This is a genomic window from Microbacterium sp. 5K110 (assembly GCF_005774735.1).
Taxonomy (GTDB): domain Bacteria; phylum Actinomycetota; class Actinomycetes; order Actinomycetales; family Microbacteriaceae; genus Microbacterium.
In genome coordinates this window covers 1-56257 of the sequence record NZ_VBUM01000011.1, presented here as the reverse complement: position 1 = coordinate 56257, position 56257 = coordinate 1, and the positions used below count along the sequence as shown (strand labels likewise).

Genomic DNA, 56257 nt, shown 5'->3' with positions numbered 1-56257 from the left:
GAACGGGCATGGGGGGCTTCCGTCTCAGGGCTACCGGTGGGATCAGTGGCCCCGACCGTAGGGGAGCCCGTGGGTGTCGGCGAGCGTCACCGACCCCGCCGACCGGCGTGATCCACGGGTGAAAGAGGACCGCTGATCAGTCGGGATGGCGCACGTCGCCGTGGCCCCACAGCTCGGGGAAGCTCGCGGTCTGCGACTGCAGCCAGAGCGCCGTTCTGCGGGCGTTCTCGGCTTGATCGTCGAGGTAGCCCTCCACGCTGTCGAGCTCGACGCGGCAGGTCTCGGGGTCGCCGATCCACACCCCGCGGATCCGGCCCTCCGTCACGAGCGACAGCACCGTCGCGACGTCGATCCCCAGCACCCGGGCCACGGACTCGGGGGTCGCGAACCGGTCGGGAGGTGAGGGGGCCTCGGACACGCGATCATTATGTCCCCCGAGTGCCCGATCCGACTCCTTCACCCGCAGATGTTCACCCGACGCCGCGCCCGTCGCCACGCCACTCCCGCGCCCGGAGACACCGTCGTGAAGCGCCGCGTTCGTGAACCGCTAACCTCGCGATCCCCCGCCGGTGATCATCGATCCCTACGGTCGCACGTGGTTCCCCACGCCTATCTAGGAGATCGCCATGTCTGCGCGCCCGTTGTCCATGTCGGCGCTGTCCAGCGCCCTCGCCGCCGCGATCGTCGGGGCGCTCATCCCCCTCGCGGCGATCGCACCCGCTCAGGCCGACACCGGCGGCTCGGGCGTCGTCATCAACGAGGCCTACCTCAAGGGCGGCAGCGCGAACGCGCCGTACGCGAAGAAGTTCGTCGAGCTGTACAACCCGGGTGGGGTCGACGTCGACCTGTCCAGCTGGTCATTGCAGTACCGTTCGGCCACCGGCACCGGCGCATCCAACGGGGTGGGCGCGCTCAGCGGCACCATCAAGGCGCACGCGTACTTCCTCGTCCAGCTCAACGGCAACGGGTCCACCGGAGCGGCGCTGCCCACCCCCGACCTCGACCTCGCGGGCAAGATCACGCCGTCGGGTACGACCGGCACGCTCATCCTCGCCAAGACCACGAGCGCGGTCACCGCTCCCACCGGCAGCGTCACGAACCAGACCGCGATCGCCGACCTCCTCGGTTACGGCGCCTCGAACACGTTCGAGGGCAGCGTGGCCACCGTGACCGGCGCGAACAGCGTGCCGAACTCGCTCGCTCGCACCGGGTTCGCCGACACCGACGACAACGGCGCCGACTTCACCCAGCCCAGCGCGATCACGCCGCAGAACTCCGCATCGACGACGCCCTCGCCGTCGCCGTCCGCTTCTCCGTCCGCATCCCCCTCTGCGTCGCCCAGCGCATCGCCGAGCCCGTCACCGTCGACGCCCGCGGCATCCGTCACCCCGATCGCGACCATCCAGGGCACGGGTGATTCCTCGCCCCTGACCGGGCAGAGCGTCACCACGCGCGGTGTCGTCACGGCGGCGTACCCCACCGGCGGTTTCGCCGGGTACTACGTCCAGACCGAGGGGACGGGCGGTGCGGTCGACCTCGCCACCCACACCGCCTCCGACGGCCTGTTCATCTATTCGCCGTCGACCGTGTCCCAGGTAGCCGTCGGCGACCTCGTGCAGGTCACCGGAACCGTCGCGGAGTACTTCGGCCTCACCCAGCTGTCGGTCGCCGCGGGCGGTCTGAGCAAGGTCGGCACCGGCAGCGTCACCCCCGCCACCGTCGCCGTCCCCCGTGAAGCGTCGCAGCGCGAGGCGCTCGAGGGCATGCTCGTCGCTCCGCAGGGCGACTACACCGTCAGCAACACCTACTCGACCAATCAGTACGGCGAGATCGGCCTGGCCACCGGCACGAAGCCGCTCATCACGCCCACCGAGATCGCTCGCCCCGGAACGGCGGACTACACCGCCGCGGTGGCCGACAACGCCGCGCGCGCGGTCACGCTCGATGACGGCGCGACGATCAACTTCCTGGGCAGCACCGCCAACAAGGCGATCCCGCTGCCGTACCTGAGCAAGACCACCGTCTCGGTCGGCGCTGCGGCGACGTTCACGCGACCGGTGGTGCTCGACTACCGCAACAACGCCTGGAAGTTCCAGCCGACCACGCAGCTGACCGCCGACAACGACGCCTCGGTGTCTCCGGCGGCTTTCTCCCGCGTGCGTGCCGAGGCTCCCGCCGCGGTGGGCGGAGATATCAAGGTCGCGACCTTCAACGTCCTGAACTACTTCACCACCACGGGTGACACCCTCTCCGGCTGCTCCTTCTACAACGACCGCGCCGGCAACCCGATCACCGTCAACACGGGCTGCGACGCCCGCGGCGCCGCGAACGCCACGAACCTGCAGCGCCAGCAGGACAAGATCGTCACGGCGATCACCGCCCTCGGCGCCGACGTCGTGAGCCTCGAGGAGATCGAGAACTCCGCCGCCTTCGGCAAGAACCGCGACACCGCGCTCAGCACCCTCACCGCGGCGCTGAACACCGCGGCCGGCAGCGACGTGTGGGCCTTCGTGGCATCCCCGTCTGCCCTGCCGGCGACGGAGGACGTCATCCGGACCGCCTTCATCTACAAGAAGGCGGCGGTGCGGACCGAGGGCGACTCGCGCATCCTCACCACGGGTTCGGCCTTCGACAACGCTCGCCGCCCGCTCGCGCAGAAGTTCGGCCTCGTCGGAAAGGGCGACGACTCGGAGTTCATCGCGATCGTCAACCACTTCAAGTCGAAGGGGTCGGGGAGTGGCGAGAACGCCGACAAGGGCGACGGTCAGGGCGCCTCGAACGCCTCGCGCGTCGCGCAGGCCGGTGACCTGGTGTCCTTCGCGGACGGTCTGAAGAGCGAGTGGGGCACCGACAAGGTGTTCCTGATGGGCGACTTCAACGCCTACTCGAAGGAAGACCCGATCGCTGTCCTCACCACCGCCGGCTACATCGACCAGGGGTCGAAGTCGGGCAAGTACTCCTACTCGTTCAGCGGACAGAGCGGATCGCTCGACCACGTCTTCGCGTCGGCGTCGGCCGACTCGCGCGTCCGCGGCGCCGACATCTGGAACATCAACTCGGGTGAGTCGATCGCTCTGGAGTACAGCCGCTACAACTACAACGCGACGAACTTCTACGACACCTCCGCGTTCCGCTCCAGCGACCACGACCCCGTCATCGTCGGCGTCGACCTCACCCCCACCGCGACGGTGAACCTGGTCGACATCAACGACTTCCACGGGCGCATCGACGCCAACACCCCGCAGTTCGCCGGCACCGTCGAGCAGCTGCGCGCCCAGTACGGAGAGGACAACACCCTCTTCCTCTCCAGCGGCGACAACATCGGCGCCTCGCCGTTCGCGTCGGCCTCTCAGGACGACCAGCCGACGATCGACGTGCTCAACGCGCTCGACCTGAAGGCCTCCGCCATCGGCAACCACGAGTTGGACCGCGGCTTCGCCGACCTCGTCGACCGCGTGGTCGGCACGGGCCCCAACGCGAAGTTCGCCTACCTCGGTGCCAACGTGTACCGCAAGGGGACGACCACCCCGGCGCTGCCCGAGTACGCGATCAGCACGGTGTCGGGTCTGCGGGTCGGCGTCATCGGCACGGTCACGCAGGAGACCCCGGCGCTCGTCTCGCCCGGCGGCATCAGTGAACTCGACTTCGGCGACCCCGTCGAGGCCACCAACCGCGTCGCGGCCCAGCTGACCGACGGCGACCCCGCCAACGGGGAAGCGGACGTCATCGTCGCCGCCTACCACGAGGGCGCCGGCGCCGGCACCCCCGACGGGGCGACCCTGCAGCAGGAGATCGCCGCGGGCGGTCCGTTCGCCGAGATCGTCACCGAGACCTCGGCGAAGGTCGACGCGATCTTCACCGGGCACACGCACAAGACGTACGCGTGGGACGCTCCGGTCCCCGGAGTCGAAGGTCGCATGCGCCCGGTCATCCAGACCGGGAACTACGGCGAGAACATCGGCAACGTTGTCCTGACGGTGTCCGACACGACCGGCGACGTGCTCTCCTACACGGGTGCCAACGTCGCCCGCACCAAGGTGGCCACGAACACGCTCGTGTCGACCTACCCGCGGGTCGCCCAGGTCAAGAGCATCACGGATGCCGCCCTGGCCGCGGCCGCGCAGATCGGCAACCAGCCCGTCGGGTCGGTGTCGAAGGACATCACGACCGCGTTCGCCGGTGGCGCCTACACCAACGGTGTGTACGGTGGCGGCTCCCGCGACGACCGTTCGAAGGAGTCGACGCTCGGCAACCTCGTGGCCGACTCGCTCGTGGCCAGCCTCGGTACGGCCGAGCGGGGCGGCGCGCAGATCGGTGTGGTGAACCCGGGCGGCCTGCGCGCCGACCTGGCGTACGCTCCCGACGGCGTGGTCACCTACGCCGAAGCCAACGCGGTGCTCCCGTTCGTGAACAACCTGTGGACGACCTCGCTGACCGGCGCGCAGTTCAAGACCCTGCTCGAGCAGCAGTGGCAGACCAACCCGGATGGGACGGTGCCCTCTCGGCCCTTCCTGAAGCTCGGTCTGTCGAAGAACGTCGCATACACCTTCGACGCCTCCCGCGCGGCCGGCGACCGGGTCACTTCGATCTCGGTCGACGGCGCGCCGATCGACCCCACCGCCTCGTACCGCATCGGGTCGTTCAGCTTCCTCGTGCAGGGCGGCGACAACTTCCGGATCTTCACGCAGGGAACCGGAACGAAGGACTCCGGCCTCATCGACCGCGACGCGTGGATCGACTACGTGAAGGCGAACCCCGGGCTCGCTCCCGACTTCGCTCGGCGCTCGGCCCAGGTGACCGGCATCCCGTCGGCCCCCGTCACGGCCACGTCCTCGCTCTCGCTCGCGGTGTCGGGTCTGGACCTCACCTCCACCGGTAGCCCCGTCAACACCACGGCGACGGTCGAGTGGGTCGGGAGCTCCGCCACGTTCGCACCCGTCACGGTGTCGGGCGGCGCGGCGAACCTCGCCCTGACGGTGCCCGCCGACGCGGTCGCCGCCAGCCAGATCATCGTGCGGGCACAGCCCAGCGGCAGCGTCGTGCGCATCCCCGTCTCCGTGGCGGTCGACCGGGACGCGCCTCAGGTCGCACTTTCCGTGAGCGGTCGCACCGTGACGGTCTCGGCGACGGATGCCGGTTCGGGTGTCGCCTCGACCGAGTACCGGGTGGACGGCGGCGTCTGGACGGCGTACTCCGCCGCCCTGACCCTCGATTCCCGGGGACACACCGTTCAGGCGCGTGCCACCGACAAGGCCGGCAACGTCTCCGCCGTCGCCTCGGCGTCGCTGGCGTCGGTGGGCTCGACCGATGCGCCGGTGCTGACCGCGCGCGGGACGGCGCGGACCGTCGTCGTGGGCGACACCGCAGCGCCGGGTGGCGTCTCGGTCGCCGATGAGTCCGGGCACGCGATGTCGGGCGTCTCGGTGACCTTCACCGTCTCGGGGCCGGCCACGTTCGCCGGTGGCAAGACGAGCGTGCGGGTCACCTCGGACGCTCTCGGTCTGGCCGCCGCTCCGTCGGTGACGGCCTCGGGCATCGGCACCGTGACGATCACCGCCGCGGCTTCCCGGGCGACGACGGTCACCCTCCCCGCGCTCACGGTCGTGGCGAAGGCGACCGCCCTCACCATCGACGGCACCGCGACGGCCGCCGTCGTCGGGGGCAAGGCGCGCCTCACGGTCACCGTGAAGAACACCTCGCCCGAGACGGTCACCGTGCGGGTGAAGAGCGCGTACGGCACGAAGACGCTCTCGTCCCTCGCCCCGGGGGCCTCGGCCGAGGCGATCTTCAAGACGGCGCTGACCTCGCTCCCGGCGGGCGCGGCGACCGTCGAGATCGCCGGCGCGTCGGGTGCCAACACCGTCGCGCTCTCCTACACGGCGACGCGGTGAGCGTCGTCACCGGTATCGCCTTCACCCAGGAACGGAACACCTGATCATGAACAAGTCCACTCCCGCCGACGGCGTCTCACGGCGGTCATTCACCACCGCCCTCGCCTGGAGCGTCCCGGTCGTGGCGGTCGCGGTCGCCGCTCCCGCGGCCTCCGCTTCCGGTCAGATCACGGCGAGCGCGTACGACATCTCCGACGTCGAGGTGGGTGACTCGTTCCCGCTGTCGATCGACGTGGCACGGGACGGTATGCCGCTGGCCGACGGCTCCGTCGTGACGGTGAGCCTCACCGACACCGACGTGCTCGAGTTCGACCCCGACGCGGACGGATACGTCTCTCCGACGTTCGCCACCGTGCCGACCGTCGGAGGGACGGCCAACGCCATCGTTCTGGTGCGCTCCTTCGGGGTCACCACCGGCGCGGTCGCGTACGGCTCGTCGCAGGCCACCTACACGGTGGGCGTGACGCAGGCCTGACCCCCTCCGCCGCTGCCCCGGGTGCGTGCACCCGGGGCAGCGGCATTCCCGTGGGATGCGGGCCTCTAGTGTGGAGGGGTGTCGACACTCAGCGAACTCGTCTACGCCCAGGGCCGCTCCAGCGAGGCCGATGTCGAGTGGCTGCACCGGCTCGCCGGTGACGGGCAGCTGCTGGCCGACCTCGCTTTCGCCGACATCGTGATCTGGGTTCCCACCCCCGACGACTCGTTCGTCGCCGTCGCGCACACCCGGCCCGGGGGAGCGGCGACGCTGTTCTACCGCGACATCGTCGGCGACCGCGTGCGCCCCCAGTGGCGGACGCAGGTGCGCGAGGCGTTCCAGAGCGGACGCATCGTCGACTCGGCATCCCCCGACTGGTTCGAAGAGACCCCGACGCGCGTGCGCGCGGTGCCCATCGTGCGCGAGCTCTCCCGCGAAGGGCACGCCGTGGCGACCGTGGGCGTGCTGACCCGCCACACCAACCTCGGCGAGACCCGCACCCCCTCACGCCAGCAGATCACCTTCAACGACTGCGCCGACGACCTGTTCGGCATGATCTCGTCGGCGGAGTTCCCCGATCTGAAGGCCCCCACCTCGCCGCGGCGCGGGGCGCCCCGTGCCTCCGACGGCCTGATCCGCCTCGACGTCGACGGGATCACCACGTTCGCGAGCCCCAACGCGCTCTCGGCGTTCAATCGCATGGGCTTCGACGACGAGCTCGAGGGGGAGTCCCTCGCCGAGGTCACCGAGCGCATCCTCCCCGCCAAGCGCCAGGACGTCGACGAGTCGCTCCCCATCGTGGTCACCGGTCGGGCGCCGTGGCGCGCCGACATCGAGGCGCGGGGCGTCCAGGTGTCGCTGCGGACGATCCCGCTCCGCGACCGGGGGACGCGGATCGGCGCGATCGTGCTCAGCCGCGACGTCACCGAGATCCGCCACCAGGAGCAGGAGCTCATCACCAAGGACGCGACGATCCGCGAGATCCATCACCGCGTCAAGAACAACCTCCAGACCGTGGCATCCCTCTTGCGCATCCAGGCGCGGCGCACGCACTCCGACGAAGCCCGGGATGCCTTGACCCAGGCCATGCGGCGCGTCTCGGCGATCGCGGTGGTCCACGACACCCTGTCCGAGGGGCTGGCGCAGAACGTCGACTTCGACGACGTGTTCGCGCGCGTGCTGAAGCTCGTCGCCGAGGTGGCGGCGGCCCCGAACACCCGTGCCCGCACGCGCAGCACCGGCCGGTTCGGAACGCTGCCCAGCGAGTACGCCACCCCCCTCGCTCTGGCGCTGACCGAACTCGTCACGAACGCCGTCGAGCACGGACTGGCCGGCCAGGAGGGCGACGTCGAGATCTCGGCCGAGCGCGGCGACGAGATGCTCGAGGTGCGCGTACGCGACACCGGTGTCGGTCTCCCCGAGGGGCAGGTCGGCCGGGGCCTCGGCACGCAGATCGTGCGGACGCTGATCCAGGGCGAACTCGGCGGCACGATCGACTGGCACACCCTGATGGGCAACGGCACCGAGGTCACGATCGAGATCCCGCTGCGCTACATCGACCGCTCGGCGGGCTGACCGTCGCGGGGTCGCACGCTCAGCGATGCGCGCAACCTCCGAGCGCGGGGAGGAACCCGCTGAGGTTGTGCGCATCACTGATTCTGTGACCCGCCGAAAACGACGAAACCCACCCCGAGGGGTGGGTTTCGTCTCTGCCGAGACCGTCGTCAGGACGCGCGGCGGGCGCGCGCGGCGCGACGCTTGAGGGCTCGGCGCTCGTCCTCGGAGAGGCCGCCCCACACGCCCGAGTCCTGGCCGGACTCGAGGGCGTACTGCAGGCAGACCTCGGTGACGGTGCAGCGCGCGCAGACCGACTTGGCCTTCTCGATCTGGTCGACCGCGGGCCCGGTGTTGCCCACGGGGAAGAACAGCTCGGGGTCGACGGTCAGGCAGGCTGCTTTGTCGCGCCAATCCATAGGGGTGCTCCTTGTTGCGGAAGATTTTTCATCGGCGGGCACCGGGGTTCGGGTCCGGTACCCTGGTGGGAACGCGAGCGATCGCTCGCCCCACGTCGCTGTGGGAGCACACGGCTTTTCCCATGCTCCCACAGCGCTTCCGGCCGATCAAGAGGTAACCGGCAGGTTTCCAGGTTGCAACGCCGGGGAAACACTCGTCGGGAAGGATGCGGTGATGCCGGTTCGTCTTCTGGCAGCTCTCGTGCTCGGACTCGAGGCGGTCGGCATCCTGGCCCTCGCCGGGTGGCAGGTGGTCGCGCTCGTGGGCGGAGACACCGATTCGGTCGTCAGCTCGCTCGCGCTCATCGTGCTCACCGTCATCGGCGCGGCTGCGATCGGGGCGTTCGCCGTCGCGACAGCGCGCGACGTCTCGGCCGGGCGCTCCGGCGGCATCGTGACGCAGCTGCTGATCCTGTCGGTCGCGATCGGCGCCGTGACGGGGGAGTGGGCGTCCGCCACGGCCGCGCTGCTCATCGCCGCGCCGGCCGTCGTGGGCCTCGTCCTGCTCGTGCTCGCCGTACGAGCCGCGGCCCCGCGACGACGCGACGACACCTGACGCACGGCGTCGCCGCCCCCCCGGTCGACCCCGGATCCATTCGCCGTGCCGCGGTCCATCCACCGTCCCGCGCGTGCGCGTGGGCGCGGTGGCGCGGGCACAACGAAGGAGAACCGTGTCCCGCGTCGTTCGGCCGCCGCGTCATCACGGGCCGCAGCCGTCTTCCGGGTTCGGATCTCCTTCGTCGTGTCTGCGGGCGTGCTCCGGCGCGCGGCGTCGAGTCGTGTCCGCGGGCGGGCTCTGACGCGGAGCGTCGAAGGGAGAGGGGGAGACCGGTGGGTCAGGCGGTGGCCAGGCCCAGGGCCTTGCGCAGGCGCGCGACGTGGCCGGTGGCCTTGACGTTGTACTGCGCCTCGACGATGCGGCCCTCTTCGTCGACGACGAAGGTGGAACGGAGCACGCCGGTGATGGTCTTGCCGTAGTTCTGCTTCTCGCCCCACGCACCGTACGCCTCGTGCACCGCGTGGTCGGGGTCGCTCAGCAGCGGGAAGGTGAGTCCGTCGCTGTCGCGGAAGGAGCGCAGCTTCTCGGGGGTGTCGCGAGAGACGCCGAGCACGGTGTACCCCGCGCCCTGCAGCGACGCGAGGCTGTCGCGGAAGTCGCACGCCTGCGTCGTGCACCCGGGCGTCTGCGCCGCGGGGTAGAAGTACACGATCACGCGGCGACCGCGGAAGTCGCTCAGCGAGACGGGGTGCTCGTCCTGGTCGAGCAGGGTGAAATCGGGAGCGGCCTGGCCGGCTTCGAGAATCGTCACCCCTCCAGCCTAGAACGCTCGATGGACTGGAACGTCGTGAGCAGCCGTTGCAGCGAATCCAGTCGTGCCGCCGCTCCCGGACCCAGGCGACCGGATGCCACGGCCTCGATGATCGCGCAGTCGGGGGCGTCGGGCAGGTGCGTGCAGCCGCGCGGGCACTCCTCGGCCACTTCGGCGAGGTCGGTGAAGGCGGCGAGGACGTTCGCGGGGTTGACGTGCCCCAGGCCGAACGAGCGCACGCCCGGGGTGTCGATGACCCACCCCGACCCGGCCGGGCCGCGGTAGCGCAGCGAGACCGTCGACGACGAGGTGTGGCGCCCTCGCCCCGTCACCTCGTTGACGTGACCCGTCGCGCGCACCGAGCCCGTCAGCGCGTTCACGAGCGTGGACTTGCCGACGCCGGAGTGCCCGACGAACACCGTCGAGTGCCCGACGAGGGCCTCGCCGATGCGCTCGAGCGGCATGGCGTCCTGCCCGCTGGTGAACACGCGGAGGTCGACGCCGTCGAAGTGCGCGAGGAACTCGCTCGGGTCGGCCAGGTCGGTCTTGGTCACCACGAGCAACGGACGGATGCCGGCATCCAGGGCAGCGACGAGGTACCGGTCGACGAGGCGTTCGCGCGGCTCGGGGTCGGCGGCGGCGACGACGACGAGCATCTGGTCGGCGTTGGCCACGATGACGCGCTCGACCTGATCGGTGTCGTCGGCGCTGCGGCGGAGCAGCGACGTGCGCTCCTCGATCCCGATGATGCGGCCGAGCGTCCCCTCGGTGCCCGAGAGATCGCCGACCACGCGGGCGCGGTCGCCGTTGACGATGGCCTGCTTGCGGAGCTCGCGGGCCCGCGTGACGAGCACACGGCGCTCGTCGGGGCCGTCCTCGTCGATCAGCACCGTGTAGCGGCCGCGATCGACGGCCAGGACCCGGGCGATGCGGGCGTCGGCGTGCGCCGGTCGGCGCTTCGTGCGCGGCCGGTTCCCCTTGGGATTCGGGCGGACCCGGACCGACGACTCGTCGAATTCCGGTTCGTCGTCGTCGGCGTCGTCGTCGAGCCAGCTCACGCGTCAGCCCGAGACATCGGTGCCCAGCATCGCGTGCCAGAGGGCGGCGAACTGCGGCAGGGTCTTCGCCGTGGTGCCGATGTCATCGATCACGACGCCCGGGGTGCGCAAGCCGATGAGGGCGCCCGTCGTGGCCATCCGGTGGTCGTGGTGCGCCTTCCACCCGCCGCCGTGGAGAGGAGCGGGGACGATGCGGATGCCGTCCTCGAGCTCGTGCGCCTCGCCCCCGAGGCTGCGCAGGTTGCCCACGAGGGCGGCGATGCGGTCGGTCTCGTGGCCGCGGATGTGCCCGATCCCGTGCAGGGTCGTGGGGCCGTCGGCGAACGCGGCGAGCCCGAAGATCGTGGGCGCCAGCTCGCCCGCGGCGGCCAGGTCGAGCTCGGCGCCGACGATGCGGTCGCCGGCCGTGACGGTGAGGGTGCCGCCGCGCCGGCTGACGTGGGCGCCCATCTCGCCGAGGATCTCGGGGAGGAGCGCACCGGGCTGCGTGCTGTGCGCCGGCCATCCGGTGATCGCGACGGAGCCGCCGGCGACCATCGCCGCCGCGAGGAACGGGGCGGCGTTGGAGAGGTCGGGCTCGATCGCGATGTCCTTCGCGCGCACGGGGCCCGCGGGGACGATCCACTCGCCCGTGGACGGACGCTCGACGTGGACGCCGCGGTGGGCGAGCGCTTCGATGGTCATGTCGATGTGCGGCAGGCTCGGCAGGCGCGAGCCCACGTGCCGGAGGTGCAGGCCGACGTCGAAGCGCGGCGCGGCCAGAAGCAGCCCCGACACGAACTGGCTCGACTGGCTCGCGTCGATCTCGACCTCGCCGCCGCGCACCTGTCCGTGCCCGCGGACGGTGAAGGGCAGGGTCCAGTTGCCCCCGTCGTCGATGTCGACGCCGACCTCGCGCAGGGCCGAGATCATCGCGCCCATCGGGCGGTGCAGGGCGCTCTCGTGGGCCGTGAGATGCACGTCGCCGCGGGAGAGTCCGGCGACGGGCGTCACGAAGCGCATGACGGTGCCGGCCTGACCGCAATCCACGGTCGTGCCGCCGGTGAAGGCGGCGGGAGGCGTCACGCGCAGGTCGGGCCCGAAGGGCGAACCCTCGTCGACCTCTTCGATCCCCACGCCCAGGACACGCAGCGCGTCGATCATGCGGGCGGAGTCGTCGGAGTGCAGGGGCGCGTGCAGGACACCCGGGCCGTCGGCGAGCGCCGCCAACACGAGCTCGCGGTTGGTCAGCGACTTCGAGCCGGGGACGGTCACCGTGGCATCCACCGCCGTGTCGGCGACGGGCGCGGCCCATTCTCCGCGCGGCGCGGCGGTCGGGGAAAGGGGGGAATACCCGTGGTCGCTCATCGGTTCCTACCCTACTGAAAGGGGGACGACACATGACCGCACTTCTCCAGCGTCCGGCGCTGCAGTGGGCGTCGGGAACGCCCGACGTAGACTTGCGCCTGATGGACGACACGGCAGATGCGACGGAGCCTCGCGCGCAGTTCGAAGAGCAGGCGCTGCCCTTCATGGATCAGCTCTATGCGGCGGCGATGCGCATGACGCGCAACCCGGCCGACGCGGCCGACCTCGTGCAGGAGACCTTCGTCAAGGCCTTCGGTTCGTGGTCGACGTTCACCCAGGGCACCAATCTCAAGGCGTGGCTGTACCGCATCTTGACGAACACGTACATCAACACGTACCGCAAGAAGCAGCGCGAGCCCTATCAGAGCGCCATCGACGACCTCGAGGACTGGCAACTCGGCGGCGCCGAGTCCACCACGGCCACGAGCGCCCGCTCGGCCGAGGCCGAAGCGATCGACCACATGCCCGCGTCCGTCGTCAAGGACGCCCTGCAGTCGATCCCCGAGGATTTCCGGATGGCGGTGTACCTCGCCGACGTCGAGGGCTTCGCCTACCAGGAGATCGCCGACATCATGAAGACCCCGATCGGCACGGTCATGAGCCGTCTGCACCGCGGCAGGCGGCTGCTGCGCGACCTGCTGTCGGATTATGCGAAGGAGCGCGGCATCCAGGCCGCGACGGGAGTGAAGAAATGAGCGACTGCGGCTGCGACAAGGCCCGACGCGATCTGGAGGAGTACCTCCGGAACGAGGTCTGCAAGACCGAGCACAACGACATCCGCGAGCACCTCGAGAACTGCCCCGGATGCCAGGACGAAGCGCTCGTGGCCCGGACCCTCACCGAGGTCGTGGCGCGGGCGTGCAAGGAGACCGCGCCGGACGAGTTGCGCGACCAGGTGCTGTCGCGCCTGCGTTCCATCCAAGCGACCCACTGAGACCCTCGGGCGGAGTGTCCCCGGTCGTCTCTAGGCTGGGAGCATGGCTCCGACGCAGACCTCGACCCTTCCGCTGGACACCGCCTCCTCGAACGCATTGGCCGAATCCGGCCTCGAGTACGCCCTTGTCGACCCCGACGGAGACGCCTTCGCACCGTTCCTGAGGTCGGTGTCGCGGGGATTCCTCGGCGAGGAGCCGACCGCCGAAGAGGTCGAGAGCGCGCGGAAGTCGTTGCGCGATCGTCGACTCACGGGAGTGTTCGACCGCGCGGGCGCCGTTCCCGAGGCTCCCGTCGCCACCGTGGATTCGTGGGCGAGCGAGCTCACCGTCTCGCCGGGCCGCACGCTCCCGCTCTGGTCGATCAGCGCGGTCACGGTCGCGCCCACGCACCGCCGCCGCGGGATCGCACGGGCGATGCTCACCGGCGAACTGCGCACGGCCGCCGCCGCGGGATACGCCCTGGCGGGTCTCACCGTGACCGAGGCCACGATCTACGGGCGGTGGGGCTTCTCTCCCGCCGCCTGGGCATCGGACGTCGTCGTGGACACCAGCCGCGCCCGCTGGACGGGTCCGGTCGCACCGGGGCGTCTGGACTTCGTCGCACCCGAGAGCCTGCCCGAGCGGCTGGCCGCGGTGCACGAGCGCATCCGCGTGCGCCGACCGGGCGCGGTCCCCGGGTGGGAGGGCCGTTGGCGCGGTGTCGCCGGGCTGACGCCCGAGTCGAAGGATGCCAAGAAGATCCGCGCCGTGGCGTACCGCGACCTCGACGGCGTCGAGCGGGGCATCCTGGTGTACACGCTCGACGAGCGCGAGGACTACACCGCCCACGACCTGCAGGTGCGCGCGCTGTTCGCCGATGGCGACGAGTCGCTCGCTGCGCTGTGGCGATTCGCCCTCGAACACGACCTCGTCGCCCGCGTGAAGGCCGACCTGCAGCCGCCGGCCCCGCCGGTGCAGTGGATGATCTCCGACCGCCGGGCGGTCACGGCCACCCTCACCGACCACCACTGGCTCAGGGTGCTCGACGTGCCGCGGGCTCTGGCATCCCGTGACTACTCGGGCGCGCTCGACATGGTCTTCGGGATCGACGACCCCCTCGGCTTCGCACACGGCGCGTGGGCCGTGCGCATCGACGCCGGCGGGGCCGCGGTCGTGGAACCCACCGACGCCGAGCCCGACGTGCGGATGCCGGTCGGGGCGCTCGCCTCGCTGCTGCTCGGGGGCGTGCGCGCCACCGAACTGGCCTCGGCCGGACTGGTCGCGGGGGAGCCCGCCCGACTCGGCGAGATCGACGGCGCGTTCGCTCCTGCCGCCACGCCCCTCCTGGACATCTGGTACTGAGTGCTGCCCACAGAGTCGCCGAGTAGCATCCCGCCGATGTCCGACGCTCCGCCCGACCCCGCCGCCCCGGCGCGCGGTCGGCGTACCCGCGAACGCGGGGCCGCATTCGTTCGGGCCGTCCGACGGTACCTCGCGCTGCATCCGGTCTCGTCCGCGTTCGTCGTGGTGGTGCTGTCCACGGCCGCCCTGACGGGCACGCTATGGGGACAGGACGCGTCGGTCTGGGGGGCCGGGCCCCTCGCGACCTTCACCGTCGGTCGCTGGTGGACGGTGATCACCGCGCTCGTGATCCCGGACTCGCCGATCGACGCCGTCGTGTCGGTGGCGCTCGCGCTGACGGCGCTCGCGTACGCCGAACGCTTGCTCGGGTCGCGACGCACGGCCGTGCTCCTCGGGGTCCTCGGCGTGGGCGGGCTGCTGACGGGGATCGGCTTCCACGCCGCCGCGTGGGCGGTGACCGACCTGCGCCCCGTGGTGGCCGCCGAAGTGCCGGTCCTCGATCCCACCACCCCGATCGCCGGGGTGGTCATGGCCGCGTCCGCCTTCGCGCCCACGCTGTGGCGTCGCCGCCTCCGGCTCGTGGGGTTCGCGACCCTCGCGCTGTTCGCCCTCTACGCCGGCGACGCCGACTCGTGGTACCGCGTGACCGCTGCGGTGATCGGTCTGGGCGTGGGCGAGATCCTCGCGCGTGGGCGGGAGCGGCGCGCGTGGCACCGCAGCTCCACGCGCGAGACGCGCACCCTGCTCGCGCTCCTCGTTGCGGTCGTGGGGAGCGGCCCTCTCGTCGCCCTCGTGAGCGGCGGCGGTCGTGGGCCCCTGTCCCTCGTGGTCGACGCCTACACCCAGTACGACGACGAGCTCCTCGCGCGCTGCGGCCGGGTCTCGTCCGCGGTGTGCGACGAGCAGCTGGCGCTGCTGATGACGCGCGGGCTCGGTCCTGCCCTGTTGGCCGTGACGCCGCTCGTCCTGATGCTGGTGGCCGCGTGGGGGCTGCGGCTCGGCCGCCGTGCGGCGCTCGTCCTGGCGGTGCTCGCGCTCACGGCATCCGCGGTCATCCCCGTCGTGTCGCTCGTGGACGGCCGCTTGCGCATCGACCCGAGGGTGGACGGCAGCGGCGCCGAGTACGTCCTGTGGGCGCTGGCGACGGTGGCCATCCCGTTGACGCTCGCCGTCGTGCTGCTCGTCGCCCGCGGACGCTTCCCGGTGCGGGCCACCCGGCGCGCCGCCCGCACGGTCGCCGGGGTGATCGGCGTCGCGTTCCTCGCCTGCGCGACGGCGTTCTTCATCATCGAGTCGCTGGGGCGCCGCGCCTTCGACCGGGACCCGTCGATCCCCGACCTCGTCCTGCTCACCCTGCGGCGCTTCCTTCCGCCGGCGTACACGAACCCGGCGGGCTCCGGCACGTTCCCCCACCACGGTCCGGCGCTCTTCGCGTATCAGTGGGTGGGCGTGCTGTTCTGGGCCATCGCGATCGGCGCGATCCTCTGGCTCTATCGGCGGGGACAGCGTCCTGATCCCGGCGACACCCTCCGGTACCGCGAACTGCTGCGGCGGGGGGGCGACACCCTGGGTTTCCTCGGCACCTGGTCCGGCAACCGGCACTGGTATTCCGAGGACCGCGAGTGCGCGGTGGCCTATCGCCTCGTGGGCGACGTCGCGCTCGCCGTCGCCGATCCGGTCGCGCCGGCGGCTCGCCGGCCGGAAGTGCTGCGCACGTTCTCGGAATTCTGCGTCGAGCACGGGTGGATCCCGGCCTTCTACAGCGTTCACGCGGACACCGCCGCCGACCTCGAGGGCCTCGGTTGGCGCCATGTGCCGGTCGGCGTCGAGACCGTCATGGATCTGCCCGGTCTGACGTTCGCGGGCAAGGCGTGGCAGAAGGTGCGTCAGCCGCTCACCCGCGCCGAGCGCGAGGGCTACACCGCGGTCTGGACGCGCTGGCACGAGCTCACCGTCTCGCAGGCCTCCCAGATCATCGCGATCGACGAGGAATGGGTCGCCGATCGGGCGCTCCCCGAGATGGGCTTCACGTTGGGCTCCCTCGACGAGCTGCGCGACCGCGACGTGCGGCTGCTCCTGGCGGTCGGGCCCGACGGTCGCATCGAGGCCGTCACGAGCTGGATGCCGTCCTGGACCGATGGCGCGGTGACCGGATGGACGCTCGACTTCATGCGCCGACGCGCCGACGGCCCCAACGGGATGATGGAGTTCCTCATCGCCAAGGCCGCCCTGCAGCTGCAGGAGGAGGGCGCGGCGGTCCTGAGTCTGTCGGGGGCTCCGCTGGCCGAGGCGCCGGATGCGCCCATGGACGGCGACCCCGCGCCGTTGCGCGCGCTGCTGCGCTGGCTGGCCGAGGTTCTCGAACCCGCGTACGGGTTCGCTTCGCTGTTCCGTTTCAAGGGCAAGTTCCGCCCGCGCTACCGCGAGCTCACGCTGGCGTACCGCGATCCGCTGCACCTGCCCGCCATCGGCGCCGCCGTCGGTCGCGCCTATCTGCCGGATGCGTCCCGTCGTGAGATCGTCGCTCTGGCCCGGACCGCGTGGGGAGGCCGTCGGTGATCCGATTCGTGCTGTCATTCGAACTCATCGATTCGCCGCTGCTCATCGTGTGCGCCGTGATCGCCGCCCTCGGCGCGGTGGCGGTCATCGTGTGGCCTCCGCGCCGTCTCGTGCGCACCCTCATGATCGGCCTCGGGGCCGGAGTCGTCATGTACGTCGTGGCTCGGGTCCTCGAGCACTTCGGCGTCTTCCAGGGGCCGTTGCCGTCCGGCGCGAGCCTCTGGGCAGCCGGAGGCGTCGCCGCCGCGGCGGTGGGCGTCGTGGGGATCTGCCGCCGACCCTGGGGGCGGCGGATCGTCGGTTCCGTCACGGTCCTCGCCTCGCTGTTGGCCTCGGCACTGGGGGTCAACGCCTCCTACGGCGTGACGCACAATCTCGCCGCCATCCTCGGTGTGCAGGCCCTCGACCCGGCCTCCCTCCCACAGCAGAATGCCGCCGCGGGAGACCCCGCGGCCCTCTACCAGACCTGGGAACCCCCGGCCGATATGCCCGCGAAGGGAACGGTGAGCGCCCTGACCGGCAGCACCAAGATCCCCACGGGACAGTACGCCGCACGCGACGCGTCGCTGTATCTTCCCCCTGCCGCTCAGGTCGCGAACCCCCCGGCGTTGCCCCTCTTGGTGTTCATGATGGGACAGCCCGGCTCGCCGGACCCCACCGCGCTGGCGAAGGCCCTCGACGCCTTCGCGTCGACGAACAAGGGTCTCGCTCCGATCGCGATCGTGGTGGACCAGCTCACCGCGCCCGACCGCGACCCGGCCTGCGTCGACTCCGCGAAGTTCGGCGCCGTCGCCACGTACATCAACCAGCTCGTGCCGCAGTGGGCCGAACAGAACCTCAACATCGTCAAGGACCACCGGTACTGGACGATCGGCGGCTTCTCGAACGGCGGCTCCTGCGCGGTCATGTACGGCGCGAAGTACCCCGATGTCTGGGGGCAGATGCTCGACGTCATGGGAAACGAGTTCCCCGGTTCCGAGCACGTCGACCAGACGGTGGCGGACGTCTACAACGGCGACGCCGCTGCGTTCCAGGCGAACAAGCCGTCGGTGATCATGAGTTCCGCACCGGCGGGCACCTACGCCGGTCACACCGCGATCTTCACGTGGGGCAGTCTCGACACCACGTACGGTCCCGGTCAGCTCGCGAACTCCCAGGTGGCCCAGGCGGCGGGTTTCACCGTGCTGACCCACATCGTCGAGGGAGCGGGACACACCGGCGAGGCGCTCGACGGGAGCCTCGCGTTCGCGATCCCGGCGCTGGCCTCGACGCTCGGCCTCGCCGCCCCGGCATCCTGAACTCGACGACGACGAGGGGGCCCGGTCGATGACCGGGCCCCCTCGTCATCGGTGCGCTCAGCTCGTGAGCGCCGCCTTCATGATCTCGGCGTGCTCGTTGGCGTGCACCTTCGGCGAACCCGTCGCCGTCGATGCCGCCGAGGCGCGGGAGATGACCCGGATGCCACGGCCGCGCAGCTGGTCGGCGACCTCGAGAGCGACGAACGGCCACGCGCCCTGGTTCTCGGGCTCGTCCTGCACCCAGACCAGCTCGGCGTTCGGGTACTGCGCGAGCACGGTGTTCAGGTCGTCGATCGGTGCCGGGTAGTACTGCTCGAGACGCACGAGAGCGATCTCGGGGTTCGGGTTCTTGTCGAGCTCGGCGCGGAGATCCCAGTGGATCTTGCCGGCGTGCAGCAGCACGCGCGTCACCGCGCCACGGTCGATGCCGCGGTCGTCGTCGAGCACCGGCTCGAACCGGCCCTCGAGGAAGTCCTCGACGGGGCTGGTCGCACCGCGCAACCGCAGCATCGCCTTCGGGGTGAAGACGACCAGGGGCCGGCGCGGACGCTGGTAGGCCTGGCGGCGCAGCAGGTGGAAGTACGACGCGGGGGTCGAGGGGCGCGCCACGATCATGTTGTCCTGCGCGCACATCTGCAGGTAGCGCTCGATGCGCGCCGACGAGTGGTCGGGGCCCTGTCCCTCGTAGCCGTGGGGGAGCAGCAGGACGACGCTCGACTGCTGCGCCCACTTCTGGTCGGCCGACGAGATGAACTCGTCGATGACGGACTGCGCGCCGTTGGCGAAGTCGCCGAACTGCGCCTCCCAGAGCACGAGGGCGTCCGCGCGCTCGACCGAGTAGCCGTACTCGAACGCCATGGCGGCGTATTCGCTCAGCAGCGAGTCATAGACCCAGAAACGGCCCTGGTTCTCGCTGAGGTTGGCCAGCGGCAGCCACTCCTGGCCGTTGGAGCGGTCGTGCAGCACCGCGTGACGCTGAACGAACGTGCCGCGACGCGAGTCCTGACCGGCCAGGCGCACCGGAGTGCCCTCCATCAGCACCGAACCGAAGGCGAGCAGCTCGCCGAAGGCCCAGTCGATCCCGCCGTTGCGGCTCATGTCCAGGCGCTTCTCGAGCAGCTGCTGCAGCTTGTTGTGCACCGTGAAGCCGTCGGGCTTGTTCACGAACGCGTCGCCGATGTGGTTCACGACCTCGCGGGAGACACCCGTGGTCTCGGGGGCCCCGACGACGATCTCGTCGGACGCATCGGTCGGGACGACGGGGGTGGACCCGGTCTCGGCGGCGTGCGTGTCGGCGAAAGCGACTTCGAGGCGACTCTGGAAGTCGCGCTTGGCCTGCTCGTACTCGTCCTCGGTGATGTCACCGCGGCCGACGAGCGACTCGGTGTACAGGCGGCGCACGGAGCGCTTGGCCTCGATGAGGTTGGTCATCAGCGGCTGCGTCATCGAGGGGTCGTCGCCCTCGTTGTGCCCGCGGCGGCGGTAGCAGACGAGGTCGATCACGATGTCGCGGTGGAATTCCTCGCGGTAGAGGAATGCGAGATCCGCGGCGCGCACGACGGCCTCGGGGTCGTCGCCGTTGACGTGCAGGATCGGAGCCTGGATGGTCTTGGCGACGTCGGTGGCGTACACCGAGGTGCGGGCGTCGGTGGGCGTGGTCGTGAAGCCGACCTGATTGTTCACCACGACGTGGATCGTTCCGCCGGTGCGGTAGCCGCGCAGCTGCGACATCTGCAGCGTCTCGACGACGACGCCCTGGCCGGCGAAGGCCGCGTCGCCGTGCACGAGGATCGGCAGCCACGAGAACGTCCCGATGGGCTTGCGGTCCTGCTTGGCGCGGACGATGCCTTCGAGCACGCCGTCGACGGTCTCGAGGTGCGAGGGGTTGGCGGCGAGGTAGACCGGCAGTTCGTCGCCCGAGTCGCCGACGAACGTGCCTTCGGTGCCGAGGTGGTACTTCACGTCGCCCGAGCCGCGCTTGCTGCCCACGGCCACGGCGCCCTCGAACTCGCGGAACACCTGACCGTAGGTCTTTCCGGCGATGTTGGTCAGCACGTTGAGGCGACCGCGGTGGGCCATCCCGATCGCGGCACCGTCCATACCCGCCGAGGCGGCGCCCTGCAGGATCTGGTCGAGCAGCGGGATCAGCGACTCGCCGCCCTCGAGGCTGAAGCGCTTCTGGCCGACGTACTTCGTCTGCAGGAACGTCTCGAAAGCCTCGGCCTGGTTCAGCTTGGAGAGGATGCGCAGCTGCTCGTCGTGGCCGGGCTTGGTGTACTTGACCTCGATGTTGCTCTGGAACCACTGGCGCTGCGCGGGGTCCTGGATGTGCATGTACTCCACGCCCATGGTGCGGCAGTAGGAGTCGCGCAGGACGCCGAGGATGTCGCGGAGCTTGGCGACGCGCTTGGCGCCGAGACCGCCGGTGACGAACTCGCGGTCGAGGTCCCAGAACGTCAGACCGTGCGACTCGATCTCGAGGTCGGGGTGCGTGCGCTGGACGTACTCGAGCGGGTCGATGTCGGCCATGAGGTGGCCGCGGACGCGGTAGGAGTTGATGAGCTCCTGCACGCGGGCGCTCTTGTCGATGCGCTCGGACAGGTCGACGCTGATGTCGGCCGCCCAGTGGATCGGCGCGTACGGGATGCGCAGCGCCGCGAAGATGGCGTCGTAGAAGCCGCGCTGGCCGATGAGCAGCTCGTGCACCTTCTTGAGGAACTCGCCCGAGCCCGCACCCTGGATGACGCGGTGGTCGTACGTGCTGGTGAGCGTGATCGTCTTGCCGATCGCCAGTTCGTTGAGCGTCTTCTCGCTCGCGCCCTGGAACTCCGCGGGGTACTCGAGCGCGCCGGCGCCGATGATGGCGCCCTGGCCGCGCATGAGGCGGGGGACCGAGTGGACGGTGCCGATGCCGCCGGGGTTGGTGAGCGAGATCGTCGTGCCCTGGAAGTCGGCGGGCGTGAGCTTGTTCGATCGCGCGCGGCGGACGAGATCTTCGTACGACGCGAGGAACTCGCTGAACGACAGCGTGTCGGCGCGCTTGATGCTGGGGACCAGCAGCGCGCGCGTGCCGTCGGGCTTGGGCATGTCGATCGCGATGCCGAGGTTGACGTGCGCGGGGGCGACGACCGACGGCTTGCCGTCGATCTCGGCGTAGAAGACGTTCTGGCTCGGGAACTCCTTGAGCGCCTGGATGAGCGCCCACCCGATGAGGTGCGTGAAGCTGACCTTGCCGCCGCGGGTGCGCGACATGTGGTTGTTGATGACGATGCGGTTGTCGATCATCAGCTTGGCCGGGATCGTCCGCACGCTCGTCGCGGTGGGCACCGTGAGCGAGTCGTCCATGTTGCTCGCGAGCGCCTTCGGCATGCCCTTGAGAACAGTGACGCGGTCTTCTTCGGTGCTCTCGGAACCGGCCGAGGGCATCGGGCTGGGGGCCTGCGCCGGGATCGGCTGCGGCGCCGCGGGCTTCGCGGTCGTGCGTGCCACCGGCGCCTGACCGACCACCGGAATCGGCGCGGTCACCGGCTTCGGCTCCGACGGCGGGGCCGCGGCCTCGGCGGATCCGTCGACGACCGGGTGGTACGCCTCCAGGATCGGCCACCAGGCCTTGTCTACGGAGTGCTTGTCGACCGTGAACTGTTCGTAGAGCTCGTCTACGAGCCACTCGTTCGCGCCGAACTCGCCCTCGCTCGAAGTACCGACGCCCGTCACCTGGCTCGACACAGTCGATCGCCTGCTTTCCTCGATGAAGATTCCTGTGGATGCACGCAGTCGTCCTCGTTGCGCACTCGCTCCAGCCTAGCCGAGGTTCCTGGCCGCGCTCCGGGCTCTTGTGGGACTTCGGATGTGGTGAGGTGGATGCCATGGAGTTCTCCGGTGCACAGCCCGATGTCGATCTGACCTACTCGGATGTCTTCCTCGTCCCGCGTCATTCCGACGTCGGCAGCCGGCTCGGGGTCGATCTGGCTCCCGGCGACGGCAGCGGTGCGACGCTTCCGCTCGTCTCGGCCAACATGAACTCGGTCACCGGCCCGCGGCTGGCGGCGACGCTCGCCCGGCGGGGCGGACTCGGCGTGCTGCCGCAGGACATGTCCCTGCCCCGGTTGGTCGAGGCGGTGCAGTGGGTCAAGGCGCAACCGGCCGCGTGGGACGCGGCCCTGGTGTTCCCGCCGTCCGCGACCGTCGCCGACGCGCGGCTCGTCCTGCCGGCCGTGGCCGGACGGGGGATCGTCGTCGCCGAGCAGCGCGCGGACGGCACCGTCGGGCTCGACGGCTTCCGCGGGATCGTGCCCGCCCCGCGCCTGGCGACCGCGCTCCCGGATGCCACCCTGGGCGACATCGCCCGCACCGACGCCCCGCTGGTGGAGGTCTCCCGCATCGGGGATCCGCACGAGGTGTTCGAGCTCGTCGGGTCGGCGGACATCGTGGCGGTCGTCGACGGGGACCGCATCGTCGGGACGCTGTCGGCGCGGAGCGCGCTGCGCGACTCGGTGTACCGCCCCGGTGTGGACGCCGACGGTCGCCTGATCGTCGCCGCGGCCGTCGGGATCAACGGCGACGTCGCGGGCAAGGCGCGGGCGCTCGCCGCCGCCGGCGTCGACGTCCTCGTGGTCGACACCGCCCACGGTCATCAGGAGCAGATGCTGCGCGCGCTCCGCGAGGTCGCGGCGCTGGAGCTCGGCATCCCGATCGCGGCGGGCAACGTCGTCACCGCCGACGGCGTGCGCGATCTGACGCGAGCGGGCGCCTCGATCCTCAAGGTCGGCGTCGGCCCCGGAGCGATGTGCACCACGCGCATGATGACCGCGGTCGGCCGTCCGCAGTTCTCGGCGGTGCTCGAGACGGCCGAGGCCGCCCGGGCCGCCGGAGCGCACGTGTGGGCCGACGGCGGCGTGCGCTACCCGCGCGACGTGGCCCTGGCTCTGGCCGCGGGGGCGGCGTCGGTCATGATCGGCTCGTGGTTCGCGGGCACGATCGAGTCGCCCGGGCGTCTGCGCACGGACGACGACGGCCGGATCTACAAAGAGTCGTGGGGGATGGCCTCCACGAAAGCGGTGCAGGGGAGATTCCAGGGGCTGGACGCGTTCGAGCGCGCACGCAAGGAGCTCTTCGCCGAGGGGATCTCGTCGTCGCGGATCTACCTCGACCCCCAGCGTCCGGGCGTCGAAGACCTGCTCGACATGATCACGTCGGGCGTGCGGTCCTCGTTCACGTACGCCGGGGCCGCCACAGTGCCGCAGTTCCACGAGCGGGCTCGCGTCGGGCTGCAGTCGGCCGCGGGCTACGAGGAGGGCAAGGCGCTTCCGGTCAGCTGGTGACCGCGCCGGCCGCCGTCACGTCGGCCTCGAGCGTGATCCACGCGCCGAGCTGAACCGACAGGTCGAGGTCGTCGCCCTCGGCTCTCGCCGGTCGGCGGGGGTCGGCCGCGAAACGCCCGCCGCGACGCCCCTCCCAGAGGGTCTCGGCATTGCGACTCACCAGTCGCCGGGCGCGGGCGGCATCCTCTTCGTCCAGGCGCGTCGCCGCGACGGCGAGATAGCGAGCCAGGATGCCGGCGAACAGCCCTCCGTCGCCTCCCCCGGCCGCGGGGAACAGGCCGTCGTCCGCGGCGCACCAGCGCTCGACGGCCCGCACCACAGCGGCGGCCCGCGGTCGGTCGCCGAGGGCGACGGCGGCACCGATCGCCACGCCCTGGTTGTAGGTCCACAGCTCGGACCGCACCACGCCGTGCTCGATGCCGTCCCGCACCAGTCCGGTGCCCGGCTCGTCGAGGGTCGTGGCCATCCACTCGTTCAGCTGCAGCGCGCTCCGACGGTGGCGGCTGGGGGCGAGGACCATCGCCGCCGGCCCGTTGGCGGGGGCGTTGTAGAGCACGCTGCCGGTGCGCCAGGGGAGGGCGCCCACGGCCGGATCGATCGCGCGCTCGAGGACTCGTGCGATGCGGGCGCGCGCGTGGCCGTGCGGGCGCGCCTCGGCCAGGGCGAGCGCCATCCACGCGATGTCGTCGTAGTAGGGGGTGATCCAGGTGCCCGCGGTGCGGACCGTGATTCCGCGCAGCAGGTCACCGATGAGACGACGACGCGCGGCGGTGGGCCGGTGCCGCTCGGCTTCGCACAGCGCGTGCACGAGGTGGGCGTGCCACCAGTAGTGCCACGTCCTCGCGCCGTCTCCGGTGGTCGAGGCGTGCGCCCACGCGACCGGTCCGTAGCGGCGGAGGTACGCGGCGAGCACGGCGTCTTCCGCGGCGGCGGCCTTTCGCTGGAGGGAGGAGGTGGCGGCATCCATCCCCCCATCCTGGGGGTCCGACCGGGATGCCGCCCGCCCGGTGCCGCGGACGCCGGGAGGCCATAGAATCGGGGCACGATGGACGACCCTCCCAGTTGTAGACCCGAGCCCCGACGACCCTCTCCCGCCGTGAGCGGGGGTGACGCGTGATGGACTACGTCATGCTGGGCGTGGGGCTGCTTCTCACGGTCGGGACGGGACTCTTCGTCGCCAGCGAGTTCGCCCTGGTCAATCTCGACCGCGCCGACTTGGAATCGCGGCGCGCCGCGGGCGAATCCCGGCTGTCGCTGACGATCGATGCCCTGCGCATCACCTCGACCCACCTCTCGAGCGCGCAGCTGGGCATCACCCTGACGACGCTGCTGACCGGCTACACCATGGAACCGGCGATCTCCAACTTGCTCCGCCCCGTCTTCGTCGCGTGGTCGCTGCCCGAAGCAGTGCTCGTGCCGCTCGCGGCCGTCGTCGGCGTCGGCTTCGCGACGGTGCTGTCGATGATCCTCGGCGAGCTCGTCCCCAAGAACTTCGCCCTGGCGATCCCGCGACAGACGGCGAAGCTCGTGATGCCGTTCCAGGTCGCCTTCACCGCGGTGTTCCGCCCCGCGGTCGCCGTCCTCAACGGCAGCGCCAACGGCGTCCTGCGGGCGATGGGCATCGAGCCGAAGGAAGAGCTCTCCGGCGCGCGCACCGCCGAAGAGCTGTCGAGCCTGGTGAAGCGGTCCGCGAGCGCCGGCATGCTCGAGCAGGACACCGCCTCGCTCCTCGACCGCAGCCTCACGTTCGCGCGGCTGAGCGCCGCCGATGTCATGACCCCGCGGCCGAGCGTGCACGCGCTCGCCGCCGGTGAGCCCACCGACGCCGTCATCCAGCTCGCCCGGCGCACGGGCCACAGCCGTTTCCCCGTCTACGACGAGTCGATGGACGACATCATCGGGGTCGTGCACCTCAAGGCCGCCGTGGGCGTGCCGCGCGACCGCCGCGCCGACGTCCCCGTCGCCGCCCTCGCGACCGAGCCGCTGCGCGTTCCCGAGACGGTGCACCTGGACACCCTCGTGGCCGAGCTGCGGTCCCGCGGGTACCAGATGGCGATCGTCGTGGACGAGTACGGCGGGACGGCCGGGGTCGTGACTCTGGAGGACCTCGTCGAAGAGATCGTCGGCGAGGTCCTCGACGAGCACGACCGATCGCGGGCGGGCATCGTGCGCTCCGCGGCATCCGTCACCTTCCCCGGCGACCTGCGTCCGGACGAACTCCTCGACCGCGCCGGCGTGCGCGTGCCCGAGGGAGAGGTCTACGACACCGTCGGCGGCTTCCTCATGGCCGAGCTCGAGCGCATCCCCGCGGTGGGGGACACGGTCGCCATCGATGACGGCATCCTGACCGTCCACCGCATGGACGGCCGACGCGTCGACCGTGTGCAGTTCACCCCGACCCCCACCGAAGAAGGAGTCGACGACCTCGTGCGTGCGGCTCAAGGAGGTGACCAGCGATGAGCGACTGGGCCGGAATCGCGTGGCTCGTGGTGCTGCTGATCGCGAACGCCTTCTTCGTCGGATCCGAGTTCGCCGTCATCTCGGCGCGCCGCTCGCAGGTCGAACCGCTCGCCGAACGCGGCTCCCGGGCGGCCAAGACCGCGCTGTACGCCATGGAGCACGCGACGCTGATGCTCGCGACCTGCCAGCTCGGCATCACGATCTGCTCGCTGCTGATCCTGAACGTCTCGGAGCCGGCGATCCACCACCTCCTCGCGGAGCCGCTCGGTCTGACGGGGCTGTCCGAGACCGCCGTCGACATCGCCGGTTTCGTCGTGGCGCTGCTGCTGGTGTCGTACCTGCACGTCGTCTTCGGCGAGATGGTGCCGAAGAACCTCGCGTTCTCGCTGCCGGACCGGGCGGTGCTGATGCTCGCGCCGCCGCTGGTGGCGGTCTCGAAGGCGTTCTACCCGATCATCGTCGCGCTGAACTGGATCGCCAATCACGTGGTGCGGCTGTTCCGGGTCGAACCCAAGGACGAAGCGACCTCGACCTACACGCTCGACGAGGTGGCCACGATCGTGAACCAGTCGCGCCGTGAGGGCGTGTTGGACGACGCCGCGGGCACCGTGACCGCGGTGGTGGAGTTCACCGAGAAGAAGGCGGCCGACATCGCGGTGCCGATGGCGCAGCTGGTGACGCTGCCCGAGCACACGACTCCCGCCGAGATCGAGCGGGCGGTGGCCCGGCACGGCTACTCCCGCTATGTGATCGTCGACGAGCACGGACACCCGACCGGGTACGTCCACCTCAAGGACGTCCTCCGCGTCGCCGAGGGACCCGACGACGAAGCCGACATGGCGCGGCCCATCCCGGCCAAGCGCATTCACCACATGGTGTCGGTGCTCGAGTCCACCGATCTCGAGGACGCCCTCGCCCTCATGCGGCGATCGGGCCGTCACCTCGCGCAGGTGCGCGACGACGCCGGCGACGTGCGGGCGGTGCTGTTCCTCGAGGACGTCATCGAAGAGCTGGTCGGCGAGGTGCAGGATGCCACGGCCCGCCGCCGCTTCGCGTGAGGTGCGCGGCGGCCGGGCTGTGGCATCCGGGTCCGTGCCGTCTCGCGCATGACCTCAACGATGCGCACGACCTCCGTTGATCTCGGGGCGTCCCGGCTGAGGTCGTGCGCATCGCTGAGGATGCGACCTCAGTAGGCCCGGAGGTACTGGGGCGGGGCGGGCACGGCGACGCCGAGTTCGGCCGCGGCGCGGAGGGCGTAGTGCGGGTCGCGCAGCCACTCGCGTGCGGCGAGCACCGCGTCGGCGCGCCCGTCGGCGACGACGGCCTCGGCGAGCGCGGCGTCGTCGATCATGCCGACGGCGGCGACGAGGAGCCCGGTCTCGCGCCGGACGGTCTCGGCGAGCGGGACCTGGTAGCCGGGGCCGGTCTCGATGTGCTGGTGCGGCACGAGCCCGCCGCTGGAGATGTCGACGAGGTCGGCGCCGAGGGACGCCACACGCTCGGCCGCGCGGACCGTGTCGTCGATGTCCCACCCGCCGTCGGCGGCATCCGTCCCCGAGAACCGTACGAACACCGCGGCCGCCGGGGCGGCCTCGCGCACCGCCGCGGTGACACGTTCGAGCAGGCGTACGCGGCCGTCGAACGAGCCGCCGTACTCGTCGTCGCGGTGGTTGCTCAGCGGCGAGAGGAACTGGTGCAGCAGGTACCCGTGGGCCGCGTGGATCTCGAGCACCTCGAAGCCGGCCGCGATCGCGCGGCGCGCGGCATCGGCGAAGTCCTGCACGACCCGGTCGATCCCGGCGAGGTCGAGCGCGCGCGGCTCGGCGAAGCCGGGGTACGCGAGGGCGGAGGGGGCGACCGTCGTCCAGCCGCCGTCCTCGAGTGCGACCGAGCCGCGACCGCCGCCGAACGGCGGGGTGGTGGAGGCCTTGCGTCCCGCGTGTCCCAGCTGCACGCCCGCGACGGCGCCGCGCGCACGGATCGCGGCGACGATCGGGGCCCACGCCTCGACCTGCGCCTCGTTCCACAGCCCGACGTCGGCGGGGGAGATGCGGCCCTCCGGCGACACGGCGGTCGCCTCGGCGATGACGAGGCCCGCCCCTCCCGCGGCGAACTGCGCGAGGTGCACGTGGTGCCAGTCGTTCGGGATGCCGTCGACGGCGCTGTACTGGCACATCGGCGAGACCCACAGGCGATTGCGCATCTCGATACCGCGGACGGTCAAGGGAGTGAAGAGGGTGCTCACATCGGACCTTCGGGCTCTAGGGTGACGCCATGACGGCGAGGGACTGGACGGGGCTCGAGGCAGCCCGCACACTTCGGAAGCCAACCGGCGACGACGACAAGTATTCCCGCGGGGTCGTGGGCATGCGGACGGGATCCGCGCGGTATCCCGGTGCCGCGGTTCTGGGAGTCGAGGCCGCGTGGCGCACGGGAACCGGGATGGTGCGGTACCTCGGTCCGGCGCGCGCCCAGGACTTCGTGCTGCAGCGACGCCCCGAGACCGTGACCGCCGACGGTCGCGTGCAGGCGTGGGTCATCGGGTCGGGAACGGATGCCGCCGAGCGCGACGCTTCCGAGACGGCGGCGCTGCGCGGCATCCTCGCGGGCTCGGAACCCGTCGTCGCGGACGCGGGCGCGCTCGACCTGGTGGCGTCGGCCTCCGCGCCGGTGATCGTCACACCGCACGCCCGAGAGCTGGCGCGGTTGCGGGAGGCCCTCGGGCTCGAGGCCCGGACGGCGGCGGACGACGACGCCCGTCAGGCCCTCGCTCGCGAGACGGCGGACCGCCTCGGCGGGGTCGTGTTGTCCAAGGGTGCGGTGACGGTCGTCGCGGCGCCCGGCGGGTGGGTACAGCGTGTGCGCACCGGGACGCCCTGGCTCGCGACGGCCGGAACGGGCGACGTTCTGGCGGGCGTGCTCGGCGCCGTCGTGGCCGCCGCGGTCGCGGACGGTCGCACCGCGCCGGACGACCTCGCCGCGTGTGCGGCGACGGCGGCGTGGCTGCACGGAACGGCCGGTACCGCCGCCGCCGCGCGGCACGGGGGAGGCGGCGGCCCGATCACGGCGTTCGACGTGGCGGAGGCGCTGCCGCCGGTCGTCGCCGCGCTCCTCGGCACCGAGTGACGGACTCGATCGCATAACGGTTGCCCGGCGGAGGACGCCGCGGGCCGCGTCGTCGCGCGGTGGGCGGCATCCGTCCGTCGGGGGCGCCGGAGCCCGCCCGCTTAGGATGATCCGGTGGTGAGGCGTGTCGTCGTTCTGTTGCTGGCGTTCGTCGCCGTTCACGTCACGGTGGGGATCCTGGGCTATCAGCAGCCCAACGAACCCATGGGTGACGTGTATCTGGTGTACGAACCGTGGTCGCGCTGCGCGCTCTTCGGGGGGATCGACGTCACCTCCTGCACGCGCTCGGACATGTGGGAATGGCCCGGCATCACCGAGAAGTGGATCTACCCGCAGCTCGCGTTCCTGCCGATGACGTTCGCGTGGCTGTTCGCCTGGGCCGTGGGATACACGCCGGCGTGGGCGATCACGGTGTCGCTGTTCAACCTCGTCGCCTTCGTGATCCTCGTCGGCCGCGGCCGCTCGCGCGGTCGGGTGCTCGCCGCCTGGTTCTGGCTCGCCGCCATCCTGCTGGTCGGCCCGGTGGGGCTGTACCGGATCGACGGCATCACCGTCCCCCTGGCGATCCTCGGCAGCATCTGGCTCGTCCGGCGGCCGTTCCTGGCCTCCGTCCTGCTGTCGATCGCGGTGTGGATGAAGGTGTGGCCCGCGGCGATCCTGGCCGCAGGCTTCGTGGCGGTGCGTCGCCGCCTCGCCCTGATCTGGGGTGCCGTCGCGGTCTCGCTGGCGACGATCATCCCGGTCGTGGCTCTGGGCGGTGCGCCCTACGTGTTCGGGTTCGTGGGCGACCAGACCTCCCGCGGCATCCAGATGGAGGCCCCCGTCGGCGGGCTGTACATGTTCCTGGCGTCGTTCTACGTCCCCGGCTCCGAGGTCTACTACGACGGCGGGGTGCTCACCTTCCAGGTTTCGGGCCCGGGTTCCGACATCGTGATCGCGGTCATGACCCCGCTCATGCTGCTCGTGATGGCCGCCGTGGCGGTCATCGGGGCGCAGAAGATGTGGCGCGGTGCGACGTTCCTCAGCGTGTTCCCGCCGCTCTCGCTCGCGCTGGTGGCGGCGTTCATCGCCCTGAACAAGGTCGGTTCGCCGCAGTACTACGTCTGGCTGTTCGCACCGGTCGTGCTGGGCCTCATGCTCGACCGTCGCCGGTGGTACGGCTTCGCCGCGATGACGCTGGCGATCTGCGGTCTCACGCAGTGGGTGTACCCGCTCGTGTACGACGGGCTCATGGCCACGCACCCGGCGCCGTTCCCGGTGATCCTGCTGGAGCTGCGCAACCTCCTCGCGCTCGTGCTCATGGTGTGGGCGATCGTCCGGGTCGTGCGGGTGGCCACCGGTCGCGTCCCGCACCCGGCCTCCCTGCGCGACTGGGTGCTCGGGCGCCGCCCCGTTCCCGCCCGCGTCGCGGCGAAGTAGCCTCGAGTCATGCTCATCGCGTTCTCGGTCGCCCCGTCCGGTGTCGGTACCGCTGCGGCGGAGAATGCCGACGGGTCCGTGCACGACGCCGTGGCCGCCGCGGTCGCCGTGGTCCGCGCCTCGGGCCTGCCCCACCGGACGACCTCGATGTTCACCGAGGTCGAGGGCGAGTGGGACGAGGTGTTCGACGTCGTCAAGCGGGCGACGGATGCCGTGATGCCCTACGGCTCGCGCGTCTCGCTCGTGCTCAAGGCCGACATCCGCCCGGGGCGCACGGGCGAGATCGACGGCAAGATCGAGCGGCTCGAGCGCGCGATCGACGACGCGTCCTGACTCCGGCGGCCCGCGCGGGCACGCACCGCGCCGAAACGATTCGACACCGCGCGCCGCCGCGGACTACCATCGGCGAGTGACCTCTCAGACGACCTCGAGGGGTGCGGCGACGCGGGCGCTCCTCTCTCTCGCCATCGGCAGCTTCGGTATCGGCATGACCGAGTTCGTGGTGATGGGGCTGCTCCCCAACATCGCGCGCGATCTCGCCCCCTCCGCATGGGCGGCCTCTCCCGACGACGCGATCGCCCAGGCGGGCTGGCTCGTGTCGCTGTACGCGCTCGGCGTGGTCGTCGGAGCGCCGACGATCGCGGGGTCGGTGGCGCGATTCCCCCGGCATCGCGTGATGATCGCGCTCGCCGCGGCGCTGACCTTCTTCACCGTGCTGACCGTGATCGCGCCCACGTTCGAACTCGTCGCGGCCTCCCGCTTCCTCGCCGGCCTCCCGCACGGCGCGTACTTCGGCATCGGTGCGCTCGTGGCCGCCGACGCCCTCGGGCCCGGTAATCGCGCGAAGGGCGTCGCCTTCGTCCTCACCGGGCTCACGATCGCGAACGTGGTCGGCGTTCCCCTGGGGACCCTCCTCGGACAGCAGGTCGGCTGGCGTGCGGCGTTCGCGGTGGTCGCGGCGATCTTCCTGCTCGCGACGATCTGCATCGCGTTCTTCGTGCCGGCCCACCCGGGGATGCCGGGGCGGCGATTGCGCGACGAGTTGCGCGTGTTCCGTCTCGGGCAGGTGTGGTTCGCGCTCGGCATCGGCGCGGTCGGGTTCGGCGGCTTCTTCGCGATGTACAGCTACATCGCGCCCATGGTCACCGACGTGGCGGGTCAGCCGGAGTGGGCGGTCTCGGTCGTCCTCGTGCTCGTGGGCGTCGGGATGACGATCGGCAACATCGTCGGGGGCGCCCTGGCCGACAAGGATCTCCGGTTCTGGCTGTTCGCCGGACTCATCGCGCTGGGCCTGGCCTCGGTGGGACTCGCCCTCACGGCGGGGTGGATCGTGAGCCTCGTCCTCTTCGCGTTCCTCGTCGCGTTCTTCGGTTCGGCGCTCAGCCCCTCGATCCAGACACGGCTCATGGACGTGGCCGAGGACAACCAGTCCATCGCGGCGGCGTTGAACCACTCCGCGCTGAACATCGGCAACAGCCTCGGCGCGTTCCTCGGCGGGCTCGTCATCGCCGCGGGACTCGGCCTCGTCGCCCCCGCCTGGGTGGGGGGCGCGCTGGCGCTGGGCGGATTGATCGTGGCCGTGATCTCGTTCCGCGTCGAAGACCGCAGTGGGCGTCACCCCGCGCACCGGATGCCGGCCGCCGAGGCCGCGCAGACCGCGATCACCGGCTCCATCCCGACGCAGGGCTGACTCGCGGTGCCGCTGCCGGCGGCATCCGGGCTCAGGCCGCGAAGAGCCGCCGCAGGTGGTGGTCGACGGCGGCGGTCTCGATGAGGAAGCCGTCGTGGCCGAAGTCGCTCGAGAGCACGACCGCCTGATCCCCATCGAGGGTGTTCGGGATGCCGCGGGCGATGCGGTGCTGCCCGTCCACCGGGAAGAGGCGGTCGGTGTCGACGCCGAGCACGAGGGTCGTCGCGGTGACGCGCCGCAGGGCGTCCTCGACCCCCTCGCGGTCGCGGCCGACGTCGTGCGAGTTCATCGCCTCGACCAGGGTGAGGTAGCTGTTGGCGTCGAACCGTCGCGTGAACTTGTTGCCGTGGAAGTCGAGGTAGGACTCCACCGCGAAGCGTCCGCCGTGGCCCAGGGGGCTGACGCCCGACTGCCACGACCGCTGGAAGCGCTGGTTGAGCTCGGTGGGGCTGCGGTAGTTCAGCAGTGCCATGCGCCGGGCCAGGGCGAGTCCCCGGTGGGGCCCGTCGCCGTCGCCCGCGTCGTAGAACTCGCCGCTCGCGAATCGGGGGTCCATCCGGATCGTGTCGACCTGCACCGTGTTCAGGGCGATCTGGTCGGCGGTCGTGACCGGCGGGGCCGAGAGGATGGCGGCGCGCTCGACCCGGTCGGGGAGCCCCACCGCCCACTCCAGCGCGTGCATGCCCCCCATCGAACCGCCGATCACCGCCGACCAGCGATCGATGCCGAGCGCGTCGGCCAGGAGAGCCTGCGCCCCCACCTGGTCGCGGATCGTGAGGTACGGGAAGCGCGAGGCCCACTCGTACCCGTCGGGGGCGATGCTGGCCGGTCCCGTCGAGCCCTGGCATCCACCCAGCACGTTCGGAGCCACGACGAACCAGCGGTCGGTGTCGATGGCGGCGCCCGGGCCCACGAGATCGCCCCACCAGCCCGCGGTGGGGTGACCGGGACCGGCGGCCCCGCGCACGTGGCTGTCGCCGGTCAGCGCGTGGGGGATCAGGACGGCGTTGTCGCGGGCGGGGGAGAGTTCGCCCCAGGTCTCGTACGCGAGGCGGAAGCCCGGCAGGCTCTCACCGTTCTCGGTGCGGAACTCCCCGAACGCCGCGAAACGCCGATCGCCCGCGGGGTCGCCGTCGCGCCACGCGCCGGTGGCCGGCGGGCGCCCGAGCAGGGACCGCGCGTCGGCCTCCGTGATCGGCGCCGAGGGCACCGTGTCTTCGGAGATCTGCCAGTCCATGGCATCCATTCTCCCGGCTCGCGGGGGGTGCATGCCGACTGTTACGCGCTTGTCCAGCCCCCGTCCGGGCCCGCGTCCGCGCGGGGCGGAGGAGATCCGCGGAGCGGAGGATGCCTCGCCCGGGCGGGGTCCTCCCTCCGCCGAATCTCCTCCCGGTGTGCGGCCGGGACCGAGGCCGGGGAGCGCGCGGGCCACGGGGCGGCCCGGGGACCATCGTGCGGCGTCGGAGGGCGCGTGACGCGCGGGCGGGGCCCCACGCGACGACGCCCCGACCCGGTGGACCGGATCGGGGCGTCGAGGGGACGCGTCAGGCGCGCGCGGCCTCCGACAGGCGCCGCGCGGCGGCGAGGGCCTGGTCGAGGTCGGCCTTCAGGTCGTCGATGTTCTCGAGACCGACCGACAGGCGCACGAGACCCGGGGTGACCCCCGAGGTCAGCTGCTGCTCGGGGGTGAGCTGCGAGTGCGTCGTGGAGGCCGGGTGGATGACGAGCGAGCGCACGTCGCCGATGTTGGCGAGGTGGCTGAACAGCTCCAGCGAGTTGACGAACTCGCGGCCCGCCTCGACACCGCCCTTGAGCTCGAACGACAGCACCGCGCCGACGCCCTTGGGTGCGTAGTTGTTGGCGGCGGCGTACCAGGGCGACGTGGGCAGACCCGAGTAGTTCACGCTCGCGACGTCGTCGTGGCTCTCGAGCCACTCGGCGATCTCCTGCGCGTTCTGCACGTGGCGCTCGATGCGCAGCGACAAGGTTTCGAGGCCCTGGATGAGCAGCCACGCGCTGTGCGGAGCGATCGAGGCGCCGAGGTCGCGCAGCAGCTGCACGCGGGCCTTGATGATGTACGCGAGGCCGTCGCCGACCGCGGTGGTGTAGCTCGCACCGTGGTACGAGGGGTCGGGCTCGGTGAGACCGGGGAACTTCTCGACGTTCTGCGACCAGGCGAAGGTTCCGCCGTCGACGATGACGCCGCCGATCGTGGTGCCGTGACCGCCGATGAACTTCGTCGCGGAGTGCACGACGATGTCGGCGCCGTGCTCGAACGGACGAATGAGGTACGGCGTCGCGATCGTGTTGTCGACGATGAGCGGGACGCCGCTCTCGTGGGCGACGTCGGCGACCGTGCGGATGTCGAGCACGTTGATCTTCGGGTTGCCGATCGTCTCGGCGAAGAAGAGCTTCGTGTTCGGGCGGACCGCCGCGCGCCACTCCTCGGGGTCGTCCTGGTTCTCGACGAAGGTCGTCTCGATGCCGAGCTTGGCGAGGGTGTACTTGAAGAGGTTGTACGTGCCGCCGTAGATCGAGCTCGACGAGACGATGTGGTCGCCGGCTTGCGCGATGTTGAGCACGGCGAACGTCTCGGCCGCCTGGCCGCTCGCGACCAGGAGGGCGCCGGTGCCCCCCTCCAGCGCGGCGATGCGCTGCTCGACGACGTCCTGGGTGGGGTTCTGGATGCGGGTGTAGATGTTGCCGAACTCCGCCAGCGCGAAGAGGTTCGCGGCGTGGTCGGCGTTGTCGAACACGTACGACGTCGTCTGGTAGATCGGAGTGGCGCGGGCCTTGGTCACAGGGTCGGGCTGGGCACCCGTGTGGATCTGCTTGGTCTCGAAACGCCAGTTCTCGGGTGCGGACACGGCTTCTCCTTCGGAAATCTCGGGGGCCGACGACGGATGCCACGGCCTGCTGAGAGCGTAGAGAGAGCCGCCGACACCGACAACAGGGGCGGACACGCGCCGTAACGTTCGCGGCGACTCCGTGTCGCCGGCCGCGGGTAGCGTGGATGCCATGACGCGACGCGCAGTGGTGACCGGGGCCAGTTCGGGGATCGGCGAGGCGACCGCGCGGGAGCTGCGCGCCCGCGGGTGGGACGTCGTGGGGGTGGCACGTCGTGCCGAGCGCCTGACCGCGCTCGAGGCCGAGACGGGGATCGTCGCCCACGTGGCTGACCTCACCGACGGTGACGCGGTCGCCACGCTCGCCGCGTGGCTCGACGAGACCGGCGGTGTCGACGCCCTCGTGCACGTCGCCGGCGGGGCGCGCGGCGCGGACCGCGTCGAAGACGGCGACCCCGAGGATTGGCGGTGGATGTTCGAGACAAACGTGTTGTCGTCGCAGCGGCTCGTGGCATCCCTGCTCCCGCTCCTGCGGCGCGCGGCCGAGCGGGATGGACACGCCGACCTGCTGTTCGTCACCTCCACGGCCGCGCAGACCGCCTACCCCGGCGGAGCGGGCTACAACGCCGCGAAGGCGGGGGAGTCGATGCTCGTCGGCGCGCTCCGGCAGGAGCTGAACGGCGAACCGTTACGGGTCATCGAGATCGCGCCGGGCATGGTGCGCACCGAGGAGTTCACCGTCAACCGCCTGGGCGGCGACCAGGCGGGGGCCGACAAGCTGTACGAAGGCGTCGAAGCCCCGCTCGTGGCCGTGGACGTCGCCGACGTCATCGCTTACGCGCTCGAGGCGCCCGGACACGTCAACCTCGACCTCGTGACGATGCGCCCGGTCGCGCAGTCCGCGCAGCACCTGCTGGCGCGCGGTCCGCTGCGGGTGCGCTGACCCCGAGCGCTCAGGCGACCTCGCCGCGCGCCGCCCCCGCGGCGGCCTCGCCCTCCGCGCTGTCGGCGAACGCGACCTTCGGGACGAACAGCAGCAGGATCGCGGCGACGAATCCGCCGGCCGCGCAGATTCCCCACACGGTCAGGTATCCCGCCAGCGGCGCGGCCGTCGCCGCCACCGCGGCTCCCGCGCCCCCGGCGAGGACGACGCCGAACACCGCCGACGACATCGTCCCTCCGACGGTCTTCGTGGTGTTGGTGAGGGCGGATGCCACGCCCGTCTGCCCGCGCGGAGCCGCCGCCGCGGCTGCCGCCGGCATCGCCGCGACGAGCGCCCCCGAGCCGAGGCCCGCGATCGCCAGACACAGCAGCACCTGCCACAGCTCGACGTGGAGGGGCAGGAGCAGGGCGTATCCGAGGCCGACGAGCACCGCGGCGCCGATGAGGACGACGCGCGGGCTCGCCCGGCGGGAGGTGACCGCGAACAGCACCGCCCCGACGATGAGCGACACGAGGTACACGCCTATGACGTTCGAGCGGTCCGTGGCATCCAGTCCGAGTCCGTAGCCGAGGGCGCGATCCGTGCCGGCGTACGTGGCCAGCGGTCCCTGTGCGCCGAGCAGGCTGATGCCGACGAGGAACGACGTGGCCTGCACGGGCCACATCTCGGGGCGGCGGAGCACGCGGATGTCGACCGCGGGATCGGGGCGGCCGAGCTCGTACCGCGCGAACACGACGAGCAAGACCACCCCGAGTACGAGGAGCGGGACGATCACCGCCGGCCCCGGGCCCGCGGGCAGGCGCACGAACGACAGTGCGCCGGTGAGGCACAGCAGGGCGGCGGCGAGCATCACGAACCCGCCGATGTCGAGGCGGCGGCGCCCCGGCATCCGTTCCGATTCGGGGACGCCGAGCCAGATGACGACGCACACGAGGGTCACGGCGATCGCCGGGACCGTGAGGGCGAGGCGCAGATCGCCGCCGGTCGCGGCGAACAAGCGTCCGGCGGCGAGGGCGCCGATGATGGCTCCGGCCTGGAGCCCCACGACCAACAGGCCCGCCGCACGCCGCGTCTGCGAGACACCGCGGCTCTGCCGGCGTCCGCGATCGAAGATGAGCGCGATCTCCAGCGGCAGCCATACGACGTAGAAGCCCTGCAGGGCCCACGCGAGGAGGAACGCGGGGAACGTGTCGGCGAACACCAGCCACCAGCTCGCCGCCGCGGTCGCCAGGGCGGAGGCCAGCAGGATCTTCTTGTGGCCGAAGACGTCGCCGAGCTTCGCCAGCACGGGGAGGACGAGGGCGGAGAGCAGCAGCTGTGCCGCTTCGAACCAGTTGACGTCGGCGTCGCGGATGCCCAGGTGCACGACGATGTCGGGCAGCAGCGGCACGTAGTACCCCTGCAGGATGCCGCTGGCGAGCTCGACCAGCACGAACCACCCGATGAGTCCCGCGGTCACCCCGAGCGCGGACCCGCGCACCCGACCGACCGCGCCGGAGACGCGCGACATGGCGTGAGGCTAGCACCGCGCGAGGCGGCATCCGGGATTCACCCTAGGGTGAAAGACACACGAAGAGAGGGGATCCGCGTGGCGGAGACGACGGATGAGCGCGAACGGCTGACCTGGGAGGACTTCGGCGTCGCGACGCGAGAGATCTCCCGCGCCATCGTCGCCGACGGATTCCGGCCCGAGGTGGTCGTCGCGATCGCCCGCGGCGGGCTGCTCCCGGGCGGCGCGATCGCCTACGGCCTGGGCGTGAAGAACTGCGGCGCGCTGAACGTGGAGTTCTACACCGGCGTCGGGACCGTCCTCGACGCGCCCGAGGTACTGCCCCCCGCGCTGGACCTGTCGTACCTCGCGGGCCGCCGCGTGCTGCTCGTCGACGACGTCGCCGACAGCGGCCGCACCCTCGACCTGGCGGTGAAGCTCCTCGACCGGCACGGTGCCGATGCCCGCTCGGCGGTCATCTATTCGAAGCCGACGACGATCATCGCCCCCGACTACTCGTGGAAGGACACCTCGCTGTGGATCGACTTCCCGTGGTCGTTCCAGGGGTCGGTGCACGAGGAAGACGCCGCGTGACGGCGAAGTCCCTCGCCGAGCTCGCCGACGCGGGCCTCATCGACGCCTCGTGGGTGGAGCCCCTCGCACCGGTGGCGGAGGACATCGCCGCGCTCGGCGAGCGGCTCCGCGCCGAGGGGAACCCGTACCTTCCCGCGGGCGACCTGGTGCTGCGGGCGTTCCGCACCCCGATCGACGCGGTGCGCGTGCTCGTCGTGGGGCAGGACCCGTACCCCACCCCGGGCCACCCGATCGGCCTGTCGTTCGCCGTCGACCCGCACGTGCGGCCGCTCCCGCGCAGCCTGTCGAACATCTACCGTGAGCTGTCGGACGACCTCGGCATCGCGCCCGCGCCGCACGGCGACCTGTCGGCCTGGGGAGAGCAGGGCGTCATGCTGCTCAACAGGGTCCTGACCGTCGCGCCCGGTGCCCCCGCGTCTCACCGCGGCTGGGGGTGGGAGCGCGTCACCGAGCACGCGATCCGCCGCCTCGTCGCCCGGGACGCGCCGCTCGTGGCCGTGCTGTGGGGGCGGGATGCCGCGAACCTCACGCCCCTGCTCGGCGACACCGCGATCGTGGCATCCGCTCATCCCTCGCCGCTGTCGGCCAGTCGGGGTTTCTTCGGCTCCCGCCCGTTCTCGCGCGTCAACGCGCTGCTCGAGCAGCAGGGCGCGGCTCCCGTGGACTGGCGTCTGCCCGCCTGAGCGGCTCGGCGGTCATCCGCCCGAAACCCGCCGCCCCGTAAAGTGGCGTGCGTGTTGGAAGAGGAGTACGAGAAGACCCGACGCCGGCTCCCCGCGCACCTGCGGCGGGCGCCCGAGCCGGAGCGGCCGTTCGCGTACGAGATCCGCCGCGTGACCGAGGCGGACATCCCCGACATCCGCGAGATCTACAACTACTACGTGCGCAACTCCGTGGTCACCTTCGACGAGAAGGCCTGGTCGATCGCGAAGTGGCGCGAGAAGTTCACGACGCTCCACAAGCTGGATCTGCCGTTCCTCGTCGCGCAATCGCCGAGCGGCCAGATCCTCGGCTACGCCCTCGTGCAGCCGTGGCAATCGAAGTCGGCGTACCGGTACACCGTCGAGAACTCGATCTACCTGGGGCAGGCCGCCGCGGGCAAGGGTCTCGGGCGCGCGCTTCTGGAAGCGCTCATCGACGCGTGTGCCGAGAAGGGCATCCGCGAGATGGTCGCGGCCATCAGTGACAAGGGGGCGGACGCCTCGATCGCCCTGCACGAGAAACTCGGTTTCGTCGAGGTCGGCCGCATGGGCCGGGTCGGCTTCAAGTTCGGCCGCTGGCTCGGCGTGGTCTATCTGCAGAAGAGCATCCCCTCGAAGAAGAAGCGCCGGAAGCTCTTCGGCTGAGGCCGGAGTCACCCACGCGCGGCGGGGGACCGAAGTCAGCCACGCGCGGCAGGGGCCGGAGTCAGCCACGCGCGGCGGGGGCCGCCTGACGCACCTCGTCGACGAGCGTCCGCCACGGCCCCGCGATCTGCCCGTCGCCCAAGCGCGCCTGGTGGACGGTGGAGTCGCCGCGTTGCACCTCGATGCGCCACTGGTAGCGGTCAGCCCCTGACGCGGGCGGGGGAGGCGCGTCCCACGGGCACCTCTCCACGAGCTCCCGCCACCGCGGGTGGCTGTCGGGGTCGGGTTCGGCGCGCCAGCGTTTCGACAGGCCCGCGATGCCGCCGGAGCGCACGACGACCACGACGAAACGCGCGTCGTCGGGGCCGTCAGGTCGTGGCATCCTCTTCGACGCCCACTCCCGCCCACGCGGCTCGGACGGCGTCGACCTCCTCCGACTCCTCACCGTACTCCGCCGCCGCGGTCGCTCGCGTGGCCGCGGCGAAGGCGGCGAAGTCAGCGGTGAGCGGCAGCGTTCCCGACGTGAGGGTGCGGTACCAGATGAGCCCCGCGCGCTCCCACGCGAAGCCGCCCAGGCGGGTGGCCAGCAGGAAGAAGGCCCGGTTCGGGATGCCCGAATTGATGTGCACGCCGCCGTTGTCGTCGTCGGTCTCGACATAGTCGCGCACGTGCCCGGGCTGGGGATCCGCGCCGAGCACGTCGTCGTCGTAGGCGGTTCCCGGTGCCGACATCGAGCGCAGCGCCACGCCCTGGACGGCGTCGGCGAAGATCCCCGCCCCGACGAGCCACGACGCCTCGTCGGCGCGCTGCCCCCGCGCGTGCTGCTCGGCGAGCACGCCAAAGACGTCGGAGAGCGATTCGTTCAGTGCCCCCGACTGCCCCTGGTATTCCAGGCCCCCGGCGGCCTCGGTGACGCCGTGCCCGAGTTCGTGCGCGATGACGCTGAGAGACCGGGTGAACCCGATGAACACCTCGCCGTCGCCGTCGCCGAACACCATCCGCTCGCCGTTCCAGAAGGCGTTGTCGTAGTCGTCGCCGAAGTGGACGGTGGCCGACAGCGAGCCGCCCGCGCCGTCGATGGCGTTGCGCGCGAAGGCATCCCAGAAGAAGTCGAACGTCGCGCCGAGTCCGTCATAGGCCTCGTCGACCGCGCGGTCACCGGTCGGCGCATCGTCTTCGGTCCGCACCCGTCGACCGGGCAGACGTTCGCTGTTGCCGGCGTCGGAGATCACGCGGTCGGGGGCGGGCCCGGTTTCGGCGACGAGCGCTCCGCCGTCGATCGACAGCCGCAGGCGCGTGCGTGTCGAGCGCTCGGGGCGGGGGATCGCGAGGGTTTTCCGCGCGGCGGCGGCGGCGCGCGCGAGGCGGGGATCGTCGGTGGAAGCGAGCCGATCGAGCAGGAACGGGGGAACGATGCCGGGGGTCATGGGCAGAGGCTAGCGCCGGCCGCCGACATCGCGGCATCCGTTGCGTCGACGGCAGGGGATGCCGCGGAAACAGGGTGATCCGGCCGGGATCGGCCTGTTCTCGCCGCGCGGCCTGTTTTCGTGACGGTGCTCAGGCGGGGAGGGTGGGCACCGACGCCAGCAGCCGCCGCGTATATGCGGCTTGCGGCTGCAGCAGGACCTTCTCGGTGGGGCCCTGTTCGACGACCCGGCCGTCCTTCATCACCACGACCTGGTCGCACACGTTCTGCACGACGCCGATGTCGTGCGAGACGAGCACGAGCGTCATGTGTTCCTCCGCCCGCAGCTGTGCGATGAGCCGCAGGATCTGCGCCCGCACCGTCACGTCGAGCGCCGACAGCGGCTCGTCGCCGACGAGGATGCGGGGACGGTGCACGATCGCCCGGGCGAGGGCGATCCGCTGACGCTGCCCGCCCGAGAACTCGTGCGGGAAGCGCTCGGCCACGTCGGCGTCGAGACCGACCTGTTCGAGCACCTCGCGCACACGCGCCCGTCGATCGCCCTCGATCCCCAGAGCCCACAGGGGCTCGCCGACGATGCGTCCAACGCTCATGCGCGGGTCCAGCGAGGCGTACGGGTCCTGGAGCACGATGCCCGTGGCCCGTCGCAGCCAGTGCAGCGACCGCGCGGAGCCGCCCGCGTCGACCGCGCGCCCCTCGACCTCGACCGTTCCGGCCGTGGGGGCGTCGAGTCCGAGCAGCAGACGCACGAGGGTGGACTTGCCCGACCCGGACTCGCCGATGATCCCCACCGCCGACCCGGCGCGCACCGAGACGTCGACGTCGAGCAGTCCCGCGGTGCGTTCGGCACGGCCGAAGCCGCGGGTGCGGGGGGTGAGGTAGGTGCGCGAGAGTCCGCGCGCGTGCAGGATCGTGTCGCTCATCCGCTCTCCCGTTCGCTTTCGGGTCGGCCCCGATCGATCTCCGGATGCCACACGGTCGCGGTCGCATCGCGCAGCAGGGCCTGCGTCACCGGGGACGCCGGAGCGCGCAGCAGGTCGGCGACCGCCCCCTGCTCCACGACCCGGCCGTGCTCCAGGACGACGGCGTGCGTGGCGACCTGCGCGAGCACGGCGAGGTCGTGCGTGATGAAGACGAGCGACATTCCGGCATCCTGGACCAGGGAGCGCAAGAGCGACAGGATGCCGGCCTGGATCGTCACGTCGAGGGCGGTGGTCGGTTCGTCGGCGATGAGCAGGCGCGGACGGCACGCCAGCGCCATGGCGATGGCCACGCGCTGGCGCTGGCCGCCCGAGAGCTGGTGCGGGTAGCGCGAGACGATCCGCTCGGGTTCGGGCAGTGCCACCCGCGCGGCCTCGATGACGGCCCGCCGCAGGGCCTCCCTCCGCGAGACGCCCTCGTGGATGCGGATCGACTCGCCGATCTGGCGCCCGACGGTGCGGATGGGGTTGAGGGCCGTCCGCGGTTCCTGGAACACGATGCCGATGTCGTCGCCGCGGAGCCGGGCGAGCTCGCGGTCGGGCAGGCCGAGGATCTCGCGGCCGTTCCAGCGGATGCTGCCCGAGACGGTCGCGGCATCCGGGAGCAGACCCAGTACCGCCAGGGCCGTGAGGGACTTGCCCGAGCCCGACTCGCCGATGAGTCCGACCCGCGCGCCGTCGGGCACCGCGAAGCTCACGCCGTCGACGACCGAGCGGCCGCCGATCTCGATGCGCAGTCCCTCGACCTCGAGACTCATGACACCACCACCGGGACGTGCGTGCGGGCCTGCGGGGTGCGTTCGGAGAGCGTCGGGTCGGCGGCATCGCGGAGCGCGTCGCCGAGCAGGTTCAGCCCGAGCACCGTCACCGTGATCGCCAGGCCCGGCCACACCACCGCGAGCGGGTGGACGGAGATGTACGCCTGCAGATCGCTCAGCAGCACGCCCCACGACGGCTGCGTGATCGGGGCGCCGAAGCCGAGGTACGACAGCCCCGCTTCGGCCAGGACGGCCACGGCCATGCCCCACGACAACTGCACGATGAAGACGGGGGCGACGTTGGGGAGCAGGTGGCGCACGAGATTCTGCAGGGGGGTCAGCCCGCTCGCGCGACCGGCCAGGACGAAGTCGCTGTGCAGCACCCGCCGCAGCTCGGGTCGAGTGACGCGGGCGATGTTCACGCCGAAGCCGATCCCGACCGACCAGATGACGACGCCGAGGGAGCCGCCCCACACCGCGGTGATCATCATCGCGATGATGAGTACGGGGAAGGCGACCAGGATGTCGACGAGCACCGCCACGCTCTCGCGCACCCACCGCGCGGTGAGCGCCCCGAGAGCGGCGAGGGCGATCCCGAGCAGCGAAGCGACGACCCCCGCGCCCACCGCGACCACCACGGTCGTGCGTGCGCCCGCCATCAGCAGGCTCAGGATGTCGCGGCCGTTCCCGTCGGTGCCCAGCACGTGCAGCCATGACGGGTCGGCCCAGCGCGCTCGCGCGTCGACGCTCGCGGGATCGAACGGCGTCCACACCAGCGACACGAGCGCCGTGAGAGCGATGGCGACGACGACCAGGATGCCGAAGCGCCCGGTGCCGATGCTCCAGAGCCGGCGCAGCGTCCTCACGAGGCCTCCCTCTGCCGCGGGTCGATGAGGCGGTGCACGAGGTCGACGAGGAAGCCGATGACGAGCACGAACGCCGTGAGAGCGAGCAGTTCGCCCTGCACCTTGGGGAGGTCGCGAGCGGCGACATCGGCGACGAGCATCCGTCCCACACCCGGAAGGGTGAACAACTGCTCGATCACGACCGCGCCCACGATGATTCCGGCGATCTGCAGGCCCAGCACCGTCACCACCGAGAGGCCCACGTTGGGCAGGCCGTGGCGCAGCAGCGCACGCGTGCGGGTCAGGCCTTTGGCGGCGGCGGTGCGGACGTAGTCCTGGCCCATCGCCTGGAGCGTCGCGCTGCGGACGAATCGCAGCAGCATCGCACCCTCGACGACACCGATCGTGACCGCGGGCAGCACGAGCGCGCGGAACGCCGCGGCCGGGTCGCCCCAGCCCGCGCGCGGGAAGCCCTGCGGGGGGAGCCATCCGAGCCACACCGCGAAGACGACCACGAGCATCATTCCCGCCCACACCACCGGGACGGCCGCGAGGGCCTGCGAGCCGACGCTGAGGGCGGTGCCGTCGGGACGCCCGCGACGCACGGCCGACAGCACCCCGAACGGCAGCCCCACGGCGAGGGCGACGGTCATCGAGAGGGCCGCGAGCGGCGCGGTGACCTGCGCCTTGTCGAGCAGCTCGGCGGTCACCGAGGCCCCCGTGACGAGGGATGAGCCCAGGTCGCCGCGGAGGATCCCGGCGATCCAGTCGAGGTACTGCTGCCACAGCGGTTGCGTGAGCCCGAGGCTCTCGCGCAGCGCGTCGACCTGCTCGGACGTGGCTTGAGTGCCCGCGATGAGGAGCGCCACGTCGCCGGGAAGGACCCGCAGCGACAGGAAGATCAGCGCACTGGACACGGCCAGGCCCAGGACGAGCAGGCCCAGCCGTGTCAGCGCGTACCGGATCACTCCGACGAGACCGTCACGCCCGCGAGGGGCAGGCGCACGTTGAGGGAGTTCTTCGGGAAGTTCGCCACGTTCGTCGCGACCGCGGTGAGCGGCGTCGAGAGGAACAGCCAGTCGGCGGCATCCTCGTCTGAGACGATCCGGGCGGCCTCGCTCAGCAGGTCCGCCGAGGTCTGCTCGTCGGTCGTCGCCAGTGCCTGGGCGTAGAGGCTCTGCACCTGCGCGTTGTCGTAGCCGAAGTAGTACGACGGGTCGGCCCAGTTGCCGAAGTCACGCGCCTCGACGTGCCGCACGAAGCTCAGGTCGTAGTCGTGGTTGGTGTAGACGTTCTGCAGCCACGTGCCGAAGTCGACCGACTGCACCTGGAGCGTCACACCGATATCGGCGAACGACGAGACCAGGAACGTCGCGATCGAGGTCGGGTAGACGCTCGGGATCGTGAGGGTGAGGTTCACGTTCTCGGCCCCCGCTTCGGCGAGCAGCTCGCGCGCGCGGTCGGGGTTGTACGAGATGCTGCCCGAGAGGTCTTCGTATCCGGGGTCGAGCGGCGGGATCGGGCCGAAGAGGGTCTGGCCGGCGCCGAGGGTGTCGATGAGCGCCTGGTGGTCGATCGCCAGCCGCAGGGCTTCGCGGACGCGCTGGTCGTTCAGGGGCGCGCGGGCGTTGTTGAAGGCCAGCGTGCCCTTGTCGGTGGTCAGCCCCGACTCGATCTGGAAGTTGCCGGTGCCGTCGAGCTGACCCTGCAGCTCGGGGTCGATCTCGAGGGCGACGTCGACGTCTCCGCTGACGGCCGCGTTGATCGCCGCGCTCTGGTCGGGGATGTAATCGAGCACGACTTCGGCCACGCCCGCCTTGTCGCCCCAGTAGGCGTCGTTGCGGGTGAGGGTCAGGCTCTGTCCGGTGTTCCACGACGACACGGTGAAGGGGCCGGTGCCGTTCGTGGCGGTCGAGAAGTTCGTGGCGTCGTTGTTCTTGAAGATCAGGCCGGCGCGACCCGTGAGGGAGAACAGGAAATCCATGTTCGGTTGCGCGAGGGTGATCACGACCGACGTGGGGTCGGGCGACGCAATCGATGCCACCCCGGCGAGGTCGGCGCTGTTCTGGATCGTCGCATCGTCCTTCGCGGTCTGCAGCGACGAGACGACGTCGTCGGCGGTCAGCGCGCTGCCGTCGTGGAACGTCACGCCCGGACGCAGCGTGAAGGAGTACGTCAGCCCGTCGGGGGAGACGGCCCACTCGGTCGCCAGGGCGGGGACGATCGCGTTGTCGTCGTCGCCGTTGCGCGTCACCAGCCCCTGGTAGACGTTGTCGACGAGGGCCTGCTCCAGGGCGGCACCGCTGGTGCGGCGGATGTCGAGGTTGGACGGCTCCAGCGACAGGCGCACGGTGAGCGTGGCGTTCGGATCGGGTGCCCCCGTCGCGGCAGGCGGGGTCGACGTGCCGGTGCACGCGGTGAACAGGAGGGCTCCGATCAGGAGCGCGCTCGTGGCAAGGGCGGGGCGGCGCAGCATCGCGGGATCATCCTTTCGCAGGCCGACGGCATCCGGGTGTGCTGTGGTGCCGTGGTGTGGGGTGAGGACAGCCTACTTTCACCCGTTCGAGGCCGCCGCCGTGTGTGACACTGCGGGACGGGCCGTCGCGAGGTCGTCACTCCCGTTCGAGCAGCTCCCGCACCGACGCGGCGAGGCCGGCCGGGTCCTCCTCCTGCACGTTGTGCCCGGTCGGCACGACACGCACCTCGGCATCCGGTGCCCGGCGCACGAGCTCGTCCGCGTCGGTTGCCGTGACGAAACCGTGATCTCCGCGGATGAGGGTGAGCGGCGCGCGCACGCCGGCGAGGTCGTCCCAGCCCGTGGACGCCAGCACCGCGCGCACGGCATCCGGAGTCGTCGTGTCGGTGTCCGAAGCCGCCGCGGCGGCGGCGAGGTGGGCGAAGTGGTGCTTCCACTCCACGCGGCCGTCCGGGCGCACGCGGGTGTTGAGGAAGACTCCGCGTTCGGCGGCCTCGCGCGCCCCGCCCAGTCCGAACGCCAGTGCCTTCTCGACGAGCTCGTCGCGCGACGCCCAGTCGGTGGGCCCGGCGAAGAACGCCCGCAGCTGCGCCGGGCCGGCGCTCGGGTCGATGCCGGGGGTGATGTCCACGATCACGAGCCGCGCGACGAGGTCAGGACGGGATGCCGCGAGCGCGGCCGCCGTGAGCCCGCCCAGCGAGTGGCCCACGACGACCTGCGGCCGGTCGGTCCACGCGTCCAGAGCCGCCGCGATATCGGGGGCGAGAACGCGCGCGACGTAGGCGGCATCCTCGCGCCACGACGAATCGCCGTGTCCGGCGAGATCGAGAGCGAGCGCCGGGACGCCCAGGTGCAGCAGCGTGGTGTCCCACGTGTGGGCGTTCAGCCCGGCACCGTGCAGGAACGTCGCCCGCGGGGGAGCCTCGCCCCACCGCAACCCGCTCAGCGTGCGCCCGTCCGAGAGCGTCAACTCGACGCGCGCGACGGTCGGGAGCGCGGTGCCGGCGCCGGCGGCCTGCGCGGGGAGGAAGGAGAACTCGTCGGTCTCGGGCATGCTGCCAGCCTGTCACCGCGCCGCCGCGGTCGCCAGCTCGCTCGATGCCCGGGGACACGTGGCACCAGAACAGGCGGTGTGCCCAGGACAGGCCCATTCGCGCGGCTTCGCCCTGTTCCGGGTGCATCGCCGGTTCTCGATACGGATGCCGTGGGGAGAGCGCGTCGGCCCCGGCGCGGTGTCCGAGGTGCGCCGTAGGCTGTGGGCCATGGGCGAGGAACGGCGCGTGCACCTGTCGAAGAAGGCTCCCGAGGCGTACGCCGCGCTGCGAGCCTTCTCCCAGACCGTCGGGGGCATCGCCGCCGCCGCGGGAATCGATGCGCGGCTGCGCGAGATCGTGCAGATCCACGCGTCGCAGTTGAACGGGTGCGCCTACTGCGTCCGTGTGCACGTGGATGCCGCGGTCCGGGCGGGCCTCGACGCCGATGTCATCGCGCAGATCGCGACCTGGCGCGAGTCGGGGGTCTTCGACGAGCGCGAGCGCGCCGCCCTCGAACTCGCCGAGTCCTTCACGTTCATCCATGACGAGGGCATCCCCGACGCGGTGTACGACCGGGCGGGCGGCATCCTCAGTGAAGACGAATACGTCGCCCTGAGCTGGGTGCTCGTGTCGATCAACGCCTTCAACCGCGTCGCGATCGCGGGCCGCTACCCGGTGCCGCCCCGCGCCCCGCACGACCACGGGGGTGCGGCGTGAGCACGCTCGTCTCGGGCGCGACGAACTTCCGCGACGTCGGGGGACTGCCGGCGGGCTCGGGGCGCACGCGCTCGGGCGTGCTCTTCCGTTCCGGCAACCTGCGGCACGTCGACGACGAGGGCCTCGAGACCCTCCGCGCGCTGGGACTCCGGCGCATCGTCGACCTCCGCGACGACGACGAAGTGCGCCACGCGCCGAGCCGTCTCACGGGACTCGACGTCGACGTGCGCCGCCTGCCGCTGTTCCTCGGGTCGGTCGAGTCGTTCTTCGAACGCGACATCAGCCTCGGTGAGCTGTACGACGAGTTGATCTCCGACTCGCCCGCGCGGATCGTCGCCGCGGTGCGCGCGATCGCGGGAGCGCAACCCGTGCTCGTCCACTGCACCGTCGGCAAGGACCGCACCGGCGTCACCGTCGCGATCGCGCTCGCCGCGGCCGGTGTGGACCGCGACGCCGTGGTCGCGGACTACGCACGCACCGAGTCCCTGCTCCCCGCCGAACGCAATCGCCTGATCGTGTCCGGCATCCGCGCTTTGCACCCCGAGAACCGGCACGCCGAAGAACTGGCGACCCGCTCTCCCGCGCCGGTCATGCGCGCGCTCCTGGAACGCCTGGATGCCGAGCACGGCTCGCCCGCCGGATTCCTCCGGGCCCACGGGGTGACTGACGACGAACTCGCCGGCCTGCGGGACGCTCTCGTGGAGTGACGCGACCGGTTCCGCGGCCACCGCCTCAGGGCGGCAACACAGGTTAGGCAACCCTTCATCGCGGGTATAATGGATGCCATCATGTCCGTCTCTGCCGAGCACAACGACGCCGCCTGCCGATCGTCGCGCCACACCCGTGTGCAGCACCTCATCACGGCCGACGAGAACTCTCTCGCCGAGATGGAGGCGCTGCTGTCGACGCTGCCGATCTGCTCGACCGGCCGCATCTTCGTCGAGGTGCCCGACGAGACCTGGATCGCCGCGATCGCGGCACCCGCGCGCATGACGGTCACGTGGCTCGACCGCTCGCGTCGTGGCGGCGCCCCCGGCACCGGCCGCGGCTGCGCGCCCGGTCAGGCCCTCACCCGCGCGGTCGCCGGCTGGGCCGGCGAGATGCTGTGCTGCGACGACGACGCGACCCGCATCTTCTTGCTCGGGGCCTACCTCGGGACGGTGGAGATCGTCGACGAGCTCACTTCTCGGCACGGCGTCGACGCGGGAAGCATTCACACGCCCGCGCGCTTCGGTCTCGCGACCGCTCGCTGACGCCGCTCCTCCGCCCGGGACCGCGCGTCGCGGCCGCGGGGCTCAGGCTCCGCCGGGCGCGTCGCGGCCGCGGGCTCACGCTCCCCGTCACGGTCGCGCGGCTCATGCTCCGTGCGGCACGTCATGGTCGCGCGTCACGCTCCGCTCGGCTCAGGCTCCGCGGGGCACGTAGTTGCCCTCGACGAGTCCCGCCTCGATCTCGAAGCGGTTGCGCAGCGGGTCACGGCCCGCGAAGAGGTACAGCACCGGCATGAGGATGCCGTAGTGGCGCCACTGGCGGGCGTGCACGGCCTCGTGCCCGAGGACCGCGTCGCTGGGCGGGACGTCCCCGGTGAGGAAGCAGTCCCCCACGCATACCCCGCCGCGCGGGAACGCCCAGGCGGGGAGTCCCCGGAAGACCCAGAGTCCGTTCCGCCGCTCGATGCGGCCGGTGCTCCACAGCGAGCCCCACACCCAGCCCACCGTGCGCCCGTAGAGGAAGCCGAGTCGGCTGAGGCGTGAGTCGAGCAGTGGAGGGGGGATCAGACGGTCGAGGCGCCGGCCCCGCGCGACCGCGCGATCGGCTCGCTCACGCCAGCCCGCGGGCGGGCGGGGAATCGGGCTCATGCCAGCGCCCCGACCAGGCGCAGGATCGTGCCGAGGTCGTCGACAGCGGCCGCCGGTGAGGCGGGCGAGAACTCCGTGATCGTCGCTCCCGCGAGGGGGAGGCGCTCGCGCAGCCTGCGGATCGAGGCCACCACGTCGGCCGCGCGGGCCCCGAAGGGCTCGGGAAGGGCGACGCCGCTGATCTCGGCGGGGTCGAGGACATCGAGGTCGAGGTGGACGAACACTCGCGACGCGCCGGTGGCCACGACCGCGTCGGCGAGGACGTCGGGATCGGCCAGCCCGGATGCCGGGACCATACGGATGCCGTGCTCGTCGATGTAGCCCTGCTCGTCGTCGTCCAGGGCGCGGGTGCCCGCGAGCACGATGCGCGAGGGCGGGATGCCGGGGCGGAGGCGCAGGGGGTCGACCCCGTCGCCCAGGATGGCGCGCAGCACCATGCCGTGGAACGCTCCGCTGGGCGAGGACTCAGGGGTGTGGAGATCGGCGTGCGCATCGATCCAGACGATTGCGAGATCGTCGCCGGCGGTGGCCGAGACCGCCCCGAGGGCGACGCCGCAGTCTCCGCCGATCGTCACCGTGTGCTCGCCGCGGACCGCCACCACGGTGTCGTGGATGCGCTCGCGCATGCGGGCGAGGGCACTGGCGCGGAGCACCTTCGTCCCCTGGGCGTCGCCGGCCTCGGCCGGCGCCTCGATCGCGACGGTCGCGGCGCGGGGGAGGTCGCCGGCGATCGCCTCGGCCCCGTCGATCAGCTGCATCGCACGCGAGGACGACGAACCTTGCCACTGCGGGGCGATGACGAAACGCGTCATGGGGTGCCTGTCGGAGAAGGGGAGCGCACCGCCGCGAGGACGGTGCGCTCCCGCGACGATCAGAGGTCGGGGCTCGGTGCGTCGATGGCGGCGCGCTGGGGGCCGCCCGTCTTCAGCGCGGCCAGACGCGCCTCGACCTCGGTGAGCTCCCCGACGTCTTCGAGGGCGTTGAACTGCGCGTCGATGCTCGACGCGGCCAGCTCCTGCTTGCCCGCGGCGAGGGCCTCTTCGCGGCGGATCTTGTCCTCGAACCGGCCGAGCTCGCTCGTGGGGTCGAGCACGTCGATCGACTTGACGGCGTCGTGGACCTTGTTCTGGGCTTCGGCGACCTTGGCGCGCGCCAGCAGCTCGCTGCGCTTGGACCGCAGCTGCTCGAGCTTGGTCTTCATGCCGTTGAGGCCGTCCTTGAGCTTGTCGACGACCTCGGTCTGCGAAGCGATCGTCGGCTCGGCGGCCTTGGCCTCGCTCTCGGCGGTGATCTGCCGCTGCAGAGCGATCTTGGCGAGGTTGTCGAACTTGTCGGCCTCGCCCGCGTTGCCGGCGGCACGCAGCTCGTCGCCCTTGCGGCTGGCGGCGAGGGCCTTGTTGCCCCATTCGGCGGCGGCCTGGACGTCTTCCTGGTGATCGCGCTCGAGCAGGCGCAGGTTGCCGATGGTCTCGGCGATCGCCGATTCCGCATCGGCGATCGAGTTGGAATAGTCGCGGACGAGCTGGTCGAGCATCTTCTGCGGGTCCTCGGCCTGGTCGAGGAGCGAGTTGATGTTCGCGCGGACGAGGGTCGAGATGCGACCGAAGATGGACTGCTTGGCCATGCGGGATTTCCTTCCTGAGGCGACGGTGTCGAGTCTGGTGGGGGATGCTACGAGTTTTCTGTGACGGCCCTCATGGCCGCGTGAGGGCGATCAGAAGCGGCCCCCTCCGCGGCGGGCGCGGGACCCGCCCGACGAGGATCCTCCGGAACGTCCGCGGGATCCGCCGGAACCGAAACCGCCCGACCGGGATCGGCCGCCGCCTCCGCCCATCATTCCGCCCAGGCCGCCGCCGCCGAAGCCCCCGCGGGAGCGGGATCCGCCGCCGAGGAGCGCGTTGACGGCGATCCCGCCGAGGATCGCGCCCATCATGTCGCCGCCGCCCCCACCCGCTCGGGTCCTCTCGAACGCTCCGACATCGTTCTGCGCGAGCGAGGCGGCCTCACCGGCGAGACTCGCGGCGCGCTGCGCGGACGACAGCGCCGCGACGGGATCGGCGGTGCGCAGCTGCTCGGCCTGAACGAGGGCGGCGCCGGCCTCGGCCAACCGAGTGCGGGCGGTCGGTCCGATCGCTCCCCGCCGGGCGGAGATGAAGCTCTCGGTCGCCGAGACCTGGGCGCGCGCTTGCACCAGCACGGTGTCGAGTTGCGACTCCGCGCGGCGCCGCCGTGCGATCTCGTCGCGCGCGGCGTTCAGCACCGTGTCGATCGCGGCATTGCCCTGCTCGAGCGCCGCGAGGGCGCGCACCGGCGACGGCCGCGGCGGAGCCAGGGCGGCGCGCCCGGCGTCGAGCTGAGCGCGCGCGGTCGCCACCGCGCCCGCTACCTGACCGTCCGGGTCGGGCAGCGCCGCCGCCGCGGCGATGTCGCCTTCGATCTCGGCGACGAGGTCGGTCGCGCGACGCTCGGCGGTCGCCAGGTCGGCAGACAGTGACGCGATGGCGTCCTCGAGGCTCTCGGCCTGGGCGACGGCGGATTCTCCCGTGCGGATCGCGACCGCCGCCTCGCCGGTCGTGCTCGCGGCGATCGCGGTCTCGGCCGTCGCGAACTGATGCGCGGCCAGATCCAGGCGGGCCCGGGCCTGTGCCGGGTTGTCGGCGACGGTGGCCAGGGCATCGTCGGCGTAGCGTTCGCTCAACGACCGCAGCTCGGTCGCCGCGGAGTCGAGCGCCGCCGTGACCGTCGCGTGACGTTCGCGTGCACGGGTGAGTGCGGCGGGGGCGTCGGATTCGAGGGCCCGCAGCTCCTCGAACGCGGCGGCCTTGGCATCCAGGCCCGCGTCGGCCGCCGCGCACAGCCGCAGGATCTCGGCGTACCCCGCGCGGCGTTGGTCGTCGGTCTCGGGGATGTCGTCGTCGAGCTGCTGCGAGATCGTGAAGGCGCGATCGAGGTCGGCCTTGGCCTGGGAGAGCACGTCGGTGTACGGCGCGGCGGCCGCGTCGCCGAACTGGGCGCGGGCGAAGCCGAGCTCTTGTTCGCTCGTCTTGATCGCGTCGTCGGTGGCCACGAGGGCGGATCCGGCGCGACGGGCGAGATCGCCGATGCTCTCGCGCGCGGACGCGCCGGCGCCCGCCGGGGTGCCCCGTCGACGGCGCAGCCACAGCCACAGCAGACCGCCGCCCAGGGCGAGGACGAGGAACACCACCAGCGCGATGAGGGCGACGTCGGGGCCGCTCCCGGCGGGCGTGGGAGCAGCGGGCTCGGCACCGCGAGCCGCGCTCGTGATCCCCGTCGCTGCGGCGTCGGCCGCACCGGCGTAATCGCCCGCCGCCAGCGCGGGCTGTACGCGGTCCTGCTCGATGGTGGCCAGCTGCGACGCCGACAGCGTGCCGTCGTCGACGTCGCCCGAGAGATAGAAGGCGCGCCCATCGACCGAGACGGCGAGGAGGTACTGATGCGGGCCGAGATTGTTGCGGTTGGCGGTCTCGTTGGCCCAGTCCTCGGCGGCCGCGGGCTGCGTGAACTCGTCGACGTAGACGACCCACATGTCGAGACCCGTCTGCTCGGCCAATCGGATCAGACGCGACTGCACCTCGGCCTCTTGCGCGTTCGTGAGCACGTCGGCCTGATCGAGGACGTAGCTCGATCCGAGCGGCGGCGGCTCGACCGCGGAGGCCACGGCGGGCAGACCGAGGACGGACGCCGTCGCGATCACCAGACCCGCCATGATCGCGGCCGTCTTCGGCTTTCGCATGCATTCCCCTTCGGCGCTGAGGAACCCACTCTATAAAGCCCCTCCGACACCCGGGAAGGATCGGCGCGTCCGCTCCGGGCGTACGCGCCCGCCGCATAGGCTCGGGCGTTCGGAGGTACCCCCCATGGACGATCGTTACGGCACCGATGTGCTCGCCCGCGGCTGGCGCGACGCCGGTCGGAAGAAAGCGGCTCAGGTCGCGGCATCCGTCGATCTGGTCGTCGAGGTCGCCGGTGACGGATTCTGCGGAGCAGTCACCCGCCTGGAGGGGATGAACGTCGAGTTGGAGGACCGCCGCGGCTTGCGTCGGCTCTTCCCGCTCGGCGGCGGGTTCCTCGTCGACGGCGAGCCGGTCGTGCTCGTCGCGCCCACCGCCGCCCCGAAGGGCCGCACCCGGACCGCCTCCGGATCCTTCGCGGCACCGGATCAGCGCGCGCGCACCGCTCGGGCCAGCCGAATCTTCGTCGAGGGCAAGCACGACGCCGAACTCGTCGAGAAGGTCTGGGGTGCGGACCTGCGCGCCGAGGGCGTCGTGGTGGAGTTCCTCGAGGGCGTCGATCTGTTGGAGCAGGCGCTGGATGCCGAGCCCCCGACCGCCGAGCGCCGCTACGGCGTGCTCGTGGACCACCTCGTGCCGAACTCGAAGGAGTCGCGCATCGCGGAGAAGATCGCGCGCGGCCGTCACGGCGCGCACGTGCGGATCGTCGGTCACCCCTTCGTCGACGTGTGGCAGTGCGTCACGCCGCGCGCGCTCGGCATCGCCGCGTGGCCGGAGGTACCCCGCGGCATCGAGTGGAAGGCGGGCGTGTGCCGTGCGCTCGGGTGGCCCGCCGAGGAGCAGGCCGACCTCGCCCGCGCCTGGCAGCACATCCTGTCGCGCGTGACCACGTTCCGCGATCTCGAACCGGCCCTCCTCGGCCGTGTCGAAGAGCTCATCGACTTCGTGACCATCCCGTGAGCGGCCGCAAGTCCCGCGAGCAGTCGCGCGACCCGCACGACGACGGTGCGCCGCAGGCGTCGCCTACCCTGGATGCCATGGAGACCCCCGTCTACCGCGACCGTCCGGTGTCGTTCGTCCGCCGCAGCGGTCGCATGTCGGAGGCGCAGGATCGGGCGTGGGCCGAGCTCTCGCCGTTCTACCTGCTGTCGGTGGAGCGGGATGCCGCGGCCACGAGCGTCCGACCGGGATCGGCGATCGATCCGGTCGAGGTCTGGGGGCGCCGCGCGCCGCTGATCGTGGAGATCGGCTCCGGTCAGGGGCACCAGATCGTCTCGGCCGCGGCCGCGCGGCCCGATGCCGACTTCCTCGCGGTCGAGGTCTTCGCCGCCGGCCTGGCGCGCACGATGCTCGACGCCGAGCGCGAGGGGCTGCGCAATCTCCGCCTCGTCGAGGCCAACGCCCCCGAGGTCCTGGAGCATATGCTCCCCGTGGCATCCGTCGACGAGGTGTGGGTGTTCTTCCCCGATCCGTGGCACAAGAACAAGCACACGAAGCGTCGCCTCGTCGCTCCCGAGTTCGCCCGGATCGCGGCGCAGGCGCTGCGGCCCGGTGGCACTCTGCGGCTCGCGACCGACTGGCAGGACTACGCCGATCAGATGCGCGCCGTGCTCGACGAGGCCGTGGAGTTCGAGCGGGGCTTCCCGGGCGAGTGGGCCGAGCGGTTCGATGGTCGGGTCCTCACCGCGTTCGAGCGCAAGGGGCTGCGCGTCGGGCGCGACATCCGCGATCTGACCTACACGCGCCGCACGCCATGACCTCGCACGCCGTCGAGCCCGAGCACGCCCGCCGCACCTGGACGGCGAAGCTCGTGCCGGCGGTGGTGGTGTGTCTCGCGGCCCCGGTGCTGTTCGTCGTCCAGATCGTGTGGCTCGGCTGGATCGTGCTGGCTCTCGCCGTGGCATCCGCGGTCGTCGTCGACCGACGCGCGGGTGTTCCGATCCGGCCCGGACAGCGGTCCGATCCGGTCCCGAGCATCGCCCGTGACGTGTTCCTCATCGCGCTCGGGCAGTTCGTCGTGAGTCTCATTCCCCTCAAGGCCGAGCTCGACGATGCGGCCTTCGTGCGGTTCACGCTCGCCCTCGGCGGCGCCGTCCTCCTTCCCTACGTCCTGTCCCGGTTCGTCTTCCACGACCGGGCGATCCGCTTCCCCTGGCGCGGCGGCGGACGCTGGGCGTGGTGGCAGTGGGCGTGGCTCGCCGGAGTGATCGTGCTCGGCTGGCTGATCCTGCCGTTCTACTTCGTCACGTCCGGCGTGTACATGAACTGGCCGGTGGTGGACACCCCGGAGCTGATCGCACGCCTGTTCGTCGGCGTCGGGGCCGTCGGCATCTGGGACGAGCTGTTCTTCGTGTGCACGGTGTTCGCCCTGCTCCGTCGGCACTTCCCGGACGTCAGCGCCAACGTGCTCCAGGCGATCGTGTTCGTATCGTTCCTGTGGGAGCTGGGCTACCAAGCGTGGGGTCCGGTGCTGACCATCCCCTTCGCGCTCGTGCAGGGGTTCCTCTTCTTGCGCACGCGGTCGCTGTGGTACGTCGTGACGGTGCACTTGCTCTTCGACGCGGTCGTGTTCGGCGTGCTCGTGCACGCCCACAATCCGGATGCCGTGTCGATCTTCCTGATCTGAGCCGCTTCTGCCCGGGTCGGCGTGCACGGGTGGTGCCCAGGAGCGTTTGCTACCGTCGGATCCGGCGCACACCGCGTCACCGGACGAGGGATCAGTACCCGGACTGCGACAAGACTGGCCAAGGAGCTCAGTCATGTCGTGGATCGTTCTCGTCGTCTCCGGTGTTCTCGAAGCCGTGTGGGCCACGGCGCTCGGCCGCTCGGAGGGATTCACCAGGCTCGGCCCGAGCATCGTCTTCGGCGTCGCGCTGGTGGCGAGCATGGGCGGGCTGGCGTGGGCCATGCGGGAGATCCCGACCGGGACGGCGTACGCCGTGTGGGTGGG

50 protein-coding genes and 1 riboswitch are annotated in these 56257 nt (G+C 71.5%); of the genes, 27 read left to right on the top strand and 23 right to left on the bottom strand.

All coding sequences use genetic code 11. From position 1 onward, the window contains the following. Positions 1 to 136 precede the first annotated feature (136 nt). The gene (locus FE256_RS04900) at positions 137 to 418 is read right to left on the bottom strand and encodes a helix-turn-helix domain-containing protein (RefSeq protein ID WP_138173349.1); all 282 of its coding nucleotides are present in this window, start codon (positions 416 to 418) and stop codon (positions 137 to 139) included. A 208-nt stretch (positions 419 to 626) separates the two neighbouring features. Between FE256_RS04900 and FE256_RS04895 the strand changes: the two genes are divergently transcribed. The 3 genes from FE256_RS04895 to FE256_RS04885 all read left to right on the top strand — a co-directional run bounded on the left by FE256_RS04895 (position 627) and on the right by FE256_RS04885 (position 7941). Continuing rightward, on the top strand, positions 627 to 5891 hold the full coding sequence (locus tag FE256_RS04895) for an ExeM/NucH family extracellular endonuclease (protein ID WP_138173347.1): 5265 nt from the start codon (positions 627 to 629) through the stop codon (positions 5889 to 5891). 46 nt (positions 5892 to 5937) lie between these two features. Then, positions 5938 to 6366 carry a hypothetical protein gene (locus FE256_RS04890; protein ID WP_138173345.1) on the top strand — a complete coding sequence of 143 codons (429 nt, stop codon included), beginning with the start codon at positions 5938 to 5940 and terminating at the stop codon, positions 6364 to 6366. A gap of 78 nt (positions 6367 to 6444) precedes the next feature. Beyond that, entirely contained in the window at positions 6445 to 7941 is a 1497-nt protein-coding gene (locus FE256_RS04885; protein ID WP_138173343.1) for a sensor histidine kinase, read from the top strand. 149 nt (positions 7942 to 8090) lie between these two features. Here FE256_RS04885 and FE256_RS04880 read toward each other — a convergent pair whose 3' ends face one another. Beyond that, positions 8091 to 8339, bottom strand: coding sequence for a WhiB family transcriptional regulator (locus FE256_RS04880; RefSeq protein WP_013583608.1), 249 nt, complete (start codon positions 8337 to 8339; stop codon positions 8091 to 8093). A gap of 214 nt (positions 8340 to 8553) precedes the next feature. On the opposite strand from FE256_RS04880, the gene FE256_RS04875 reads away from it, so the two are divergent. Beyond that, on the top strand, positions 8554 to 8934 hold the full coding sequence (locus FE256_RS04875; RefSeq protein WP_138173341.1) for a histidine kinase: 381 nt from the start codon (positions 8554 to 8556) through the stop codon (positions 8932 to 8934). A 280-nt stretch (positions 8935 to 9214) separates the two neighbouring features. Here the strand turns inward: FE256_RS04875 and bcp are convergent, their stop codons facing one another. From bcp to aroA, 3 genes are read right to left on the bottom strand one after another with little or no spacing between them, the layout of a single operon-like run. Continuing rightward, a complete protein-coding gene (gene bcp / locus FE256_RS04870; RefSeq protein WP_138173339.1) occupies positions 9215 to 9688 on the bottom strand; it encodes a thioredoxin-dependent thiol peroxidase in 474 nt (157 codons plus the stop codon). Then, complete coding sequence (rsgA, locus tag FE256_RS04865) at positions 9685 to 10746, bottom strand: ribosome small subunit-dependent GTPase A (protein WP_138173337.1); 1062 nt, start codon at positions 10744 to 10746, stop codon at positions 9685 to 9687. The genes bcp and rsgA overlap by 4 nt, the downstream gene beginning before the upstream one ends. A 3-nt stretch (positions 10747 to 10749) precedes the next feature. Next, positions 10750 to 12093: a 3-phosphoshikimate 1-carboxyvinyltransferase gene (gene aroA, locus FE256_RS04860; protein ID WP_138173335.1), complete on the bottom strand. Its 1344-nt coding sequence runs from the start codon at positions 12091 to 12093 to the stop codon at positions 10750 to 10752. A gap of 32 nt (positions 12094 to 12125) precedes the next feature. On the opposite strand from aroA, the gene FE256_RS04855 reads away from it, so the two are divergent. Genes FE256_RS04855 through FE256_RS04835 form a run of 5 tightly spaced genes read left to right on the top strand, consistent with a single transcriptional unit; the run spans position 12126 to position 18226 of the window. Then, positions 12126 to 12788: a sigma-70 family RNA polymerase sigma factor gene (locus FE256_RS04855; protein WP_138173333.1), complete on the top strand. Its 663-nt coding sequence runs from the start codon at positions 12126 to 12128 to the stop codon at positions 12786 to 12788. After that, a complete protein-coding gene (locus FE256_RS04850) occupies positions 12785 to 13027 on the top strand; it encodes a zf-HC2 domain-containing protein (RefSeq protein WP_138173331.1) in 243 nt (80 codons plus the stop codon). Before FE256_RS04855 ends, FE256_RS04850 begins: the two co-directional genes overlap by 4 nt. 43 nt (positions 13028 to 13070) lie before the next feature. Further along, complete coding sequence (locus FE256_RS04845) at positions 13071 to 14369, top strand: GNAT family N-acetyltransferase (protein WP_138173328.1); 1299 nt, start codon at positions 13071 to 13073, stop codon at positions 14367 to 14369. A gap of 36 nt (positions 14370 to 14405) precedes the next feature. Continuing rightward, positions 14406 to 16928 carry a bifunctional lysylphosphatidylglycerol flippase/synthetase MprF gene (locus tag FE256_RS04840; RefSeq protein ID WP_138173326.1) on the top strand — a complete coding sequence of 841 codons (2523 nt, stop codon included), beginning with the start codon at positions 14406 to 14408 and terminating at the stop codon, positions 16926 to 16928. After that, complete coding sequence (locus FE256_RS04835; protein ID WP_138173324.1) at positions 16925 to 18226, top strand: alpha/beta hydrolase; 1302 nt, start codon at positions 16925 to 16927, stop codon at positions 18224 to 18226. Before FE256_RS04840 ends, FE256_RS04835 begins: the two co-directional genes overlap by 4 nt. Positions 18227 to 18283: 57 nt before the next feature. Here the strand turns inward: FE256_RS04835 and FE256_RS04830 are convergent, their stop codons facing one another. After that, positions 18284 to 21952: a multifunctional oxoglutarate decarboxylase/oxoglutarate dehydrogenase thiamine pyrophosphate-binding subunit/dihydrolipoyllysine-residue succinyltransferase subunit gene (locus tag FE256_RS04830; protein WP_138173322.1), complete on the bottom strand. Its 3669-nt coding sequence runs from the start codon at positions 21950 to 21952 to the stop codon at positions 18284 to 18286. A gap of 140 nt (positions 21953 to 22092) precedes the next feature. On the opposite strand from FE256_RS04830, the gene guaB1 reads away from it, so the two are divergent. After that, entirely contained in the window at positions 22093 to 23547 is a 1455-nt protein-coding gene (guaB1, locus tag FE256_RS04825; RefSeq protein WP_138173320.1) for a GMP reductase, read from the top strand. On the opposite strand, the gene FE256_RS04820 is transcribed toward guaB1, so the two are convergent. Further along, a complete protein-coding gene (locus FE256_RS04820) occupies positions 23537 to 24514 on the bottom strand; it encodes a glycoside hydrolase family 76 protein (RefSeq protein ID WP_138173318.1) in 978 nt (325 codons plus the stop codon). The two genes, guaB1 and FE256_RS04820, sit on opposite strands and share 11 nt — an antisense overlap. Positions 24515 to 24663: 149 nt before the next feature. Here FE256_RS04820 and FE256_RS04815 point away from each other — a divergent pair, with 149 nt between their 5' ends. Both FE256_RS04815 and FE256_RS04810 read left to right on the top strand, forming a co-directional pair. Further along, positions 24664 to 26007, top strand: a complete 1344-nt coding sequence (locus FE256_RS04815) for a hemolysin family protein (RefSeq protein ID WP_138173316.1) — start codon at positions 24664 to 24666, stop codon at positions 26005 to 26007. Further along, positions 26004 to 27065 (top strand): hemolysin family protein, encoded by a 1062-nt coding sequence (locus tag FE256_RS04810; RefSeq protein ID WP_138173315.1) that lies wholly within the window; start codon positions 26004 to 26006, stop codon positions 27063 to 27065. The genes FE256_RS04815 and FE256_RS04810 overlap by 4 nt, the downstream gene beginning before the upstream one ends. Positions 27066 to 27193: 128 nt before the next feature. On the opposite strand, the gene FE256_RS04805 is transcribed toward FE256_RS04810, so the two are convergent. Beyond that, positions 27194 to 28252, bottom strand: a complete 1059-nt coding sequence (locus tag FE256_RS04805) for an NADH:flavin oxidoreductase/NADH oxidase (RefSeq protein WP_138173313.1) — start codon at positions 28250 to 28252, stop codon at positions 27194 to 27196. Between the two features lie 29 nt (positions 28253 to 28281). Between FE256_RS04805 and FE256_RS04800 the strand changes: the two genes are divergently transcribed. From FE256_RS04800 to FE256_RS04785, 4 genes are all read left to right on the top strand, one after another. Next, entirely contained in the window at positions 28282 to 29133 is an 852-nt protein-coding gene (locus tag FE256_RS04800; protein WP_138173311.1) for an ADP-dependent NAD(P)H-hydrate dehydratase, read from the top strand. A 114-nt stretch (positions 29134 to 29247) separates the two neighbouring features. After that, positions 29248 to 30552 carry a glycosyltransferase family protein gene (locus FE256_RS04795; protein WP_171024202.1) on the top strand — a complete coding sequence of 435 codons (1305 nt, stop codon included), beginning with the start codon at positions 29248 to 29250 and terminating at the stop codon, positions 30550 to 30552. 9 nt (positions 30553 to 30561) lie between these two features. After that, positions 30562 to 30885, top strand: coding sequence for a thiamine-binding protein (locus FE256_RS04790; RefSeq protein ID WP_138173309.1), 324 nt, complete (start codon positions 30562 to 30564; stop codon positions 30883 to 30885). 154 nt (positions 30886 to 31039) lie between these two features. Next, positions 31040 to 32242 carry an MFS transporter gene (locus FE256_RS04785; RefSeq protein WP_394529714.1) on the top strand — a complete coding sequence of 401 codons (1203 nt, stop codon included), beginning with the start codon at positions 31040 to 31042 and terminating at the stop codon, positions 32240 to 32242. Positions 32243 to 32273: 31 nt separating this feature from the next. On the opposite strand, the gene metX is transcribed toward FE256_RS04785, so the two are convergent. Both metX and FE256_RS04775 read right to left on the bottom strand, forming a co-directional pair. Next, positions 32274 to 33479, bottom strand: coding sequence for a homoserine O-acetyltransferase MetX (gene metX, locus FE256_RS04780; RefSeq protein WP_138173305.1), 1206 nt, complete (start codon positions 33477 to 33479; stop codon positions 32274 to 32276). Positions 33480 to 33786: 307 nt separating this feature from the next. Next, complete coding sequence (locus FE256_RS04775; protein ID WP_138173303.1) at positions 33787 to 35109, bottom strand: bifunctional o-acetylhomoserine/o-acetylserine sulfhydrylase; 1323 nt, start codon at positions 35107 to 35109, stop codon at positions 33787 to 33789. A 151-nt stretch (positions 35110 to 35260) separates the two neighbouring features. Between FE256_RS04775 and FE256_RS04770 the strand changes: the two genes are divergently transcribed. Continuing rightward, positions 35261 to 36031 carry an SDR family oxidoreductase gene (locus tag FE256_RS04770; protein WP_171024201.1) on the top strand — a complete coding sequence of 257 codons (771 nt, stop codon included), beginning with the start codon at positions 35261 to 35263 and terminating at the stop codon, positions 36029 to 36031. A 10-nt stretch (positions 36032 to 36041) separates the two neighbouring features. Here the strand turns inward: FE256_RS04770 and FE256_RS04765 are convergent, their stop codons facing one another. Continuing rightward, positions 36042 to 37541, bottom strand: a complete 1500-nt coding sequence (locus FE256_RS04765) for an MFS transporter (RefSeq protein ID WP_171024200.1) — start codon at positions 37539 to 37541, stop codon at positions 36042 to 36044. Positions 37542 to 37619: 78 nt separating this feature from the next. On the opposite strand from FE256_RS04765, the gene FE256_RS04760 reads away from it, so the two are divergent. Genes FE256_RS04760 through FE256_RS04750 form a run of 3 tightly spaced genes read left to right on the top strand, consistent with a single transcriptional unit; the run spans position 37620 to position 39460 of the window. Further along, positions 37620 to 38114, top strand: coding sequence for a phosphoribosyltransferase (locus FE256_RS04760; protein ID WP_138173301.1), 495 nt, complete (start codon positions 37620 to 37622; stop codon positions 38112 to 38114). After that, on the top strand, positions 38111 to 38797 hold the full coding sequence (locus tag FE256_RS04755) for a uracil-DNA glycosylase (protein ID WP_138173299.1): 687 nt from the start codon (positions 38111 to 38113) through the stop codon (positions 38795 to 38797). The genes FE256_RS04760 and FE256_RS04755 overlap by 4 nt, the downstream gene beginning before the upstream one ends. A gap of 51 nt (positions 38798 to 38848) precedes the next feature. Then, a complete protein-coding gene (locus FE256_RS04750) occupies positions 38849 to 39460 on the top strand; it encodes a GNAT family N-acetyltransferase (protein WP_138173297.1) in 612 nt (203 codons plus the stop codon). A gap of 61 nt (positions 39461 to 39521) precedes the next feature. Here FE256_RS04750 and FE256_RS04745 read toward each other — a convergent pair whose 3' ends face one another. From FE256_RS04745 to FE256_RS04710, 8 genes are all read right to left on the bottom strand, one after another. Beyond that, complete coding sequence (locus tag FE256_RS04745) at positions 39522 to 39842, bottom strand: protealysin inhibitor emfourin (protein WP_138173295.1); 321 nt, start codon at positions 39840 to 39842, stop codon at positions 39522 to 39524. Further along, positions 39829 to 40887, bottom strand: a complete 1059-nt coding sequence (locus tag FE256_RS04740) for a M4 family metallopeptidase (protein WP_138173293.1) — start codon at positions 40885 to 40887, stop codon at positions 39829 to 39831. Before FE256_RS04740 ends, FE256_RS04745 begins: the two co-directional genes overlap by 14 nt. A gap of 130 nt (positions 40888 to 41017) precedes the next feature. Then, a complete protein-coding gene (locus FE256_RS04735; RefSeq protein WP_138173291.1) occupies positions 41018 to 41809 on the bottom strand; it encodes an ABC transporter ATP-binding protein in 792 nt (263 codons plus the stop codon). Next, complete coding sequence (locus FE256_RS04730; RefSeq protein WP_138173289.1) at positions 41806 to 42624, bottom strand: ATP-binding cassette domain-containing protein; 819 nt, start codon at positions 42622 to 42624, stop codon at positions 41806 to 41808. Before FE256_RS04730 ends, FE256_RS04735 begins: the two co-directional genes overlap by 4 nt. Beyond that, entirely contained in the window at positions 42621 to 43490 is an 870-nt protein-coding gene (locus FE256_RS04725) for an ABC transporter permease (RefSeq protein ID WP_138173287.1), read from the bottom strand. Before FE256_RS04725 ends, FE256_RS04730 begins: the two co-directional genes overlap by 4 nt. Further along, positions 43487 to 44437 carry an ABC transporter permease gene (locus FE256_RS04720; RefSeq protein ID WP_138173285.1) on the bottom strand — a complete coding sequence of 317 codons (951 nt, stop codon included), beginning with the start codon at positions 44435 to 44437 and terminating at the stop codon, positions 43487 to 43489. The genes FE256_RS04725 and FE256_RS04720 overlap by 4 nt, the downstream gene beginning before the upstream one ends. Next, complete coding sequence (locus FE256_RS04715; protein ID WP_138173283.1) at positions 44434 to 45945, bottom strand: ABC transporter substrate-binding protein; 1512 nt, start codon at positions 45943 to 45945, stop codon at positions 44434 to 44436. Before FE256_RS04715 ends, FE256_RS04720 begins: the two co-directional genes overlap by 4 nt. 136 nt (positions 45946 to 46081) lie before the next feature. Further along, positions 46082 to 46999 (bottom strand): alpha/beta fold hydrolase, encoded by a 918-nt coding sequence (locus FE256_RS04710; protein WP_138173281.1) that lies wholly within the window; start codon positions 46997 to 46999, stop codon positions 46082 to 46084. Between the two features lie 208 nt (positions 47000 to 47207). Between FE256_RS04710 and FE256_RS04705 the strand changes: the two genes are divergently transcribed. The 3 genes from FE256_RS04705 (at position 47208) to FE256_RS04695 (ending at position 48949) form a co-directional block, all read left to right on the top strand. After that, positions 47208 to 47696 (top strand): carboxymuconolactone decarboxylase family protein, encoded by a 489-nt coding sequence (locus tag FE256_RS04705; RefSeq protein ID WP_138173279.1) that lies wholly within the window; start codon positions 47208 to 47210, stop codon positions 47694 to 47696. Beyond that, on the top strand, positions 47693 to 48403 hold the full coding sequence (locus FE256_RS04700) for a tyrosine-protein phosphatase (RefSeq protein WP_138173277.1): 711 nt from the start codon (positions 47693 to 47695) through the stop codon (positions 48401 to 48403). Before FE256_RS04705 ends, FE256_RS04700 begins: the two co-directional genes overlap by 4 nt. 81 nt (positions 48404 to 48484) lie before the next feature. Next, on the top strand, positions 48485 to 48949 hold the full coding sequence (locus tag FE256_RS04695) for an SIP domain-containing protein (protein ID WP_138173275.1): 465 nt from the start codon (positions 48485 to 48487) through the stop codon (positions 48947 to 48949). Positions 48950 to 49099: 150 nt separating this feature from the next. Here FE256_RS04695 and FE256_RS04690 read toward each other — a convergent pair whose 3' ends face one another. The 4 genes from FE256_RS04690 to FE256_RS04675 form a co-directional block, all read right to left on the bottom strand. Next, positions 49100 to 49555, bottom strand: coding sequence for a Fe-S oxidoreductase (locus tag FE256_RS04690; RefSeq protein ID WP_138173273.1), 456 nt, complete (start codon positions 49553 to 49555; stop codon positions 49100 to 49102). Beyond that, on the bottom strand, positions 49552 to 50367 hold the full coding sequence (locus FE256_RS04685; RefSeq protein ID WP_138173271.1) for an arginase family protein: 816 nt from the start codon (positions 50365 to 50367) through the stop codon (positions 49552 to 49554). Before FE256_RS04685 ends, FE256_RS04690 begins: the two co-directional genes overlap by 4 nt. A 59-nt stretch (positions 50368 to 50426) precedes the next feature. Continuing rightward, the gene (locus FE256_RS04680; RefSeq protein ID WP_138173269.1) at positions 50427 to 51179 is read right to left on the bottom strand and encodes a PspA/IM30 family protein; all 753 of its coding nucleotides are present in this window, start codon (positions 51177 to 51179) and stop codon (positions 50427 to 50429) included. Between the two features lie 90 nt (positions 51180 to 51269). Next, on the bottom strand, positions 51270 to 53309 hold the full coding sequence (locus tag FE256_RS04675) for a TPM domain-containing protein (protein WP_138173267.1): 2040 nt from the start codon (positions 53307 to 53309) through the stop codon (positions 51270 to 51272). Positions 53310 to 53433: 124 nt separating this feature from the next. On the opposite strand from FE256_RS04675, the gene FE256_RS04670 reads away from it, so the two are divergent. The 4 genes from FE256_RS04670 to FE256_RS04655 all read left to right on the top strand — a co-directional run. Continuing rightward, positions 53434 to 54267 (top strand): DUF3097 domain-containing protein, encoded by an 834-nt coding sequence (locus FE256_RS04670; RefSeq protein ID WP_138173265.1) that lies wholly within the window; start codon positions 53434 to 53436, stop codon positions 54265 to 54267. A 77-nt stretch (positions 54268 to 54344) separates the two neighbouring features. Beyond that, positions 54345 to 55064: a tRNA (guanosine(46)-N7)-methyltransferase TrmB gene (gene trmB, locus FE256_RS04665; RefSeq protein WP_138173351.1), complete on the top strand. Its 720-nt coding sequence runs from the start codon at positions 54345 to 54347 to the stop codon at positions 55062 to 55064. Beyond that, complete coding sequence (locus FE256_RS04660) at positions 55061 to 55933, top strand: CPBP family intramembrane glutamic endopeptidase (protein WP_138173263.1); 873 nt, start codon at positions 55061 to 55063, stop codon at positions 55931 to 55933. Before trmB ends, FE256_RS04660 begins: the two co-directional genes overlap by 4 nt. A 58-nt stretch (positions 55934 to 55991) precedes the next feature. Next, positions 55992 to 56056: riboswitch (guanidine-III (ykkC-III) riboswitch) on the top strand. 10 nt (positions 56057 to 56066) lie between these two features. Further along, positions 56067 to 56257 (top strand): DMT family transporter (locus tag FE256_RS04655; RefSeq protein WP_252370901.1); only part of this gene is annotated, 191 nt, incomplete at its 3' end.

Bases quoted from the DNA above. Each gene is read 5' to 3' on its own strand.
- FE256_RS04875 (WP_138173341.1), top strand. From the start codon at position 8,554: ATGCCGGTTCGTCTTCTGGCAGCTCTCGTGCTCGGACTCGAGGCGGTC.
- FE256_RS04785 (WP_394529714.1), top strand. From the start codon at position 31,040: ATGACCGAGTTCGTGGTGATGGGGCTGCTCCCCAACATCGCGCGCGAT.
- FE256_RS04705 (WP_138173279.1), top strand. From the start codon at position 47,208: ATGGGCGAGGAACGGCGCGTGCACCTGTCGAAGAAGGCTCCCGAGGCG.
- FE256_RS04680 (WP_138173269.1), bottom strand. From the start codon at position 51,179: ATGGCCAAGCAGTCCATCTTCGGTCGCATCTCGACCCTCGTCCGCGCG.
- FE256_RS04685 (WP_138173271.1), bottom strand. From the start codon at position 50,367: ATGACGCGTTTCGTCATCGCCCCGCAGTGGCAAGGTTCGTCGTCCTCG.
- FE256_RS04730 (WP_138173289.1), bottom strand. From the start codon at position 42,624: ATGAGTCTCGAGGTCGAGGGACTGCGCATCGAGATCGGCGGCCGCTCG.
- FE256_RS04820 (WP_138173318.1), bottom strand. From the start codon at position 24,514: ATGGATGCCGCCACCTCCTCCCTCCAGCGAAAGGCCGCCGCCGCGGAA.
- FE256_RS04800 (WP_138173311.1), top strand. From the start codon at position 28,282: ATGACGGCGAGGGACTGGACGGGGCTCGAGGCAGCCCGCACACTTCGG.
- metX (WP_138173305.1), bottom strand. From the start codon at position 33,479: ATGGACTGGCAGATCTCCGAAGACACGGTGCCCTCGGCGCCGATCACG.
- FE256_RS04845 (WP_138173328.1), top strand. From the start codon at position 13,071: ATGGCTCCGACGCAGACCTCGACCCTTCCGCTGGACACCGCCTCCTCG.
- FE256_RS04745 (WP_138173295.1), bottom strand. From the start codon at position 39,842: ATGCCACGACCTGACGGCCCCGACGACGCGCGTTTCGTCGTGGTCGTC.
- FE256_RS04690 (WP_138173273.1), bottom strand. From the start codon at position 49,555: ATGAGCCCGATTCCCCGCCCGCCCGCGGGCTGGCGTGAGCGAGCCGAT.
- FE256_RS04770 (WP_171024201.1), top strand. From the start codon at position 35,261: ATGACGCGACGCGCAGTGGTGACCGGGGCCAGTTCGGGGATCGGCGAG.
- FE256_RS04850 (WP_138173331.1), top strand. From the start codon at position 12,785: ATGAGCGACTGCGGCTGCGACAAGGCCCGACGCGATCTGGAGGAGTAC.
- trmB (WP_138173351.1), top strand. From the start codon at position 54,345: ATGGAGACCCCCGTCTACCGCGACCGTCCGGTGTCGTTCGTCCGCCGC.
- FE256_RS04735 (WP_138173291.1), bottom strand. From the start codon at position 41,809: ATGAGCGACACGATCCTGCACGCGCGCGGACTCTCGCGCACCTACCTC.
- FE256_RS04670 (WP_138173265.1), top strand. From the start codon at position 53,434: ATGGACGATCGTTACGGCACCGATGTGCTCGCCCGCGGCTGGCGCGAC.
- FE256_RS04710 (WP_138173281.1), bottom strand. From the start codon at position 46,999: ATGCCCGAGACCGACGAGTTCTCCTTCCTCCCCGCGCAGGCCGCCGGC.
- FE256_RS04675 (WP_138173267.1), bottom strand. From the start codon at position 53,309: ATGCGAAAGCCGAAGACGGCCGCGATCATGGCGGGTCTGGTGATCGCG.
- FE256_RS04790 (WP_138173309.1), top strand. From the start codon at position 30,562: ATGCTCATCGCGTTCTCGGTCGCCCCGTCCGGTGTCGGTACCGCTGCG.
- FE256_RS04815 (WP_138173316.1), top strand. From the start codon at position 24,664: ATGGACTACGTCATGCTGGGCGTGGGGCTGCTTCTCACGGTCGGGACG.
- FE256_RS04660 (WP_138173263.1), top strand. From the start codon at position 55,061: ATGACCTCGCACGCCGTCGAGCCCGAGCACGCCCGCCGCACCTGGACG.
- aroA (WP_138173335.1), bottom strand. From the start codon at position 12,093: ATGAGCGACCACGGGTATTCCCCCCTTTCCCCGACCGCCGCGCCGCGC.
- FE256_RS04740 (WP_138173293.1), bottom strand. From the start codon at position 40,887: ATGACCCCCGGCATCGTTCCCCCGTTCCTGCTCGATCGGCTCGCTTCC.
- FE256_RS04895 (WP_138173347.1), top strand. From the start codon at position 627: ATGTCTGCGCGCCCGTTGTCCATGTCGGCGCTGTCCAGCGCCCTCGCC.
- FE256_RS04880 (WP_013583608.1), bottom strand. From the start codon at position 8,339: ATGGATTGGCGCGACAAAGCAGCCTGCCTGACCGTCGACCCCGAGCTG.
- FE256_RS04890 (WP_138173345.1), top strand. From the start codon at position 5,938: ATGAACAAGTCCACTCCCGCCGACGGCGTCTCACGGCGGTCATTCACC.
- FE256_RS04810 (WP_138173315.1), top strand. From the start codon at position 26,004: ATGAGCGACTGGGCCGGAATCGCGTGGCTCGTGGTGCTGCTGATCGCG.
- FE256_RS04840 (WP_138173326.1), top strand. From the start codon at position 14,406: ATGTCCGACGCTCCGCCCGACCCCGCCGCCCCGGCGCGCGGTCGGCGT.
- FE256_RS04695 (WP_138173275.1), top strand. From the start codon at position 48,485: ATGTCCGTCTCTGCCGAGCACAACGACGCCGCCTGCCGATCGTCGCGC.
- FE256_RS04765 (WP_171024200.1), bottom strand. From the start codon at position 37,541: ATGTCGCGCGTCTCCGGCGCGGTCGGTCGGGTGCGCGGGTCCGCGCTC.
- guaB1 (WP_138173320.1), top strand. From the start codon at position 22,093: ATGGAGTTCTCCGGTGCACAGCCCGATGTCGATCTGACCTACTCGGAT.
- FE256_RS04855 (WP_138173333.1), top strand. From the start codon at position 12,126: ATGACCGCACTTCTCCAGCGTCCGGCGCTGCAGTGGGCGTCGGGAACG.
- FE256_RS04715 (WP_138173283.1), bottom strand. From the start codon at position 45,945: ATGCTGCGCCGCCCCGCCCTTGCCACGAGCGCGCTCCTGATCGGAGCC.